The organism is Terrabacter sp. P2_E3 (assembly GCF_056403915.1).
Genome location: NZ_JBFUEN010000011.1, coordinates 1 through 56937, shown reverse-complemented (window position 1 = coordinate 56937; position 56937 = coordinate 1). Strand labels below are relative to the sequence as shown.

The window sequence follows — 56937 nt, the reverse complement described above, 5'->3', positions numbered from 1 at the left end:
ATCGAGGACGCCTCGGTCCTCGAGACCCTGACCCCCGTCCTGCGCGGTCCATCGTCCTGAGGCCCCTCCTGCACCGAACGCAGCGTTCGGTCTCGAGCTCACTGTTCCAACAGCGCGTTCGGCACCGAACGCTGCGTTCGGTCAGGGAGCCGAGGCTAGGGAGTCAGGGAGCGGGGGTTTCCAGGAGGGGGAGGACCTCGTCGACGGAGTCGACGAGGTGGACGGCCGCCTCCATCGGGCGACCGGCGGCGATGGCGCGCAGGGCCGGCCAGACGGGCAGGCGCTCGGTCCAGTGCTCGCGCCCGACGAGGACGAGGGGAGGCAGGGGAGCGCCCTCGGGGGCGTAGTAGAGCGGTGTCACGGCCTGGAAGATCTCCTGCACCGTGCCGGCCGCACCGTCGAGCACGACGATGCCGCCGTTCGACCGGGCGAGCAGCCCCTCCTCGCGGATCGCGTTGGAGAAGTACTTCGCGATGACGTCGCAGAAGACGTTGGGCGGCTCGTGACCGTAGAACCACGTCGGGATGCCGAGCGACCGGGCCGACGGGCCCAGCGTCTCCGACGGCGCCTGGAGCTCGTCCCCGACGATGTCGTGCCGTGCGGCGAGCGCTGTCGTGGCCCACGCCGTCACGTCGGGCCGGAAGCCCGGGACGCTCGCAATGAGACCGACGGCCTCCTCGACGGCGGCTGCGCTCCGGCACAGCGCGCCGAGGTTGGCGGCCTCCATCGCTCCCGGACCGCCACCGGTCGCGACGAGGTGTCCCTCCTCGGCGAGCGCGTGCCCCAGCCCTGCAGCGCCGGCGTATGCCGCTGAGTCCCGTTGCAGGGCATGGCCGCCCATGATCCCGACGACCGATCGCCCCTGGACGAACTCGTCGAGCTCGTCCGTCACCGAGTCGTCGTGGATCGCGCGGACGAGGGTGGCGTACGCGTCGGTGCGCAGCCGCGCGTCGACGAACCACGCGTACGCCTTCGCGTCGGGCGTCGCCGCGTAGCCGTGCTCGAGACCGGCGTAGAGGTCGGTCGGGAAGTAGAGGCCGCGCCACGGGTCGACCGGGGCGTCGGCGATGCCGGGGAAGAGGATCGCGCCCCGGGTCAGCAGCATCTCGGCCACCCGGACCGGCACCGTGCCCCCGAGCACGACGAGGCCGGTCAGGTCTCCGCGGGCCGCCAGCCGGTCGCCGTAGCCGGTGAGGTCGAGGTCCTGGAGCCGCAGTCCGCGCAGCGGTCCGTCGGAGGCGAGGTGGTCGTCCAGCTCGTCGAGCGTCTCGATCTCCATGCGCCCCATCCTGCCCCGGCCGGGTGGCCGAGGAGCGGACCCGGGCGACGTCGCGTCGGCCGCGGCTGACAGGATCGGCGGCATGGTCGGCGTGCTCGAGGGATTCGCGACGATCGCGATCATCGTCGCGGTCGGCTGGCTCCTCGCCGACCGTCGGGTGCTCGACGACTCCGCCCAGGTCAACCTCTCGCGCCTCGCCTTCCACGTCGCCTCGCCGGCGCTGCTGCTCACCGTCATGCAGCGCACCTCGCTCGACGCCGTCCTGTCGGCCAACCTCGTCACGTCGCTCATCAGCTTTGCGATCGTCGTCGGGCTCTACCTGCTCATCGCCCGGTTCCGTTGGGCGGGAGGGACGCTCGGGTCACGGCTCATCGGCAGCCTCTCGGCGGCATACGTCAACGCGGGCAACCTCGGCATCCCGATCGCGCTCTACGTCCTCGGCGACGTCGCGTGGGTGGCGCCGACGCTGCTCATGCAGCTGCTCATCATCACACCGGTCTACATGGCGCTGTTCGACAGCGACGCCCGTGGCGAGCGCCCGACCCTCGGCCGCAGCCTGCGCCGGATGTTCAGCAACCCGATCACCCTCGGTGCGGTGGCGGGCCTGCTCATCGCCGTCTTCGACATCCACCTCCCACGCGTCATCGCGGCGCCCATCGACCTGCTCGGCGCGATGGCCGTGCCGTCGATGCTCGTCGCGTTCGGCATCTCGCTGCGGCGCGGACCTCGCCCGGCGACCGGGCGCACCGCCGAGCACGTGTGGACGATCGTCGTCCTCAAGACCCTCCTCATGCCGGCCATCGCGCTCGGCGTCGGCCTGGCGCTGGGGCTACGGGGCGAGGCGCTCTTCGCCGTCGTCGTGACGGCGGCCCTCCCGACGGCGCAGAACATCTTCACGTATGCCGTCCGCTACCGACGCGAGGTCAACCTCGCCCGTGACGTCATCTTCGTCAGCACCTTCGCATCGGTCCCGGTGATCCTCGGGATCGCCGCCCTCTTCCACTGGCTCGTCGGCGTCTGACCGCCCCCGTCCCCGTCCAGCGAGCGCTCCGTCCCACCGGTGTCGGACGGAGCGCTCACTCGAGTGGTTGGGGGCGTCAGCCCCAGTTGGCGGCCTGGGTGAGGCAGAAGGGGTGACCGCTCGGGTCGAGCAGCACGCGCCACGTCTCGCCCGGCTGCTCGTGGGGCAGCGTCGCGCCGGCCGCCACGCGCTCTGCGGCCGCCGCGTCGAGGTCGTCGACGGCGAGGTCGAGGTGGAACTGCTTGGTGCCGCGCTCGTTCGGCCACGCCGGCGGTTCGTGGTCGTCGACGAGTCCGAGGCCCAGGGCGACGCCACCGGGGCCGGTGAGCATGGCGTACTCGTCCTGCGCGTGCGCGACCTCCCAGCCGAGCACGGTCGACCAGAACGTGGCGTCGCGGCGCGCGTCCGAGCTGTCGAGGGTGAGCATCTTGAGGGCGGCGATGGCCATCGGGATCCCTTTCGTCGGTGACGGTGAGAGGTCAGCATCGCTCGTGCCGACCGTCCCCGTCTTGGACGAACCCGACACCGGGGGCGTGTCGGCGCACCGACGCGCGCGGCGCCCGGTTCCGTGGCCACGAACGCGTCGTGGACCACGGGAACCGAACGCCGCGCGGCGATCCTGGCTACGGAGTGGGTCAGAAACCCCCGAAGTCCCCACCGCCGCCGAAGTCGCCACCACCGAAGTCGCCCCCGCCACCGAAGTCGCCGAAGTCCGAGCCGCCGCCGTCGCCGCCCGCGTCACCGCCGGCATCGCCCGTGTCGCCTCCCGCGTCTCCTGCATCGCCGCTGTCGCCCGCGTCGGCGTTCGCGTCGCCGGCCTCCTGGGCCTCGGGCGAGGAGTCGTAGCCCCCGAGCATCATGTCGGCGAGCGCTGATCCGACGACGACACCCGCGATGGTGCCGAGCATCGAGCCCGCGATCATGCCGCCCATGCCCATGCCACCGCCCATGCCGCCTCGGCCCCCGCCGAAGGCGCCCTGGAGGTAGCCGGGACGGCTCATCTCGGCGCGGGTCGCGCTGCGGGCGAGGTCAGCCGGCTGGTCGCTGCGCGGGCGCTCACCCTCGGGGAGGTCCTCGTTGAGGCGCTGGAGGACCATCTGGCGCTGCTCGGGGGAGAGCTTGGCGAAGGCCTCGGTGTGCACCCTCTCGATGTCCTCCGGCGGCGCGGTGCGCAGCAGGTACTTGTAGCGGGCGATGGCCCGCTCGTCCTCGGACGACGCGCCTCCGCGCGGCGGCGGGACGGCATACGGCGCTCCCGTGGGCGGCTGCTGGGCCCGCTGCTGCTGCTGGAGGGGCTCACGGCCCAGGAGCTTGTCGAGGAATCCCATGTCTTCTCCTTCGTCGGCGGTGCGTCGGCGTCGCACTCGTCGGATACCTACCCCAACGAACGGCACGGACCAGCGTTCCGGACGGTCCGAGCCCACACACGCACGAAGCCACCCGCGAACGGGTGGCTTCGTGGCCGGCGACACCCCCACGGCATACGCACGGAGTCGGGAAGGCTGGGGTCAGAGGTGGTTCTCGGCCTCCGTGAGCACCGAGCGCAGCCGCGACTCGATGTCGTCGAACTGCTCGGGGCCCATGATGAGCGGCGGCGCGAGCTGGATGACGGGGTCGCCGCGGTCGTCGGCGCGGCAGTAGAGGCCGGCGTCGAAGAGCGCCTTGGAGAGGAAGCCGCGCAGCAGCCGCTCGGACTCGGCGTCGTTGAACGTCTCCCGGGTGGCCTTGTCCTTGACGAGCTCGATGCCGTAGAAGTAGCCGGCGCCGCGGACGTCACCGACGAGGGGCAGGTCGAGCAGCTTGTCGAGCGTCGCCTTGAAGATCGGGGCGTTCTGCTTGACCCGGTCGTTGAGGCCCTCGCGCTCGAAGATGTCGAGGTTGGCCATCGCGACCGCGGCGGAGACCGGGTGGCCACCGAAGGTGTAGCCGTGCGGGAAGTAGGTCGTGCCCGTCTTGAACGGCTCGAAGAGCCGGTCGCTCGCGATCATCGCGCCGATGGGGGAGTAGCCGCTCGTCATGCCCTTGGCGCACGTGATGATGTCGGGCACGTAGCCGAAGTCGTCGCACGCGAACATCGAGCCGATGCGGCCGAAGCTGCAGATGACCTCGTCGGAGACGAGGAGCACGTCGTACTCGTCGCAGATCTCGCGGACCCGCTCGAAGTAGCCGGCGGGCGGCGGGAAGCAGCCACCGGAGTTCTGCACCGGCTCGAGGAAGACGGCTGCCACGGTGTCGGGGCCCTCGAACTCGATGGCCTCGGCGATGCGGTCGGCGGCCCAGCGGCCGAAGGCCTTCTCGTCACCCTGCAGGTGCTCGGGGGCGCGGTAGAGGTTGGTGTTCGGGACCTTGTGCGCACCGGGCACGAGCGGCTCGAACATCTCCTTGGCCGCGGGGATGCCGGTGATCGACAGGGCGCCCTGGGGGGTGCCGTGGTAGGCGACGGCGCGGGAGATGACCTTGTGCTTCGTCGGCTTGCCGGTCAGCTTGAAGTACTGCTTCGCGAGCTTCCAGGCGGTCTCGACGGCCTCGCCGCCACCCGTCGTGAAGAAGACCCGGTTGAGGTCGCCGGGGGCGTGGCTCGCGAGCCGCTCGGCGAGTTCGATCGCCTTGGGGTGCGCGTAGCTCCACAGCGGGAAGAACGCGAGCTCCTTGGCCTGCTTGGCGGCCGCCTCGGCGAGCTCCTCACGGCCGTGGCCGGCCTGGACGACGAAGAGGCCGGCGAGTCCGTCGATGTACTCGTTGCCGCGGTCGTCCCAGATCTTCCAGCCCTGGCCCTTGGTGATGATCGGCACGGTGTGGCCGAGGCCGCCCTCGGTGCGGTCCTCGAACACGGAGTGGCGCGTGAAGTGCATCCACAGGTGGTCGCGGGCGGCCTCGGAGTGGAGGGTGCCCATCGGCGTGCGGTGGTCCGAGGTGGGTTCCCAGACCTCGTTCGGGTTGATGCTCATCGTGTACCCCAGTTGTAGAGCTGTTTGTTGAGTTTCAGGTAGACGAACGTCTCGGTCGCCGTGACGCCCGGGAGCGGGCGGATGCGGGTCGTGAGCAGCTCGAGCAGGTGGGTGTCGTTCTCGCAGACGACCTCGGCCAGGACGTCGAAGCTCCCCGCCGTCGTGACGACGTAGGAGACCTCTTCCATGTCGGTCAGCGCGTCGGCGACCGACGTCATGTCTCCCGACACCCGCAGCCCGACCATCGCCTGGCGCTGGAAGCCGACCTGCAGCGGGTCCGTCACGGCGACGATCTGCATGACGTCGGCGTCGAGGAGTCGCTGCACACGCTGGCGCACCGCGGCCTCGGAGAGCCCGACCTCCTGGGCGATGGATGCGTAGGACTTGCGCCCGTCGTGCTGGAGGAGCTCGATGATGGTCTTGCTCACGTCGTCGAGATTGACCGAGGGTTTCTTGGCCCCGTTTCCCCCGGTGTTGGCCACACCTCGGATCGTCGTCATGGGGCGATACTGACCTGTGGAACGCGCTGTTGGCAAGTCCCCGCACAACTGATTCCGAAGATTTATCTCGACAAGTCTTCACGATTGCGAAGGTATGTGTTTAGCATTCCCGCATGACTTCGCAGCCGCGCCAGCTCCGCAACTTCATCGGTGGCCAGTACGTCGACCCCGACGGCGACGCGACGACCGACGTCGTCGACCCGTCCACCGCACAGGTCGTGGCCACGGCCCCCGTCAGCTCCCAGGCGGACGTCGACCGGGCGTATGCCGCGGCGGCCACCGCGTTCGAGACGTGGGGTGACACGACCCCCGGCGAGCGGCAGGCCGCCCTGCTGAAGTTCGCCGACGCCATCGAGGCCCGGGCCGACGACTTCATCCGCCTCGAGGGTGAGAACACCGGCAAGCCGCACGCGCTGACGCAGAGCGAGGAGATCCCTCCGATGCTCGACCAGCTGCGCTTCTTCGCCGGCGCCGCGCGGGTGCTCGAGGGCAAGTCGGCGGGGGAGTACATGAAGGGCCACACGTCCTTCGTCCGCCGCGAGCCGATCGGCGTCGTCGGCCAGGTGACGCCGTGGAACTACCCGATGATGATGGCGATGTGGAAGATCGCCCCGGCGCTCGCCGCTGGCAACACCATCGTCCTCAAGCCCTCCGACACGACCCCCGAGACGACCCTGCTCCTCGCCGAGCTCGCCTCGGAGTTCCTGCCCGAGGGCACCTTCAACGTCATCACCGGCGACCGCGAGACCGGCCGCATGCTCGTCGAGCACCGCACGCCTGCCCTCGTCGCCATCACCGGCTCGGTGCGTGCCGGCATGCAGGTCGCCGAGAGCGCGTCGCGCGATCTCAAGCGCGTCCACCTCGAGCTCGGCGGCAAGGCGCCGGTCATCGTCTTCGACGACGCCGACATCGAGGCCGCCGTGGAGGGCATCGCCATCGGTGGCTACTTCAACGCCGGGCAGGACTGCACCGCCGCGACGCGTGTCCTCGCCGGCCCCCGCATCCACGACGACTTCGTCGCCGCGCTCGCCGAGTACGCCAAGGGCTCGGCCAAGGTCGGCATGCCCGACGACCCCGACGCCCTCTTCGGCCCCGTCAACAACCCGAACCAGGTCGCCCACGTCGGCGGCATGATCGACCGCCTGCCCGACCATGCCCGCATCGAGGCCGGCGGCCGTCGCGCCGAGGGCCTCGGCGAGGGCTACTTCTTCGAGCCCACCGTGCTCGCCGGCCTGCGCCAGGACGACGAGCAGATCCAGAACGAGATCTTCGGACCCGTCATCACGGTGCAGCAGTTCAGCGACGAGGCCGAGGCGCTCGCGTGGGCCAACGGCGTGCAGTACGGCCTCGCGTCGTCGGTGTGGACGCGCGACTTCGGCAAGGCCATGCGCATGAGCAAGCGGCTCGACTTCGGGTGCGTCTGGATCAACACCCACATCCCGGTCGTCGCCGAGATGCCGCACGGGGGTTTCAAGCACAGCGGCTACGGCAAGGACCTGTCCATGTACGGGCTCGAGGACTACACCCGCATCAAGCACGTCATGGCCAACATCGACTCATGAGCTCACGCGCCGTCCGTTCCGGACGGCGCGTACTCGTCTGTCGCACAAGGTATCCAACAGCAGCACTGTCTCGGGTCAGCGTTGATCCCCTCCACCACCAGACCCCCACGAAACCCCTGGAGATGAACCCATGAACGAGAGCTCCTTCGACAAGGACAACCCGATCCTGCGCGCCGCCCTCATGCGCGGTCTCGTCAGCCGGCGATCGGCCATGATGGGCGCGGCCGGCGTCAGCGCGGCGGCCTTCCTTGCCGCCTGCGGCTCAGCGGGGAAGAACCCGACATCGGGTGCTGCCGGCACGGGCGCGGCGAAGAAGACCGCGGCAGCCGCCACCGACATGTCCGACAGCGAGAAGATCATCAACTGGTCGAACTGGACCGAGTACATCGACGTCAACGACAAGACCAAGTCCCGGCCGACCCTCGAGGCGTTCACGAAGCAGACCGGCATCAAGGTCAACTACTCCGAGGACTACCTCGACAACGACGAGTTCTACGCCAAGGTGCGTCCGCTCCTCGACGGCGGCAAGGACACCGGCCGTGACGTCTGGTGCAGCACCGACTGGATGGTCGCCCGCCTCATCCGCCAGGGCTACGTCCAGAAGCTCGACCTCGCCAACATCCCGAACGCCAAGAATCTCGATGCCTCCCTCCAGGAGGTCGAGTTCGACCCCGGCCGGCTCTACTCGCTGCCCTGGCAGAGCGGCTTCGCCGGCATCGGCTACAACCTCAAGGCCACCGGCGGCAAGAAGATCGAGACGATCACCCAGCTGCTCACCGACCCGTCGCTCAAGGGCAAGGTGACGTTGCTGACCGAGATGCGCGACACCGTCGGCCTCGTGATGATGGAGCAGGGCAAGGACATCTCGAAGTTCACCGACGCCGACTTCCAGGCCGCTATCGACGTCATCCAGCAGGCCAAGGACGCCGGCCAGATCAAGGGCTTCACCGGCAACGAGTACACCGACGGGCTCGCCAAGGGCGACATCGCCGCCTGCGTGGCCTGGACCGGCGACGTCGTCCAGCTCCAGTTCGCCGACCCCAACATCCAGTACACGCTGCCCCAGAAGGGCTTCACGCTCTGGTCCGACAACTTCGTCATCCCGGCGCTGGCCAAGCACAAGAAGAACGCCGAGAAGCTCATCGACTACTACTACGACCCCGCCGTCATGGCCCAGGTCGAGGCCTACGTCAACTACATCGCGCCCGTCGCGGGGACCAAGGAGGAGCTGGTGAAGATCGACGAGTCACTGGCCTCCAACCCGCTCATCGTCCCGCCGGCGGACGTGCTGGCCCGGGCCCAGGTGTTCCGCGGCCTCAGCCCCGCCGAGGAGACGAAGTACTCCAAGATGTACGCGTCGATCACGGCCGGCTGACGGTGGACACGAGCAAGGGCGACCTCTCGCTGGTCGCGCTCACGAAGTCGTACGGGTCGTTCACGGCGGTGCAGCCGCTCGACCTCACCATCGAGGCGGGATCGTTCTTCGCCCTGCTCGGCCCGTCGGGCTGTGGCAAGACGACGACGCTGCGGATGATCGCGGGGCTCGACGCGCCGACGAGCGGGCGGATCCGCATCGGTGAGAAGGACATCACCGACACCAAGGCCTACCAGCGCAACGTCAACACCGTGTTCCAGTCCTACGCGCTCTTCCCGCACATGACGGTCATCGACAACGTCATGTTCGGCCTGAAGCGCCGGGGCGACAAGGACGCCAAGCGCAAGGCGCAGGAGACGCTCGAGCTGGTGCAGCTGGCCCAGGTCGGCGACAAGCGTCCGACCCAGCTCTCCGGTGGCATGCAGCAGCGCGTCGCGCTCGCGCGTGCCCTCGTCAACCGCCCGGACGTGCTCCTGCTCGACGAGCCGCTCGGGGCGCTCGACCTCAAGCTGCGACGCCAGATGCAGATCGAGCTGAAGCGGATCCAGCAGGAGGTCGGGCTGACGTTCATCCACGTCACGCACGACCAGGAGGAGGCCATGACGATGGCCGACCGGATCGCCGTGATGAACGCCGGGCGGCTGGAGCAGCTCGGTGACCCGGCGACGCTCTACGAGATGCCGCGGTCGACCTTCGTCGCGAACTTCCTGGGCCAGTCCAACCTGCTGAGGGCCCAGGTGCTCGGGGGGCCGTCCGACGACGGCGTGGTCCGCGTGCGCAGCCACGACACCGAGCTCGAGGTGTCCCGTGAGCACCTGCCCGACGGTGTGACCGACGTGTGGCTCGGCGTGCGCCCGGAGAAGCTGCGTCTCGGCGAGGCCGGTGGTCCCAACCGGCTGCGCGGCATCGTGCGCGACGTCTCCTTCACCGGCGTGGCCACGCAGTACATCGTCGAGATGCCCTGGCGCCAGGAGCTGACCGTCGTCCAGCAGAACGACGGCACAGCGCGGGCCACGCTCGGGGAGACCGTCACCGTGTCGTGGGCCGCGGCGCACGGGTTCGCCCTCGACGCGTCGCAGGACGCCGAGGCCGGTGCGGAGCTGGTGGACGAGCATGGCTGAGTCCGGGGTCCTGCCGACCGCGCCCACGAGCGCGTCGCCGAGCACGCCACGGGCGGCCGGACCCCTGGCCGAGCCGCGCAAGCGGCGCAACTGGGTGCCGTACGCCCTGCTCCTGCCCGGGATGCTGTGGCTCGTCGTGTTCTTCGTCCTGCCGATGATCACCCTCGGGTCGCAGTCCCTGCAGGAGGGGAACGTCGACGACGGCTACGTGTTCACGGGCAACGTCGGCATCTACGTCGACGCCTTCCAGCAGTACTGGCCGCAGATGGTCCGGTCGCTGCTCTACGCGGGGTCCGCGACGGTGCTCGCGCTGCTGCTCGGCTACCCGTTGGCGTACTTCATCGCGCAGAAGGCCGGACGCTGGAAGAACGTCGTCCTCGTGCTCGTCGTCGCCCCGTTCTTCACGAGCTTCCTCATCCGCACGCTGGCCTGGCGCACGATCCTGTCCGACGACTGGTTCATCACGCAGTGGGCGCGCAAGCTGCACATCACCGACCTGCTGCAGGCCGTGGGCCTGACGAGCAACGACTCGCTGCTGTTCTCGCAGTTCGCGGTGATCATGGGCCTGACCTACAACTTCCTGCCCTTCATGATCCTGCCGCTCTACACCTCGCTCGAGCGGCTCGACCCTCGGCTGCTCGAGGCGGCCGGAGACCTCTACGCGTCACCGTGGCAGACGTTCCGCAAGGTCACCTGGCCGCTGTCACTGCCGGGCGTCGTCGCCGGCACGCTGCTGACCTTCATCCCTGCGGCCGGTGACTTCATCAACGCTCGCCTGCTCGGCAACACGCAGACGACGATGCTCGGGTCGGTCATCGACGCGCAGTTCCTCCGGGTGCTCGACTACCCGCTGGCCGCCGCCCTGTCGTTCATCATGCTCCTGACCATCGTGACGATGGTGACCATCTACGTCCGCAAGGCCGGAACGGAGGAACTGCTGTGATGGCCTGGATCAAGAGGCACCTCATCGCCTTCGCCGCGCTCGCGGTCCTCGTCTACATGCTCGTGCCCAACATCGTCGTGGCGGTCTTCTCGTTCAACGAGCCGAAGGGCAAGTTCAACTACAGCTTCAACGAGTTCTCGACTGCGGCGTGGACCAACCCGTGCGGCACCCAGGGTATCTGCGAGTCGCTCGGGCTGAGCCTGCAGATCGGGCTCATCGCGTCGATCACGGCGGCGATCCTCGGCTCCATGATCGCCTTCGCGCTCGGGCGCTACCGGTTCCGGGGCCGCTCGGCGACCAACCTGCTCATCTTCATGCCGATGGCCACGCCCGAGGTCGTCATGGGCTCGAGCCTGCTGACCCTCTTCCTCGCACTGGGCGTGCCCTCCGGCGAGGGCGCGATCCTCATCGCGCACATCATGTTCTGCGTGTCGTTCGTCGTCGTGGCGGTCAAGGCCCGCGTCGCCACGCTCGACCCGAAGCTCGAGGAGGCGGCCGCCGACCTCGGTGCCAACCCGACCCAGACGTTCCTGCGCGTCACCCTGCCGCTCGCGGCCCCGGGCATCGCCGCGGGCACCCTGCTCGCGTTCTCGCTCAGCTTCGACGACTACATCATCACCAACTTCAACGCGAGCCCGAGCTCCATCACGTTCCCCATGTTCGTCTGGGGTGCGACGGCCCGCGGCGTCCCCGTGCAGGTGTACGTCATCGGCACCGTCATGTTCCTCCTCGCCCTGTTGTTCGTCGTGACCGGCCAGGTCATCGGCAAGCGGCGCAACCGTCAGGTGGCCTGAACGCCCATGCGTGTCCTCATGATCGGCTCCGGCGGGGTCGGTGACGCCGCCGCGCGCATCGCCGCCGAGCGTGGCTTCTTCGAGCGCTGGGTCGTCGCCGACTACGACGTGACGCGTGCCGAGCGCACCGTCGCGGCCGTGGCCGGCCGTCATCCCGGGGAGGCTCGTTTCGTCTCGGCCCAGGTCGACGCCTCGTCGGCCGAGGCGGTGACGGCGCTCGCACGCGAGCACGGGGCGACCCATGTCTTCAACGCCGTCGACCCGAAGTTCAACATGCCGATCTTCACGGGCGCCAAGGCCGCCGGGGCCGACTACCTCGACATGGCGATGAGCCTGTCGCAGCGGCATCCCGAGCAGCCCTACGAGAAGGTCGGCGTCATGCTCGGCGACGAGCAGTTCGCCGTGGCAGGGGAGTGGGAGGCCGACGGTCGCCTCGCGCTCGTCGGCATCGGCGTCGAGCCGGGGCTCTCCGACGTCTTCGCCCGCTACGCCGCCGACCACCTCTTCAGCGAGATCGACGAGCTCGGCACGCGCGACGGCGCCAACCTCGTCGTGCACGACGAGGACGGCAACGAGGTCTTCGCCCCGAGCTTCTCGATGTGGACGACGATCGAGGAGTGCCTCAACCCGCCCGTGGTCTGGGAGAGAGATCGCGGATGGTTCACGACCGCGCCCTTCAGCGAGCCCGAGGTCTTCGACTTCCCGGAGGGCATCGGGCCGGTCGAGTGCGTCAACGTCGAGCACGAGGAGGTGCTCCTCATGCCGCGCTGGGTCGACGCCAGGCGGGTCACCTTCAAGTACGGCCTCGGCGACGAGTTCATCACCATCCTCAAGGTCCTGAACACCCTCGGCCTCGACCGCACCGAACCGATCACCGTCAAGGGCGTGCAGGTCTCGCCCCGCGACGTCGTCGCGGCGGCGCTGCCCGACCCCGCGACCATCGGGCCCCGGATGACGGGCAAGACGTGCGCCGGCCTCTTCGTGACCGGCACCGGCAAGGACGGTCAACCCAGGCGCACGTACCTCTACCACGTCGTCGACAACGCCGAGACGATGGCGGCCTACGATGCGCAGTGCGTCGTCTGGCAGACGGCGGTCAACCCCGTCGTCGCCCTCGAGCTGCTGGCCCGGGGCACGTGGAAGGGGGCCGGCGTCCTCGGTCCCGAGGCGTTCGACGCCGTCCCGTTCCTCGACCTGCTCGCGGCACCCAAGCCCGAGGGCTACGGCTCCCCGTGGGGCATCGACGAACGCTGAGCTGCACTCGCAGGGACAGGGGGCCGACGGTGGACACGACGACAGGAATAGGGTTCCAGGCATGGCAGCGGTGACGCAGAAGTCAGTGATCGACTCGGTGCCCAAGGGCCTGCTCATCGGCGGGCAGTGGCGCGACGGCAGCGACGGGCAGACCATCGCGGTCGACGACCCGTCGAGCGGCCGGGTGCTGACCCACGTCGCGGCGGCGTCGGTCGCCGACGGCCGGGCCGCCCTCGACGCCGCCGTGGCGGCGCAGGCCGACTGGGCCCGTACGGCGCCGCGCGACCGCGGCGAGCTGCTGCGGTCGGCCTACGAGAAGATCACCGAGCGCGCGGAGGAGTTCGCGATGCTCATGACGCTCGAGATGGGCAAGACGCTCGCCGAGAGCCGTGGTGAGGTCGCCTACGGTGCGGAGTTCTTCCGCTGGTTCTCCGAGGAGGCCGTACGCATCTCGGGGCGTTGGTCGACGGCTCCCAACGGGGCGACCCGGCTCATGACGATGAAGCAGCCCGTCGGCCCGACGCTGATGATCACGCCGTGGAACTTCCCGCTCGCGATGGGCACCCGCAAGATCGGCCCGGCCATCGCGGCCGGCTGCACGATGGTCGTCAAGCCGGCCAGCCAGACGCCGCTGACGATGCTCGCGCTGGCCGAGCTGCTCCGCGAGTGCGGGCTGCCCGACGGCGTGCTCAACGTCGTCATGACGACGCACGCGACGACGGGCGACGTCATGGAGCCGCTCATCCGCGACCCGCGCCTGCGCAAGCTGACCTTCACCGGCTCGACGCCCGTGGGCCGCTCGCTCATGGAGCAGGCCTCGCAGGGCATCCTGCGGGTCTCGATGGAGCTCGGCGGCAACGCCCCGTTCCTCGTCTTCGAGGACGCCGACGTCGACCGGGCCGTCGACGGCGCGATGCTCGCCAAGATGCGCAACATGGGCGAGGCGTGCACCGCCGCCAACCGCTTCTACGTCCACGAGTCGCTCGCCGACGAGTTCAGCGCCAAGCTGGCCCGCCGGATGGGTGCGCTGACGCTCGGCAAGGGCACGAAGAAGGGCGTCGACGTCGGCCCCCTCGTCGACGAGAAGGCCCGCGACAAGGTGTCGGCCCTCGTCGACGACGCCGTCGCCAAGGGCGCGAAGGTCCTCGTCGGCGGCTCGGCCCCGAAGGGTGCCGGCTGGTTCTACGAGCCGACCGTGCTCGCGGACGTGCCGACCGACGCCGACATGGCCCGCGAGGAGATCTTCGGACCGGTCGCGCCCGTCACGACCTTCCGCACCGACGCCGAGGCCATCCGCCTGGCCAACGACACCGAGTACGGCCTCGTCGCCTACCTCTTCACCCAGGACCTCTCGCGGGCCATCACGATGAGCGAGGCGCTCGAGTACGGCATGGTCGGCGTCAACCAGGGCATCGTCTCCAACCCGGCCGCCCCCTTCGGCGGCGTCAAGGCGTCCGGCGTCGGGCGTGAGGGCGGCTTCGAGGGCATCGACGAGTACCTCGAGACGAAGTACGTCGGCATCGCCCTCTGACGACGGCTGGGCCGGCAGCCCACGCGCTTTCGGGACATTCACCGAACCCGCCCGGCACGCTGCCGCCCTGTGGTGCAATCTGCGCATGGTGACACCAGCCGGCTCCCGCGACGCGGGGTCCCTGCGCCCGCTCGGCGCCCTGCTCAGCGAGACCGACGACGTGCTGCGACGCGGGTCGCCGGCCGGTGCGCGCGTGTGGTCGACCGGCTTCCCGGCGCTCGACGCCGTCCTGACCGGTGGCCTGCGCTCCGGTGAGCTCGTCCTGCTCGGCGGGCCGGCCGGCCACGGCAAGACGACGATCGGCCTCCAGCTCGCCCGCAACGTCGTCGCCGCGGGCGCCACCGCCCTCGTCCTGTCCTACGAGCACGAGAGTCACACGCTGCTCGAACGGCTCATCTCGATGGAGGCCGCCGAAGGCGACCCCGGCGAGGTGGCCGGGGTCATCGACGTGCGGCGCGCGCTCGAGACGGCCGACCACGGCGGCTCGCTCGACACCGTGCTGGGCAGCCTGCCCGGCGGCCGACGCGCCCTCGCGGCGCTCGGCAGCTACGACGACCGGCTCCAGATCCACGAGTCGTCCGGCGCGACGACGACCCTCGACACGATCCGCGCGACCGTCGACCGCGTCACGGAGGCGACGGGCCAGGCGCCCTTCGTGCTGCTCGACTACATCCAGAAGGTGCCCGCCGACCGGGGCGAGGAGGACGATCGCATCACCGCCGTCGCCGAGGGGCTCAAGGACCTGGCCCTCTCCGCCCGCGTGCCCGTCGTCGCCATCTCGGCCGCCGACAAGGAGGCGCTCGCCGCGGGACACCGGATGCGCACGCACGACCTGCGCGGCTCCTCGGCGCTCGCCTTCGAGGCCGACGTCGTGCTCATCGTCAACGACAAGGTCGATGTCGTCTCGCGAGAGCACCTCGTCTACAACCTCGGCAACATCCAGCGTTTCCGCGGCTGGTCGGTCGTCAGCGTCGAGAAGAACCGCCACGGCAAGGCCCACGTCGAGCTCGAGTTCGCCAAGGACTTCGAGCACGGCCGCTTCCACACGGAGGGCCAGGAGGTCACCGAGCGGCTCATCGACGACCGGGTCTTCGTCTCCTGAGCCGTCCCACCCGATCGCGTATGCCGTCCCGTGGCGTGTGCCGTCCCGTCGCGTCCGCGCGCCCGCGCCGTCGCGCGCGGGTGCCGTGACGGCATACGCGGTCCCGGCCGTCTCGCCGGCTAGCGGGTGATGACGGTGACGTGGAGGTCGTCGCGCTCGTCGGCGACCTGCTCGAGGATCTCGAGGACGGTGTCGTAGGCCCCGCGGTCGTGCTCGCGCAGGGTGGCCGCGTGGTCCCAGACGAGCTCGAGGGGCACGCCCCGGGCGCCGTCGAGGTCGCGCAGCGCGTCGAGCAGGGCGTCCCAGTTGTGCCCGAACCAGTCGGGCAGCTCGAGTCCGGATGCGAACGCGTCGAGCACGCCGGCCTTGTCGTTCCCGCCCGAGACGACGCGCACGTCGTGGCCGAGCCAGGCGAGCTGGGCGATGTGGTCGTCGGCCTCGCTGTGCCGGCCCAGGAACGTCGTCACGTGCCCTCCCTGATCCGGCTGAACGATGCGTAGTGGTCGTCCGTCCAGTATCGCTCGCCGCTGCTGCCGGTGATGATGCGCCGGGCCCCACGGTCGGCGGATCCCGGTGTCACGACGGTGAACTCGCGGTAGTAGCCGCTCGTGTGCGGCGGCAGGATGCGCTCGCGGTTGTCGAAGGTGCGGTTGTCGCTGCGGGGGTAGGGGAACGGGCCGCCGGCCCGGATCAGGGCCATCGTCTCGCGGGCCTGCGCGGGCAGGGCCGACTCGGCGACCCACGGCAGGCCCGAGACGGGGTCGGTGTCGCCGGTCGCAGGGGTGCCGCTGGCGGCCGGACCACTGGCCGAGGTGCCGCGGGCCGAGGACGCGGCCGGGGACGACGGACCCTGTGCGGCGCGCACGACGACCCAGGCCAGCACGACGAGGGCCACGGCGAGCACGCCGAGGAGGACCTGGCGCGAGCCGAGCGTCTTCACGTCGTCATCATGCCCGAGGAGGCAATGGTCCGAATCCTCTGACGGCGCCGCGCCGCTGGGGGAGACTGCGGCACGTGAGCCTTCTACGCGGCCTCTTCGGGGAGCGGGGCGGCCGGCGTGACGAGCCGGCACCCGCGGTCGTGGCGCGCGACGTCGGTCACCGGGTCTTCGTCGAGCGCCCTCCCGAGCAGGTCTGGCCACACCTCGTCGCCCCCGGGCCGGGGGCCGAGCTCGGTGTCGACTGCGTGCGGGTGCTCGCCCTGCCGGCTGCGGGCCCGGCGGGACTGCCTGAGTTCGCCGGGGTCTGGCGGCGGTCGAACGGTCGGCTCTGGGTCGGGCTCAGCACCGTCGTCGCGGTCGAGCACGGGGTCCAGGTCGTGTCCCGGTCGGCCGACGGTGCGACGGCGCTCACCCTGACGACGACGGTGGAGCCGCTCGACGGCGGCTGCGTCGTCGCCCAGCGGCTCGACGGCCTCGCACCCTCAGACCCCGTGGCGGAGTTCGCCCGGGCCTGGATGGCGCGGGCGCTGCTCGGGCTCAAGGCGGACGTCGAGGGGAACCCGCGCAGCCGGACGGCGGACCAGACGGCCGACGGACCGGTCGAGGAGGCGATGGCGAGCGGCTTCGTCGGACACGGTGTCGCCACGGCCGGCGGCCCCGGGGTCCTGCCCGTGCACGAGACGGCCTCGATCGAGGTCGCCGTCGCCCCCTACCGGCTCCGCGAGCTGCTCGAGCAGCCGTCGTCCGAGCAGCTGCTCAAGCCGTCTCTCGAGCAGCTCGTGCGCCTCGAGCTCGCCGACGAGCCCGGACGCGAGCACGTGCTCGCGGTGCACCGCCACGACGACGGGCGCCGGGCCGCCTCGGTCTCGCTCCTCACCCCGGCGTCGGAGCCCGGGCGGACCGTCGAGCGGGACCTCACCTCCTCCCACGAGGCCGACGTCGTCACGACGGTCGAGCCGTGCGCGGTCGGCGCCCGCCTCACCGAGACCTTCACCGGCTGGCTCCCCGCCGGGCCCGGTCGCGTCGTCGACGGCTCCGGGATCGCCGCGCTCATGGCCACCCGTCTCGCCGTCGTCAAGAACCTCGCCGAGGCCGGTGTCGTCCCGCAGCGTGACCCGAGCACCGGCTTCCTGCCGCCCGGCCAGGTGTCGGACCTGCCGCCCCCGTCGGGCCCGCCGACGAGCGGGGCGCCACTGCCGCCGGTGGCCTCCGCTCCGTCCGCACCGGGCGCCGCCCACGCCGCCCACGCCGTCGGCGCCCGCCCGTCCGTCCCGTCGAGCGTCCTGCTCCCGCCGCCGCACGTCGCGGCACCTGCGGCCGGCTACGACGTCGGGCCGTGGCGGATGTGGACCGACGACGGCTTCTATGCCGCGAGCGAGGCCATGTGGTGGTGAGGGCCCGCCCAGGTCAGCAAGGACGATCAGGTCCGTCGTCGGTGCTCGGCGCTAGCGTCGGAGGATGCTCGAGACACCTGACGAGACAGCCGCCCTCCAGGCCCTGCTCGACGCCTCGCACGCCAAGGCGTCGGGCCACCTGCGGAGCATCATCGACGACGACCGCACCCTGACCGCCGAGCAGCTCGTCGCGCTGCTCACCGGCATGAAGGTGCTCTCCGTGGCCACCGTCACCGCGGCGGGCGAGCCGCGCATCAGCGCCCTCGACGGCCACTTCCTCCACGGCACGTGGACGTTCAGCACGGCCGGCACGTCGGCCAAGGCCAAGCACCTCGAGACGCGGCCCGCGGTGAGCGTCGCGCACGTCGACGGCGAGGACCTCGCCCTGTTCAGCCACGGGTACGCCGACCTCATGCCCCCGGGACCGGAGCGCGACGAGGTCGAGGCCCACTGGACCGCCCACTACGGCAGCAGCCCGTGGTCCTGGGCCGACGACATCCGGATGTACCGCCTGCGCATGACCTGGGCCGTCGCCTACGCCTTCAAACGCGACGAGCTGCTCCGGTCGAGGGGAGTGACCGCCTGACCGCAGTGCCGTGGCCTGCGGGAGAATGCCGGGGTGACTGACACCTCGGCGCGCCCCCGCCGCATCGTCCTGCTCGGCTCGACCGGCTCGATCGGCACGCAGGCCATCGACCTCGTCCAGCGCAACCGCGACCGCTTCGAGGTCGTCGGGCTCTCCGCCGGCTCCAACCTCGACCTCGTCGCCGAACAGGCCGTCGCGCTCCGCACCCCCGTCGTGGCCGTCGCGAGCGGGACGCCGGACGACCTCGCCGCAGCGCTCGCGCGCGCGTCCGACGCGGCCGGCGTGACGGCATACGACCCCGAGCTGCTCGTCGGCCCCGAGGCGAGCACGACGATCGCCGCGCGGGAGGCTGACGTCGTCGTCAACGGCATCACCGGGGCCATCGGCCTCGAGCCCACCCTCGCCGCGCTGCGCGCCGGCACGACGCTCGCGCTCGCCAACAAGGAGTCGCTCATCATCGGCGGCCCCCTCGTCAAGGCGCTCGCGGCCCCCGGCCAGATCGTGCCCGTCGACAGCGAGCACTCGGCGATCGCCCAGTGCCTGCGCGGCGGCCGCGCCGAGGAGGTGCGCCGGCTCGTCGTCACGGCGAGTGGTGGCCCGTTCCGCGGTCGGTCGCGTGACGAGCTCGCCGACGTCACTCCCGAGCAGGCCCTCGCGCACCCCAACTTCGCGATGGGCCGCGTCATCACGACGAACTCAGCGACCCTCGTCAACAAGGGCCTCGAGGTCATCGAGGCGCACCTGCTCTTCGACATCCCCTTCGAGCGCATCGATGTCGTCGTGCACCCGCAGCAGATGATCCACTCGATGGTCGAGTTCGTCGACGGCTCGACGATCGCCCAGGCAGGTCCGCCGCGGATGCTCGTGCCGATCGCTCTCGGGATGTCCTGGCCCGAGCGCATCGCCGACGCCGACGTGCCCGTCGACTGGACCCGGGCGCAGTCGTGGGAGTTCGAGCCGCTCGACGACGACGCGTTCCCGGCGGTCTCTCTCGCCCGTCGGGTGGGGGAGGCCGGTGGCACGTGGCCGGCCGTCTACAACGCCGCCAACGAGGTCGCCGTCGACGCCTTCCACGAGGGCCGCATCGGCTTCGTCGACATCGTCGACACCGTCGCGCACGTCGTCGACGCGTATGCCGCCGAGCCGGCCTCAGGGGTCACCGACCTCACGCTCGACGACGTCCTCGCTGCCGACGCCTGGGCCCGCCACGCCGCCCGGAGCACCATCGCCGGGTAGGCCACGGTTCGAGGTGTTCCACGGTCACCGGTGGCCGTGGAACACATCGACGCGGGAATCACAGGAAGTCGATGTGACAATGGAGGGGTGCTGTTCTTCCTAGGGGTCCTGGTCGTCGTCGTCGGTGTGGCGCTCAGCATCGCGCTGCACGAGATCGGCCACCTCGTGCCGGCCAAGAAGTTCGGGGTCAAGGTGACCCAGTACATGGTCGGCTTCGGCCCGACGGTCTGGTCGCGCAAGCGTGGCGAGACCGAGTACGGCATCAAGGCGATCCCGCTCGGCGGCTACGTCCGGATGATCGGGATGCTCCCGCCCCGACCCGGTGACAAGCCCGGCGAGCTGCGCACCCTCTCGACCGGCCGCTTCAGCCAGATGGTCGACCAGGCCCGGGCCGACTCGATGGAGGAGGTCAAGCCCGGCGACGAGGACCGCGTCTTCTACAAGCTGAGTCCCGGCAAGAAGATCGTCATCATGCTCGGCGGGCCGGTCATGAACCTCATCATCGCGTTCGTCCTCATCACGGGCGTCATCACGCTCTACGGCCTGCCGCAGGTGGCCCCCAAGGTCGGACTCCTCTCGGCGTGCGTGCCGACGACGGCCCCGACGCTGCAGGTGCCGCAGCCCGCCTGCAAGCCCGGCGATCCCGTCGCGCCGGCCAAGGCCGCGGGCCTGCAGGAGCGCGACCGCATCCTCTCCGTCGACGGCAAGCCGGTCAGCACGTGGGACCAGGTCACCGCGGCCATCCGCGACAGCAAGGGCGCCACGATGGCGTGGGTCGTCGAGCGCGGCGGTCAGCAGGTCACGATCGCGATCACGCCCGCCGTCCTCGAGCGCGCCACGTACGACGACCAGGGCAACCCCGTCGCCAAGGACGGCAAGCCCGTCCTCGCCTCGATGGGCTTCGCGGGCATCACGCCCGGCCAGGAGCTCGTCCGCACCCCCATCGCGCAGGCGCCCGGCTTCGTCTGGGACCGGATCGTCGACACCGCCTCGATCATCGTCAAGATCCCCGAGAAGATGACCGGCGTCGTCCAGGCCGCGTTCGGGTCCGAGGCCCGAGACCCCAACGGCCCCATCTCCGTCGTCGGCGTCGGTCGCATCGGCGGCGAGGTCGCGGCGCTCGACATCCCGGCCGACGAGGGTGGCAACTGGGTCAAGCTCGCCCAGCTCATCCTGCTCATCGCCTCCCTCAACCTCGCCCTCTTCGTCTTCAACCTCATCCCGCTGCTCCCGCTCGACGGCGGTCACGTCGCAGGAGCCCTCTGGGAGGCCGTCAAGCGGGGCTGGGCGCGACTGCGCCACCGTCCCGACCCCGGCTTCGTCGACGTCGCCAAGGGGCTGCCCATCGCCTACGGCATGAGCCTCGTCCTCATCACCATGTCGGTGCTGCTCATCTACGCCGACATCGTCAAGCCGATCAAGCTCTTCGGCTGAGCAGGCTGAGACGGCCATCCCACCTCCCCGGCTCCCGCTTCGGCGGGGCGCGACATAATGGCGGCATGAGCGTCTCCCTCGGTATGCCGCCCCTGCCCCCGCCGGTCCTCGCCCCGCGGCGACAGACCCGCCAGATCCAGGTCGGCAAGGTCGGTGTCGGGAGCGACTTCCCGGTCTCGGTGCAGTCGATGACGACGACGCCCACGACCGACATCAACGCGACGCTCCAGCAGATCGCCGAGCTGACGGCCTCCGGCTGCGACATCGTGCGCGTGGCCTGCCCGAGCCAGGACGACGCCGACGCCCTGCCGGCGATCGCGCGCAAGAGCCAGATCCCGGTCATCGCCGACATCCACTTCCAGCCGAAGTACGTCTATGCGGCCATCGACGCCGGCTGCGCAGCCGTGCGCGTCAACCCGGGCAACATCCGCCAGTTCGACGACCAGGTCAAGGAGATCGCCAAGGCGGCCAAGGACGCCGGCGTCTCCATCCGCATCGGCGTCAACGCCGGCAGCCTCGACAAGCGGATCATGGAGAAGTACGGCAAGGCGACGCCCGAGGCGCTCGTCGAGTCGGCGGTCTGGGAGGCGGGCCTCTTCGAGGAGCACGACTTCCACGACTTCAAGATCTCGGTCAAGCACAACGACCCGGTCATCATGGTGCGCGCCTACGAGCTGCTCGCCGAGCGCGGCGACTGGCCACTCCACCTCGGTGTCACCGAGGCCGGCCCCGCCTTCCAGGGCACCATCAAGTCGGCGACGGCCTTCGGCGCCCTCCTCTCGCGCGGCATCGGCGACACGATCCGCGTCTCCCTCTCGGCCCCGCCGGTCGAGGAGGTCAAGGTCGGCATCCAGATCCTCCAGAGCCTCAACCTGCGCCCGCGCAAGCTCGAGATCGTCTCGTGCCCCTCGTGCGGCCGCGCCCAGGTCGACGTCTACACGCTCGCCGACCAGGTCACCGCCGGCCTCGAGGGCATGACGGTCCCGTTGCGCGTCGCCGTCATGGGCTGCGTCGTCAACGGCCCGGGGGAGGCCCGCGAGGCCGACCTCGGCGTCGCGTCCGGCAACGGCAAGGGCCAGATCTTCGTCAAGGGCGAGGTCATCAAGACCGTCCCCGAGGCGCAGATCGTCGAGACGCTCATCGAGGAGGCGATGCGTCTCGCCGAGGAGATGGGCGAGCCGGTCGACGAGGAGTCGGCCGGGGCCCCGAGCGTCTCCGTCAGCTGAGGTGCGTGCCCCCGTCCGCTCGACCGAGCGGTATGCCGTCCTGCGCGACCTCGCCGAGCGTGTCGTCGCGCTCCGGCCGGGTGAGCGCGTGGCCGTGGCGGTCGACGGGTTCGACGGCGCCGGCAAGACGGTCCTCGCCGACCAGCTGGCCGAGGTGATCGGCGGTCTCGACGCCGCGCGTGACGTGCTGCGCGTCACCATCGACGGCTTCCACCGGCCCAGGGCCCAGCGCATCGCGCGGGGTCGCGGGCCGGAGACCTTCTACGAGGACTCCTACGACTACGACGCGTTCCGGCGCGCCGTCGTCGAGCCCTTCCGTCGGGGCGAGCCGGTCACCCCCGCCGTCAACGACGTCGAGGCCGACGAGCCGGTGCGGCCCGCCCCGGTCGCCGTCGGGCCCGACACGGTGCTGCTCGTCGACGGGATCTTCCTCCAGCGCCCCGAGCTCACCGAGGTCTGGGACGCCGCCGTCTGGGTCGACGTCCCCTTCAGTGTCTCGGTGCCCCGGGGCAACGCCCGCTTCGGGGACGGCCACGACCCTGACCCGGCGGCGGAGGCGAACCACCGCTACGTCCAGGGCCAGCGGCTCTACCTCGCGGCCGCCGACCCGCGGGCCCGTGCGACGTGGGTGCTCGACAACACCGACCTCGAGCGGCCCGTCCTCGTCGCGCCGCGCTGAGACCCACCCCGGCAGCTGCCCGGCGGCTTTCCGGCAGATGCCTGCACGGTGGTCGTGACGGGTTCGTGAGGCGCGCCGGGGTGACACCCGGCCCGCGGACAGGCACTCTTGGGTGGTGCTCCGCCAACGCCTCCCCGTGCGACCGCTGTCGGTGGTCGACCACGACGCCGCGCTCGAGGTGTGCGCGCGTGACCGGGTGGCCAACGCCTTCGTCGCCGCCCGCATCGTCGAGGGATCGCTGCGCACGTCCCCGGGCGCGCTCCTCGGGCACTGGGGGGACGGTGAGTTGCGCGGCCTCGCCTGGGTCAGCGCCAACGTCGTGCCGGTGGAGCTCGACGACGACGGCGTCGCGGCCGTCGCGTCGCGGATCAGCAGGATGCGCCGTCAGTGCGCCTCGATCTTCGGCCCGAGCGGGCAGGTCGGCGGTCTGTGGGACCGGCTCGGCCCGACGTGGGGCCCTGTTCGCGCGATCCGCACCCAGCAGCCGCTGCTGACGACGCGCACGCGCCCGTCGGCTCTCGGCCTGAGCCTCGACGCCGGTGTGCGCCCGGCGCGGATGGACGAGGTCGACCTCGTGCTGCCCGCTGCGGCGCACATGTTCACCGAGGAGATCGGCTACCCGCCCTACTTCGGCTCCGACCGCGGCTACCGGGCGAGCATCGCCGCGCTGATCCGCGCCGGCCACACCTTCGTCAAGATCGAGGACGGCGAGGTCGTCTTCAAGGCCGACGTCGGCTCGCTCGCCCTCGGCTGCGCCCAGGTCCAGGGGGTCTGGCTGCACCCTCGGCTGCGCGGACAGGGTCTCTCGGTGCCGGCCATGGCGAGCGTCGTCGAGCAGGTCCTGTCGGGCCTGGCCGACGAGGTGTCGCTCTACGTCAACGACTTCAACGTCGCGGCCCGGGCGACCTACGAGCGGTGCGGTTTCCGCGAGGTCGGCTCGTTCACGACGGTGCTGCTCTAGAGTCCTCGGGAGCCCGGCCTAGGGTGGGCTCATGAAGACCGCGACGAATGCCCCGCTCGGCAAGGACGCCATCGCCCTGGCCGGCCTCTTCCTCACCTCGGGCACGATGCACTTCGTCAAGCCCGAGCCCTTCGAGGCGATGGTGCCGAAGCAGCTGCCGTCTCGTCGCGCCCTCGTGTATGCCTCCGGCGCGCTCGAGATCGCCTGCGCCGTGGGGCTGTTCGTCCCTCGCACGCGTCGCGTGGCCGGTCTCGCGTCGGCGGCCCTTCTCGTCGCGGTCTTCCCGGCGAACGTCACGATGACGGGCCACGCCAAGCGTCGCCTCGACCGGAAGCCGGACGACGCGAAGCGGCAGGGCTACCTCGCCGCGACCGTCGCGCGGCTGCCGCTCCAGTGGCCGATGATCCGCACGGCGCTGCGCGCCGGGGGAGTGATGCGCTGAGGCGTCAGGCCTGCTCGCCGAACGCGATGCTGATGCTGTCACCGACACGGCGGTAGCCCATCGCCGTGTAGATGGCGTTCGACGTCGGGTTGGCGAGGTCGGTGTAGAGCATGCAGGCCTCGCCCGCGTCGAGGCGGGCGCTGCTGAGGGCGGCGACGACACCGCTGGCGTAGCCGTGTCCGCGCAGCTCCGGTGGGGTCCACACCCCTGAGATGCGGGTGACGCCGCCGCTGGCGGGGGAGGCGTAGGCCATCGACACGGTGCGCCCGGCGTCCTCCCAGAGGCCCACCCGTCCGTCGGCGACGTGCCGGTCGAGCGACGGGACGACCCGGCCCTCGCCCTCGATCGCGTCGACGAACTGCTGGTGCCAGCCGTCGACGAGCGCCGTGTCGGCGTCCGTCGCGAGCCGGAAGGAGCCGCTCACCTCGAAGGGCACGTGCGGCGGGGTCGGGAGGTCGAAGCGGCCCACCTCCATGGCGACCCTCGACGTCACTCCCGTGCGCGCGACCCACTCCGTGGCGAAGGCCTCGGCCGGTCTGCGCTGGCCGCCGACGCCGGGCAGCACGTCGCACTGGTCCGCGAGCAGGGCCGCGAGGTCGCGGGCCTCGTCGGCGCTGGCGAGCGCGATGTGCAGCGGATGGGGCGGCGTGTGCATGAACGCGCCGACGACCTCACCCGACGCGTCGGTGGCGGCCCACCACCGGGCCCCGACGTAGCGGCTGCGGTCGACGACGAGACCGTCCGTCACGCTCGCGACGACGCTCAGTGCCTCCGGCTTGCGCGCCACGAGGCCCGCGAACCGAGCCTGTGCCTCGGCGGCGTCGGTGACGAGCGTGAACGTGCTGGAGGAGCGCGACATACGGCAACTCTCGCAAAGGACGCGGACGCGTCGCGAGCCGTTTGACGGGCAGCCGACCGGTGACCGGGTCAGACGTGGGCGACGACCTCGGCGTGGGTCATCGCGAACCACGCGTCGGGGTGCCTCGACCAGTCCTGCCACGCGGCGCTGATCTCCGCGAGCTCGTCGGCCGTGACGAGACCGCGCTCGAGCGCCTGCGTCGCGAAGGTCGACTCGAGCGTGCGCCGCGCCCATGTGCCGCCCCACCACGCGCACTGCTCGGGCGTCGCGTACGTCCACAGCGAGGCCGACGGCGTGAGCCGGGAGAGACCGGCCGCGTGCGCCCAGGCGACGAGGTGGCGGCCAGCGTCCGGCTCGGCGTGGTTGAGGCGCGCGAGGCGGTGGTAGAGCTCGAGCCAGCGGGTCATCTCCTGCGACGCCGGGTGCCACACCATCGAGGCGTAGTCGACGTCGCGCACCGCGACGATGCCGCCCGGGCGCGTGACCCGCGTCATCTCGCGCAGGGCTCCCACGGGGTCGGTGAGGTGCTGGAGCACCTGGTGGGCGTGGACGACGTCGAAGGACCCGGCGGCATACGGAAGGGCCATGACGTCGGCGCGCTCGAAGCGGGTGCGCTCGTCACCTCGCGCGGCGGCGTGGCTGCGGGCCTGCTCGAGGGGGCCGTCGACGTTCTCGACCCCGACCACGACGCCCGAGGGGCCGACGGCCGCGGCGAGGTCGAGGGTGATCGTGCCGGGCCCGCAGCCGACGTCGAGGACCTGCAGGCCGTCGTGCAGGTGGGGGAGCAGGTAGGCCGCCGAGTCTGCGGCGGTCCGCGCGCCGTGCGACGCGAGGACGCTCGGGTGGTGCCCGTGGAGGTAGACGTCCGCCATGGCGCGACGCTAAGCCTCGTCCGCGGCACGCGGTGGGGCCGTCCACGCACGACGAAGGCCCGCCCCTGGAACGGGGCGGGCCTCCACCGAGTGCGGTGACCGGGTGGTCTCAGCTCACTTGGTGAGCGGGGCCAGCGTCGGGTCGTTCGCGTAGGCCTCGGCTGCGTTCTCCTTGGTCACGATGACCGGGGGGAGCAGGTTGGCCGGGACGACCTTGACACCGTTGTTGTAGGACTTGGTGTCGTTGACCGTCGGGGCCTGGCCCTTCTGGAGGGCGGTGACCATGGCGATGGTCTCCTTGACGAGGTTGCGGGTGTCCTTGTTGATCGTGGAGTACTGCTCACCCGCCATGATCGACTTGACCGACTCGACCTCGGAGTCCTGGCCGGTCACGATCGGCACGGGCTTGCCGGCCGCCTTGACCGATGTGATGATCGCGCGGGCCAGCGTGTCGTTGGGCGACAGGACGCCGTCGAGATCCGTGCTCGTGTAGTTGGCCGCGAGGAGCGTGTCCATGCGCTTCTGGGCGTTCTCGGACTTCCACGCCTGGGTGACGACCTGGTTGAAGTCCTTCTGGCCGGAGACGACCTTCAGCGTGCCGTCGTCGATCTTCGGCTGGAGCACCTTCATGGCGCCGTCGAAGAAGACCTGCGCGTTGGCGTCGTCGGGCGAGCCGGCGAAGAGCTCGATGTTGTACGGGCCGTTCGGCTTCTTCTTGGCCATGCCGTCGAGGAGGGCCTGGCCCTGGAGCTCGCCGACCTTGAAGTTGTCGTAGGCGACGTAGTAGTCGACCGCAGGAGTGTTCTTCACGAGACGGTCGTACGCGATGACCGTGGCGCCGGCGTCCTTGGCGGCCTTGAGCTGGGTGCCCAGCTGCGAGCCGTCGATGGCGCCGACGACGATGACCTTGGCGCCCTTGGTGACCATGGCCTGGATCTGGTTCTGCTGCTCCGACACGCCGCTGTTGGCGAACTGGACGTCGCCCTGGAAGCCGGCGGCCGACAGGCCGTCCTTGAACAGCTGCTCGGCGAGCACCCAGTTCTCCGACGTCTTCTGGGGCAGCGCGATGCCGATGACGGAGTTGGCGGGGAAGCCCGCCGCGGCGGAGCCGCCGTTCGATGCGCCCGGCGTCGTGCCGGTGTCGCTGCTCCGACCGCAACCGGTCAGAACAAGGGCGGCCACAGCCGTGACGCCCAGCACCTTGGTAAAGGTACGCATGTGCTCTCTTTCCTCTCATCGCGTCCGGGCGGAGCGCGGATCCCTCTCGGTCGCGGGCGGGCGCCCTGACCGGGTCTCTGGTGGTTCTTGGGTGGGTTTGGGGGGTTTTCGTCGGGCCGAGCCGGGGCTCAGCTGGACTGGCGGATGGTCTCGGAGACGGGAGTCGTCTCGGTGGCCGCAGACGGCGGCGGCGGGGCGGCCGAGTCGTCGTCGCTCCCCCCGCGTCGGAAGTTGCGGGTCAGCATGCCGAGGAGTGACACGCGCCCCTGTGACTTGTTGTAGACGTCGAAGGCGACGGCGACGAGGAGCACCAGGCCCTTGATCATCTGCGTCGCGTCGGCGCCGATCCCCTTGAGCTGCAGGCCGTTGTTGAGCACGGCCATGACGAGGCCTCCGACGATGGAGCCGACGACGGTGCCGACACCGCCGGTGACGGCGGCGCCACCGATGAAGACGGCCGCGATGGCGTCGAGCTCCCAGCCGACACCGTCGGACGGGCCTGAGGCGGTCGAGCGCGCCACGAAGATCATGCCGGCGAGTGCCGCCAGGATCGACATGTTCATCATGACGAGGAAGTTGACCTTCTTGCTCTTCACACCGGACAGCTCGGCTGCGTGACGGTTGCCGCCGACGGCGTAGATGTGGCGGCCGATGACGGTGCGGTTGGAGATGAAGCCGTAGAGCAGGACGAGGACCGCGAGGATCAGCCCGGCGATGGGGAACGACGTGCCGGGGCGGCCGGAGCCGAAGAGCAGCGTCGCACCGATGATGGCGGCGCAGATGAGGCCGAGCCGCACCCACATGACCCACGCCTCCTCGACGTCGGCACCGAGCTTGACGAGGGCGCGACGGCTGCGGAGGCTGCCGACGACGATCCCGACGGCGAGCAGCAGCCCGATGAGGACGGTGAGGTTGTTGTAGCCGGTGTCGGGCCCGACCTCGGGGAGGTAGCCGCCGCCGATGACCTGGAAGTCCTCGGAGACCGGCACCGAGTTGGACTTGCCGACGTACTGGTTCGCGCCGCGGAAGAGGAGCATGCCCGAGAGCGTCACGATGAACGCCGGGATGCCGACGTAGGCGGTCCACATCCCCTGCCACGCCCCGACGAGGGCGCCGATCGCGAGGCCGAGGAGGATGCCCATCCACCAGCTGAGGTTCCAGTCACGCATCGCGATGGCCACGCAGATGCCGACGAACGCCGCGACGGAGCCGACGGAGAGGTCGATGTGGCCGGCGATGATGACGAGCACCATGCCGATGGCGAGCACGAGGATGTAGGAGTTCTGCTGGAAGATGTTGATGACGTTGTCCGGCGTGAGCGTCAGCCCGCCGGTCCAGATCTGGAAGAAGATGATCAGCGCCACGAGGGCGAAGATCATGCCGAGCTGACGGGTGTCGCCACCGAAGATCTTCTTGACCTTGTCCATGGGTGCAGTCCTGGCTGTGTCGGGTGTGGATGGGGGAGGTGTCGGGTCCGGCGTCTCGGCGCCGGTCACGCGCTCTCGCGCGTGGTCGCCTGCGAGCCGCCGTGGGTGCGCCGGGTCATGAGTCGCATCAGGGACTCCTGGTCGGCCTCCTCACGGGACAGCACGCCGGTGACCGCGCCCTCGGCGATCGTGTAGATGCGGTCGGACAGGCCGATCAGCTCGGGGAGCTCGGACGAGACGAGGATGACGCCCTTGCCCTCCGAGGCCATCCTCTGGATGATCCCGTAGATCTCGAACTTGGCGCCGACGTCGATGCCGCGCGTGGGCTCGTCGAGGATGAGCAGGTCCGGCTCGGTGAAGAGCCACTTCGCGAGGACGACCTTCTGCTGGTTGCCGCCGGAGAGCTTCGAGACCCCCTCGTCGACGTTGGGAGCCTTGGTGCGCAGGGACTTCCGATAGGACTCGGCGAAGTTGTACTCCTCGCGCTCGTCGACGACGAAGCCGTGGGTGATGCGCGAGAGCCGCGCCGACACCGTGGTGCGCTTGATGTCGTCGAGGAGGTTGAGACCCAACGTCTTGCGGTCCTCGGTGACGTAGGCGAGGCCGGCGTCGATGGCATCGGAGACGGACCGCAGCCGCACCTCCTTGCCGTCCTTGAGGATGGTGCCCTCGACGTAGGTGCCGTAGGAGCGGCCGAAGAGGCTGCGCATGAGCTCGGTGCGCCCGGCGCCCATGAGGCCGGCGAAGCCGACGATCTCGCCGCGGCGGACGAAGAAGTCGCTGTGCTTGGCCACGAGCCGGTCGGCGACGCTCGGGTGACGCACCGTCCAGTTGCGCACCTCGAAGAAGACCTCGCCGATGTCGGGGGTGTGGTCGGGGAAGCGCGACTCGAGGTCACGACCGACCATGCCGCGGATGATGCGGTTCTCGTCGACGCCGTCCTCCTTGACGCGGAGGGTCTCGATCGACTTGCCGTCGCGGATGATGGTGATGGAGTCGGCGATCTGCTCGATCTCGTTGAGCTTGTGGCTGATCATGATGCAGGTGACGCCCTTGGAGCGCAGCCCCGCGATGAGGTCGAGCAGGTGCTGGGAGTCGCCCTCGTTGAGCGCGGCGGTCGGCTCGTCGAGGATGAGCAGCTTGACGTCCTTGGAGAGCGCCTTGGCGATCTCGACGAGCTGCTGCTTGCCGACGCCGATGTCGCGGATCTTGGTGTCGGGCTCCTCCTCGAGGCCGACGCGGGCGAGCAGCTCGCGCGCCTTGACGCGGGTCGAGAGCCAGTTGATGACGCCGCTCTTGGCCGTCTCGTTGCCGAGGAAGATGTTCTCGGCGATCGACATCTCCGGGATGAGCGCGAGCTCCTGGTGGATGATGACGATGCCGGCGTGCTCGCTGTCGCGGATGTTGTTGAACTCGCACAGCTGACCCTCGAAGTGGATCTCGCCGTCGTAGGTGCCCGCGGGGTGCACCCCGGAGAGCACCTTCATGAGGGTGGACTTGCCGGCGCCGTTCTCCCCGCAGATCGCGTGGACCTCTCCGCGGCGCACGGCCATGGAGACGTTCGAGAGCGCCTTGACGCCGGGGAACTCCTTGGTGATGTCCCGCATCTCGAGGATGACGCTGCCGGGCGGGTTCGCGGCAGGGGCCGCGGCGCCGGTGCTGTCCGCACCCGAGGATCCAGGAGCCGGGATGGAGGGGTCGCTCATCTGGTCGTCAACACTCCTTTGTGGTGTTTCGTGAGGCGCGAACGCCCTCCCCGATTGTTGCTCACCGTTCACCCGTGCGTGGCCGAACACCCCGTCGTGTTGTCACAAGGACGTCACGATGTCTGGACGAGTTCGACCGCACCTGCCGATCCGGCAGGCTCACTGAACACGCGGGGCTACTCGCCGGTCAAGCCCGTGACCGGTTCCTGTCCGGTCAGGACGGGAAGTGGACAGGACACGGGCCAACGGGGCATCCCGGGCGGCCGATATCCTGCCGGGGTTCCGCACCCGCGCGCACGAGTCACGCCGCGCCGTGCACCCTGCACCTCTCGAGGAGTCCCGGTGGCCCTGCACATGTCGTCCCTGTTCCTGCGCACCCTTCGCGAGGACCCGGCGGACGCAGAGGTCCCGAGCCACCGGCTGCTCGTCCGCGCCGGCTACGTGCGCCGGGTCAGCCCCGGTGTCTACACGTGGCTGCCCCTCGGCCTGCGCGTCCTGCGCAACGTCGAGAAGATCGTCCGCGAGGAGATGGACGCCATCGGCGCCCAGGAGCTGCTCTTCCCGGCGCTGCTGCCCAAGGAGCCCTTCGAGGCCACCGGTCGCTGGACCGAGTACGGCGACAACATCTTCCGCCTCCAGGACCGCAAGGGCGCCGACCACCTCCTCGGCCCGACCCACGAGGAGATGTTCACCCTCACGGTCAAGGACCTCTACAGCTCCTACAAGGACCTGCCGCTCTCGATCTACCAGATCCAGACGAAGTACCGCGACGAGGCACGTCCGCGGGCCGGCGTGCTGCGCGGCCGCGAGTTCGTCATGAAGGACAGCTACTCCTTCGACGTCGACGTCGCCGGTCTCGACAAGAGCTACCAGCTGCACCGCGAGGCCTACGTCCGCATCTTCGACCGCCTCGGCTTCCACTACGTCATCGTCGAGGCGATGGCGGGCGCCATGGGTGGCAGCAAGAGCGAGGAGTTCCTCGCGACGGCCGAGGTCGGCGAGGACACCTACGTGCGGTGCACGAGCTGCGGGTATGCCGCCAACGTCGAGGCCGTGCGCGTGCCCACCCCGGACCCCGTCGGCTGGGACGGCGTGCCCGCGGCGCACGCCGAGGACACCCCCGACACCCCGACCATCGACACGCTGGTCGCACACCTCAACGAGCGCTTCCCGCGCGAGGACCGCCCGTGGGCCGCCGGCGACACGTTGAAGAACGTCGTCGTGACGCTCGTGCAGCCCGACGGCACCCGCGAGCCGCTCGCCATCGGCGTCCCCGGTGACCGCGAGGTCGACGAGAAGCGCCTCGGCGCGCAGGTCGAGCCGGCGGAGGTGGAGGCCTTCACCGAGGCCGACTTCGCGGCCAACCCGGCGCTCGTCAAGGGCTACATCGGTCCGGGTGCGCTCGGGCTCGAGGGCACGACCGGCATCCGCTACCTCCTCGACCCCCGGATCGCCGAGGGCAGCCGCTGGGTCACCGGCGCCAACGTCGCCGGCCAGCACGTCATCGACCTCGTCGCCGGTCGCGACTTCGCGGCCGACGGCACCATCGAGGCCGCCGAGGTCCGCGCCGGTGACGCCTGCCCGAACTGCGACCACACGCTCTCGACGGCCCGCGGCATCGAGATGGGCCACGTCTTCCAGCTCGGCACGAAGTACGCCGAGGCGCTCGACCTCAAGGTGCTCGACCAGAACGGCAAGCTCGTCACGGTCGTCATGGGCTCCTACGGGGTCGGTGTCTCGCGCGCCGTGGCGTGCGTCGTCGAGGGCAACCACGACGAGTCGGGGATCATCTGGCCGCGCGAGCTCGCACCCGCCGACGTCCACGTCGTCGTGGCCGGCAAGGACGAGGCCCTCTTCGTCAAGGCCGAGGAGATCGCCCGCGAGCTCGAGATCCAGGGCCTCACCGTCCTCGTCGACGACCGCAAGGGCGTCAGCCCCGGCGTGAAGTTCAAGGACTCCGAGCTCGTCGGCATCCCGACGATCCTCGTCATCGGCCGCGGCCTCGCCGACGGGACGGTCGAGATCAAGGACCGTCGCACGGGCGAGCGCCGGGAGGTCGCCGTCGACGACGCCGTCGCCGCCCTGACCGCCGAGGTCACCGCGGAGGTCGAGCGCTCGTGACGGCGGCCGTCCCGCCCGTGCGGGCCGTCCTCTTCGACTGGGGCGGCACCATCACGCCCTGGCACGAGGTGGACTTCCACGCGACGTGGGGGGCGTATGCCGCCGGGCTCGGTCACACGGGCGACGCGCACGCCGCGTTCGTCGCGGCCATCTGCGCCGCCGAGGACGCCGCGTGGCGCCGCGGGCGCAGCGGCGGCGGCAGCGCACGCCTGCACGAGCTGCTCGAGTCGGTCGGCGTCACAAACGGCCACCCGGGCGCCGAGGAGGCGCTCACGGCATACCGCGCCTTGTGGGAGCCGCACACGATCACGGCGCCGGAGATCCGCCCCCTGTGGGAAAGCCTGCGCGAGAAGGGGATCCGTGTCGGCGTGCTGTCCAACACGCTGTGGGACCGCGACTACCACCGGTCGCTCTTCGAGCGCGACGGCGTGCTCGACCTCGTCGACGTCGACGTCTACTCCAGCGAGACCCCGTGGGTGAAGCCGCAGCCCGAGATCTTCGCCCACGCCGCCCGTGCGGCCGGTGTCGAGCCCGCCGAGTGCGCCTACGTCGGTGACCGGTCCTACGAGGACGTGCACGGTCCGCAGCAGGTCGGCATGCGCGCCATCTGGGTGCCGCACTCGAGCATCCCGCTCGACCAGCAGGTCTCGCAGGACGCGACGCCCGACGCCGTGGCGCACGAGATCACCGACGTGCTGACGATCGTCGAGTCCTGGAACGCCCGCGCCGACGGTGCGGACGCGTGAGCGACCCGACCCTCACGACCCTCGCGTTCCTCGCGGCCGCGGCGTTCGTCGCGGGCTGGATCGACGCCGTCGTCGGTGGCGGCGGCCTCGTGCAGCTGCCGGCGCTGCTCATCGGCCTCCCCGGCGCGTCGCCGGCGCAGCTGCTCGCGACGAACAAGTTCGGGTCGATCTTCGGCACGGCGACGAGCTCGGTCACCTTCTACCGTCGCGTGCGCCCCGACCTGCGCACGGCGCTGCCGATGGCGGCCGTCGCCTACGTCGGGTCGATCGGCGGGGCGCTCATCGGGCTGCACATCCCCAAGTCGGCCTTCAACCCGATCATCCTCGTGCTCCTCGTCCTCGTCGGCGCGTACACGCTCTTCAAGCCGGACCTCGGCTCGGAGTCGATCCGCCGCTACCACGGCGCCAAGCACACCGTGCTCGCGATGCTGACCGGCTTCAGCATCGGGGTCTACGACGGCGCGCTGGGTCCGGGCACCGGCAGCTTCCTCGTCTTCGCCCTCGTGGGCCTGCTCGGCTACAACTTCCTCGAGGCGAGCGCCAAGGCCAAGATCGCGAACTTCGCGACGAACCTCGGTGCGCTGACCGTCTTCCTGCCGATGGGTCTCGTGATCTTCAAGGTCGGGGTCGTCATCGCCGGGGCCAACCTGCTCGGCGGCTACGTCGGGGCGCGCACGGCCGTGGCGAAGGGGAGCGGCTTCGTGCGCGTCGTCTTCGTCCTCGTCGTCAGCGCCTTCATCGTCAAGATCGGCGGGAGCCTGCTCGGCTGGTGGCCCTGACGGGTCGGACCGGTCGAGTCGGACCGGTCGGGTCGGGTCTCAGGCCCGGTCACGACGAGGCGGCGGTAGGTGGGGACGAGCACCCGACGAGCCGGCTCGCGGGCGGAGCCGACGCCCCGGGCCTGAGTACGTCGGCTCTGCGCGGGTGGCATGCGCTCACCGTAAACTGCCCGCACGGCTCCGGAGGGGGCCACGACGCCGAGTCAGGGAGGGCCGCGTTCGCATGTCCAGTCGCCCGTCCAGCCGGATCGTCGGGGTCAGCGCGCACGTTGCCGAGCACGTCCTCACCATCGAGGAGGTCGAGGCCCGCGTCGTCGGCGCGAGCGACGGGTTCGTGCCTCCGACCGGGGTCCTCGGACGCCTCACCGGAGTGCGGCGCATCCACCACGCCGGTCCCGACACGCAGGCGTCCGACCTGGCCGCACAGGCGGCGCGCACGTCGCTGGCGTCGCTGGGCCTCGCCGTCGCCGACGTCGACCTCCTCGTCTTCGCCTCGGCGTCGCAGGACCTCGTCGAGCCCGCCACCGCGCACATCGTGGCCGACCTGCTCGGTGCCCGGTGCCCCGTCATGGACGTCAAGAACGCGTGCAACTCCTGGCTGAACGGCGTCCAGGTCGCCGAGGCCCTCATCGCCATGGGGCAGTACGAACGCGTCCTCGTCGTCACCGGTGAGATGCCGTCGCGCGCCGCGCGCTGGAGCGTGCGCGACGCCCGGCAGTTCGTCGAGTCGGTGCCCGGCTACACGATGAGTGACGCGGGGGCCGCAGCGCTCGTCGAGCGAGCCTCTCCCGGCGCGCGCGGAGAGATCCTGCACCGCTGGTTCACTGCGGAGTCGCGGCACTGGTCCGTGGGCCAGCTCCCCGCCGGCGGCACCCGCCATCCCCGCGACGTCGACAAGGGCTACTTCGTCATGGACGGCGCGCGCCTGCGCCAGGCCTTCGACAGCGTCGACGTGGAGGAGATCCACCGAGCCCTCAAGGCCGACGGTCTCGGGGTCGAGGACTTCGCGGCGGTCGCCGTCCACCAGGTCGCGATGCCCTACCTCGACGTCTTCGCCGCACGCCTCGGCCTGCGTCGCGACGTCGTCGTCGAGACGCTGCCCGACCACGGCAACTGCGCCTCCGCCACCCTGCCCCTCCAGTGGCAGCAGATCGAGCGGCTCGATCTGGCCGGCCGGGGTGAGCCCGTCCTGCTCGTGGGCCTGGCCGGAGGCATCAGCGTGGGCACGATGGCGGTGCGGTGGTGAACGCTCCGGCGCCCCTGGGTGCCGGGGGAGTCCGCCTCTGGGTCATCGTGCCGGCCTTCAACGAGCAGGAGGGCATCGGGCGGACCATCGCCGCGATCGCAGCGCAGCGTGACCGCGACTTCACGCTCGTCGTCGTCGACAACGCCAGCACGGACGGGACCGCGGACGAGGTCGAAAGGGTCTGTGCGGCCTACGATCTCGGAGTCTCGATCGTCACCGAGCCGCGCAAGGGCACGGGCGCTGCCTCCGACACGGGTGTACGCCACGCCATCGCGCACGGAGCAACGCACGTGCTGCGCACCGACGCCGACACGTTGCCGGTCCGCGAGTGGACCGCCGTCGGTCGGCGTGCCTTCGCCGGCGGCGCCGACCTCGTGACCGGGCCGATGCGGGCACGCACCGACGAGGTGCGCCTGCAGCCGTGGGAGCGGGTCGTGCTGCCCGGGGTCATCGGCCTGTGCCAGACGTTCGGCCGCTTCCGTCCGAGCAACAGGTCTCCCGAGCTGCACGGTCCCTACCGGATGAGCCCCGGTTGCAACATCGGCATCAGCGCCGCGGCCTACGAGGCGAGCGGTGGCTTCCCGCGCACCGCCATCGAGGAGGTCCACGAGGACCGGGAGCTCGTCAACCGGGTGCGCCGGGTCAGCTCCCGGATCGAGTACCACCGTGGCCTCGTCGTGCACGCGTCGGTGCGACGCCTCCGGGCCTACGGCCTGCGCAACACCCTCCGGTGGTACCTCGACCACGGCCACCGCCCCGACGTCGTCGACGTCCGAGGCGTCGCGTGAGGGCGCTCGCGCGCACCGACCCGGGGAGCCGCTGGGAGTCACGGCTGATCCGCTCGGCACACCCCGTCGTGGCCCGCGTCGTCGACGCGGCCGTGTCGCGACGCGGAGTCGTACGCGTGCCCGGCGTCGGCGTGCTCGTGGCAGACCCGCGGTCGGCACGACGGGTGCTCACCGACACCGAGGCCTTCGCCAAGAACGGCCCGGGGTCGTCCGGAGCACTCTGGACCCCGGTGCTCGGCGACCGGGTGCTGCTCAACATGGAGGGCGACGACCACCGCGGCCTGAGGCACACCCTCGCCGACCTCTTCTCGCCCCGGGTCGTGCGCGAGGTCTGCGACGCGGCGGCCCATCCCATCGTCGCGGGGGCCGCGGCGCGGCTGCGGGAGGGGGAGGAGGTCGACGTCGTCCGGCTCGCCCGTGAGGTGTCCGCTGCCGTGATCGGGGCGGTCGTCGGGCTCGACCCCGAGACCCCGCCGTCGGTGCTCCTCGAGGCCAGCGACGCCATCGAGTCGATGGTCACGTGGCGCACCCGCACCTTCGACGACGCTGCGGCACAGCGGGCGCGCGCGGCGCTCGCCGTGGTGCAGGACGCCGCCGAGTCCGCCCATGCTGCGGGCTCGTCGGACACGGTCATGGGTCGGCTGGCGCAGCAGGACGCATCGCTCGACGACGCGCGGTCCCTGGCCGCCGCGCTCTTCCTCACCGGCACGGGCACGGTCAGCAGTGCGTTGCCGCGGATCGTCGGCCAGCTGGCCGATGCGGGCCTGCTCGAGCCGCACGCGGCGAAGGGGTGCCGGCTCGACGACGTGGTCGCCGAGGGTCTGCGCATGACGACGCCGAGCCTCGCGACCGTGCGACGGGTCGTTCGCCCGACCGAGATCGACGGGGTCCGGCTTCGCGCCGACGAGCGCGTCGTCGTGCTCCTGTGGTGGGCGACGCGACGCGACGGGGGCTTCGAGCCGGGACGACCCGCCACGGGCGACCTGCGCCACCTGTGGTTCGGAGCCGGCTCGCACTTCTGCCTCGGCGCCCCCCTCGCGCTCGCCGAGCTGCAGGCCATGACCGGCATGCTCCTGGAGGTCGCGGGAGAGCGCGGGCTCGTCGTGACGTCGCGTCGGGCCGCCCGACGCGTTCTCGTGCCGAGATACGCCGAGCTCACGGTCCGCTGCCCGGACGCCAACCGTGCGAGGGCGAGGGCGAGGGCGAGGGCGAGGGGGAGCTCGGGGGCGGGCGCGACCGGCGCCAGGAGCGCGGGCCGAGCGGCATGACCGGCGGGGCCGACCTCGTCACGGCGCTCCTCGCCCGGGCGGCCACCGAGCCGCACCGGGTGGCGATCCGGGACCACCGGGCCCGGTCAGTCACCTACGGCGAGCTCGGCAGCGACGTCCGTGCCGTGGCGGCCCACCTCACCGCCCACGGGGTCGTCCCGGGTGACGGGGTGCTGCTCGCCGTCCGGCCCTCGCCGCGCGCCGTGGCGGCTGCGCTCGGTGTCGTGCTGGCCGGGGGTGTCGTCGTCGTGGCCGACCCCGGCGCGGGGCAGGCGCTGCTCGACGTGCGGCGTCGCGTCGTGCCCGTGCACGCGGCGGTCGCGGACACCCTCGTGCACGCCGCCGGTCAGCGGCCGCTCTCGTCACTGCTCGCGCGGCTGCCGGCCACCTCGGGCCTGCAGCTGCCCGACCTGTCGGCGGCCGGGCTCGTCCACGTCGTCACCGGTCCACGGCTCCCCGGGGTGCCGCGCACCGCGACCCGGTGGGAACGCCTGCCGGCGCCGCTGTCGGCGCCCGTCGTCGGGGATCCCTCGCGCGACGCACTCGTCGTCTTCACGTCGGGCTCGACCGCCGCGCCCCGGGCGGTCGTGCACACCCTCGCGTCGCTCTCGGCGGGGGTCGGCGCCGCCGTCTCGGCACTCGGCCTCGACACCGACGACACCATGCACACCGACCAGCTGATGATCGGCCTGCCGACCCTCGTGGCCGGCGCGGTCTGGTCGCTGCCGCCGGTCACGGCGTCACCGGACGCGTGGCTGCGTCAGGCGGCACGCGAGTCAGCGACCCACGCGTACGCCGTCCCGGCCAAGGTGCTCGCAGCGGCCACCCGAGGACTGCCACCGACCGTGCGGCACGTCGCCATGGGCGGGGCTCCCGTGCTGCCGGCCACGGTGCGACGTCTCGAGTTGCTGGCCCCCGGCGTGGACGTGCGCGCCGTTTACGGACTCACCGAAGCGCTGCCGGTCGCCGTCGCCACCGGGGCCGACGTGCTGGCGTCACCCTCCGGGCGCACGAGCCTCGGGCGGCCACTACCCGGCGTCGCGGTGCGCATCGACGAGCCGGGGCCCGACGGGGTGGGCGAGGTCGTCGTGCGGGCGGCGCAGGCGCGGCACCGTCTCGCGGGGGAGCCGCCGAGTCAGGAGGTGCGTACCGGCGACCTCGGCGAGCTGGCCGCCGACGGTACGCTCCTGCTCGCCGGTCGAGCCAAGAACATGATCATCCGCGGACAGGCCAACATCTACCCGGAGCTCGTCGAGCCGCTCCTCCTCGACCGGCTCGGCGACGTCGTCCGGGACTGCGCCCTCGTCGGGCTGCCCGACGCGGTCACGGGCGACGAGCACGTCATCCTCGCCGTCGTCCCGGTCGGCGAGCTCGGCAGGGCCCGCCCGGCGACGGCGTCACGGGTGAGCCGTCTCGTCCACGGCGCATGGGCGGCGCTCGCCGACGAGACCTGGCGACCCGACGAGGTCGTCCTCGTCGACGCGCTGCCGCGGCGGGGCCGCTCCGGCGTGGTCGACCTCGATGCGCTGCGGGCCGTCGTCTCGCACGACCGGTCGGGGGCGGTCTGATGAGGGTCGCCGTGACCGGAGCCAGCGGCTTCGTCGGCGCCGCCGTCGTCGACCGGCTGCTCGAGCGTGGCCACGAGGTGCTCGCCCTGTCCCGGCGACCGGTTCGGGCGCGCCCCGGGCTCGTGCACCGTCCGTGGGACCTCACGACCGGTGTCCTGCCCGACCCGTCGCCCGTCGACGTCGTCGTCCATGCCGCCGCGCACGTCGACGAGTGGGCACCCCGGGCCGTCCACGACGCCGTCACCGTGGGCGGCACGCGGGCGGTCCTCGCGACGTGGCCGCGGGCCCGGGTCGTCCTCGTCTCGTCGTGCAGCGTCTATCCCCTTCGGCCCCCCGCCGGCTCCGGGCACGTCTTCACCGAGGACGTGCCGGTGACGACGCACCACCTGTCCTCCTACTCGCGCGCCAAGGCCGACCAGGAGCGGCTCGTCCTCGGGCGCGCGGGCAGCGTCGTGCTGCGACCCCACGCCGTCCACGGTCCCGGCGACCCGACCCTGCTCCCGCGGCTCGAGCGCGCCCGACGCCGCGGCCGGCTGCTGTGCCCCGGCAGCGCTGACACGCTCGTCCACCTCACGGACGTGCGTCTGGTGGCAGATGCCGCCGTCGCCGCCAGCGAATCCGCTTGCGGCACATCGGTGCTCAACGTCGCCGATGATCACGCTCTGCCGCTCGCCGTGGTCGCGGCCGGTGTCGCCAAGGCCAACGGATGGCCCGAGCGCCCACTTCTCACCGGAGCGGGCGTCGCCTGGGCCGCGGCGCTGGCCCTGGAGGCCACCGCCCGGCTGACCCGGGCGTCCACGCCTCCGCTGCTCACGGCATACGCCGTCTCGCACCTCGCGGTCACCCGCGTCTTCGACACGACCAGGCTGCGCGAGCAGCTCGGCGTCCTGCCCGCTGCGACAGACCTGTCCCGATGGCGCCACGAGCGCACGGGCCACGGGGACGGCGACTCATACGACTGACACCCCGGCGACACAGCGCACGCACAGGGTCCGCCACAAATGTGTGTGACATGACCTCACTCGCCCTCCCCGAGAGCCGCGACCTCTCGGTGCCGGCCGCGTCACGACGCCAGGCCCTTGCCCCGACGCCCCGCTGGTGGCGCGACGCCTCCGCCGTCTTCGCCTGGGGGGTCACGCTCTTCGTCGTGGCCCTCTGGGTCGCGGGCGGAGGGCTGATCGCTTTCGGCTCGCTCGGTGAGAGCCTCACCAACATCGGCCGCCTCGCCGGGCTCATCGCCTCGGTGCTGATGCTCCTGCAGGTGCTGCTCATGGCGCGCATCCCGCTCGTCGAGCAGGCCTGGGGACAGGACGAGCTCGCCCGCGTGCACCGGCTCGTCGGCTTCACCTCGTTCAACCTCATGATCGCCCACATCGCCCTCGTCACCGTCGGCTACAGCGCCGGCACCGACCTCGGCGTCGTCGCCACCTTCGTCGACCAGGTCCTGCACTCCCCGGGCATGCTGCTCGCCCTCGCCGGCACGATCGCGCTCGTCATGGTCGTCGTGACCTCCGTGAAGAAGGCTCGGGCCAGGCTGCGCTACGAGTCGTGGCACCTGCTGCACCTCTACGCCTACCTCGGGGCCGGCCTCGCACTGCCGCACCAGCTCTGGACGGGGGCGGACTTCAACGCGAACGTCACCGCGACGGTGTTCTGGTGGGGTCTGTACGCCTTCGCACTGGTCGCCGTCCTCGTCTACCGGGTGGGGCTGCCGCTCATCCGCTCGCGCCGCCACCGTCTGGTCGTCTCCGCGGTCGTCGCCGAGTCCCCGACCGTGACCTCGGTCGTCATGACGGGCCGCCGCCTCGACCGTCTGCCCGTCCGTGCCGGCCAGTTCTTCCAGTGGCGCTTCCTCGACGGCGCGGGCTGGACCCGAGGCAACCCCTACTCGCTGTCCGCCGCGCCCGACGGCCGCTCGCTCCGGATCACGGCCGAGGCCGTCGGTGGCTCGAGCGCACGCCTCGCGACCCTCCGCCCGGGCACCAAGGTCCTCGTCGAGGGTCCGTACGGCCGCCTGCACGTCGGGGTCCGCACGAGCGAGAAGGCCGTGCTCATCGGAGCCGGCATCGGCATCACGCCGCTGCGCGCCATCCTCGAGGAGCTGCCCGCGTCGCCGGACGGTGTCGTCGTCATCTATCGCGTCGGAAGCCAGTCCGACATCGTCCTCGGCGACGAGCTGCTCGACCTCGCCCGCGCCAAGGGCGGCCGCGTCGTCGCCGTCGTGGGCCACCGCAACCGCGAGCGCGACAGCTGGCTCCCCGTCGACTCACGTCACCTGAGCGACGTCGAGGCCCTGACCCGGATCGTCCCCGACATCGCCGAACGCGACGTCTACGTGTGCGGCAACCCCGCCTGGATGGACACGGTCATCACCGCCGCCCACGAGGCCGGCGTACCCCAGGACGCCGTCCACCACGAGCGCTTCGCCTACTGAGACCTCGCAGCCATCGCGCCCGACTCCGTGACCTGCACCGACCCGAACCGAACCGAATCGAGCCCCCCAATGCGTCGCATCGTCCTCTGGGCCATGAGCACCCTGACCGTGCTCGTCCTCCTCTTCAGCTACAGCACGTCCCGCAGCTCGTCCGCCGTCGTGGCCGCCGAGACCCGGCCGGTGACGGCGAGCAGCAAGACGTCCGACAGCACCGGCTCCACGTCCGGGTCGTCGTCCGCGCCCTCGACCGACTCCTCCGGCCAGGAGCCGGCCGACGACACCGCCACCGACGACACGACCACCTCGGGCACGACCTCGTCCGGCTCGGGCTCGAGCTCGTCGGGCTCGTCCTCGGGCTCGTCCTCGGGCTCGTCCGGCTCGACGGGCACCTCGTCCGCGGCCAAGACGTATGCCGGTGACGCCGTCATGACCCGCTACGGCAACGTCCAGGTCCAGATCACCGTCAAGAGCGGCAAGATCACGGCCGCCGAGGTGCTCCAGGTCCCCTGGAACGACCGGCACGACCAGATGATCAACTCGGCCGCCGTCCCGGTCTACAACCAGGAGGCCGTCAGCGCCCAGTCGGCGCAGATCGACGTCGTGTCCGGTGCCACGTACACGTGGGACGGCTACACGCAGTCCCTGCAGTCCGCCATCGACCAGGCCAATCTCTGAGGCACTCTTGAGACAGGCGACCAAGGAGCGAACCATGAGCCGACCCGTCACCCGACCGCGCCAGCCCGGCGTCCCCGACCCCGCCCCGGCCCCGGCACGGCGCGCGTGGGTCGAGCAGATCATGGGCATGCCGATCTCCATCCACCTGCGGGGCGCCGACGTCGACGGTCTCGCCGCCCACGAGGCGGTGGCGTCGGCCTTCCGGATCCTGCTTGAGATGGACTCGATCTTCTCGACCTACCGCGAGGACTCCGACCTCATGCGACTGCGCCGCGAGGAGGTCCAGGTCTCGCAGTGCAGTCCCCTCGTGGAGGAGGCGCTGCGAATCGGGCAGGAGGCCGAGGTGCTCACCCGGGGGGCCTTCACGACCCTGCTGCCCACGGGCGACGGTGACCTCGCGTTCGACCCGACCGGCCTCGTCAAGGGGTGGGCCGTCGACCGTGCGTCCGTGCCCCTGTCCGGCCTGGAACGGATCTCCTTCTGCATCAACGCCGGTGGCGACATCCTGATCGGCGCCCACGCCGACATGCCCGCCGACGGACCCGAGTCCATCGCCTGGCGGATCGGCGTGGAGGACCCTCTCGACCGGCAGCGGATCGCGAACACGCTGACGCTGACGCGCGGGGCCGTGGCGACCTCGGGGACCGCCGCCCGGGGTGCCCACCTCTACGACCCGGCGTCCGGTGAGCTCGTCGGACGTCCCGGATCGGTGACGGTGACCGGACCGACCCTGCTCTGGGCCGACATCTGGGCCACGGCACTCTTCGTCGGCTCGGAGCGCACGAGCGAGGCCTTCGCCGCGAACGCGACGGACTACCTCTCGACGGCCCTCTGACCCGACCTGGCGCGCCCGGGCGCCGGCCGCTCGGCCGCCCGGCGGGATGCTCCGCAAGGACAAAAGGCGCGCGGCTGCCCGAACCGGGAAGGCCTTGAGGCTTTCTTGCGGAAACCATGCGTGCCCCGGGGTTCGCACCTTGCAGTTGGCGCGGAAGAGTCGTCTTCATCAGCAGCAACGGTCGGGGGACCGGCTCGCTGACTCAGAGACCTTCGGGCGAGTGCCCGCCGATCCGGGGAGGAGAGCGCCATGACCATCAGCACCGACACTGACCCTGCAGTGACGGTGCGCGGTCGCGGCGCCCTCCCCGGTCGGCGGGCCCACTCGGAGCTTTCGGTGGGGGGAGTGGACCGGAGCGGGACGGGCCAGCCGGTGGGAGGCCGGCCCGTCCCGACCCGGGACATCGCCCGACGTCCGCGGCGCCCCGGGACGGCTCTGGCCCGGGACGCCTTCGGCGCCGGCCGTGGCCGCTGAGCAGGTCGTGAGCCCGGCCTGTCCCGGACTCACGGTCGACGAGCTCGACCCGAGGGCCCTGACCCGTCTCGCATCGGAGCTCGAGAGCGACGACCTCGCCCGCTCCATCGCCCAGACCTACCTGCGGATGCTCGATGCCCGGCTGGCCCGCGCCGCGTCCGCGCTCGACCGCCGCGACGAGGTCGCGGCGATGGACGTCCTGCTCAGCCTGCGCGTCTCGTCGGCCACCGTCGGACTCGTCCGGCTCGAGTCGGCCGTGCTCTGCGTCATCGACGCGGTCAGTCGCGGTGAGACCGAGCTGGCCCGCGAACGCGGGACGTCGATGCTCGGCGTGGCCCCGGGTGCGCGCGTCGCGCTGCGGTCGCACCTCGACCGCTCGGCACCGCCCGTCGTCGCCTGACCTCCGAACGCGTCGACACGTGCGGGCGGCCCAGCGGCCCCAGCCACAGCGCCGTCGGCGTCAGAACGCGTCGGGCTCCTCCATGCGGTAGCCGACGCCCCGCACGGTCCGGATCGGGGCACGCGTGCCGTCGGGGCCCAGACGGCTCAGCTTGCGGCGGAGGTTGCCCACGTGCACCTCGACGAGGTGCTCCTCGGACCAACCGGGGCCCCACAGGCTGTCGAGGAGGACGGCGCGCGACCACACGCGGCGCGGTGCGCTGATCAGGGTCGAGAGCAGGTCGAACTCGGTGCGGGTCAGGTCGACCTCGTGGTCGTCGACCGTGGCGACGCGGCCTTCCGGGTCGACGGCGATGCGGCCGTGACGCACGAGCTCGGGTGCCGGCTCGTCCGGTGTCGCGCCGTCGGCGGGCGGCCCGCCCGCCGAGACGGCCGAGACGGTGCCGGCCGGACCCGTCGCGTCGTCGGAGCCGTTGGGTCCGCCGGTGCGCGGCCGCCGGAACATCGCGTTGACGCGGGCCTGCAGCTCGCGAGGGCTGAACGGCTTGGTGAGGTAGTCGTCGGCGCCGATCTCGAGGCCCATGAGGCGGTCGATCTCGTCGGTGCGCGCGCTGATCATGACGACGTAGGCCTGGCTCACGTCGCGCACCCGGCGGCACACCTCGATCCCGTCGAGGTCGGGTAGGCCCAGGTCGAGGGTGACGAGGTCGGGGTCGGTCGCGACGACGAGCTCGAGGCCCGCCTGTCCCGAGGACGCCGCCGAGACCTCGAAGCCCTGCATGGTCAGGCTGTGCGTGATGAGCTCACGGATGTCGTCGTCGTCCTCGACGACGACCGCGGTGCGCGCTGAGCCCATCATGCGGTGATTGTTGCAGAATGCGGGGGTTTGGCCCGCCAGATGCGAATGTCGGGCGGTTCGTCGCCTCAGCCGACCACTCCACCGAGCCCCTCGCCAGCCACCGCACCGAGCTGCGCAGCCAGCTGCTCGGGGTCGGTCGTCGGCAGCTCGCAGACCATCCCGCGGCAGACGTAGGCCGCAGCGCGTCCGCCGACGAGCGGGCGGTCGGCCAGCAGCGGGACGCCGGGCGCGTCCGGCTCGCCGCGCACGACGACGAGTCCGGGGCTCGGGGACCGGCGCGCCACCACCTCGAGCGCGTCGGCGTCGCGACCGGACCCGACGACGGCGACCTGCAGCGGTCCGCTGACGAGGGACTCGGCGACCGCGAGCGACCACCCGCCGAACCGCGGCTCGCGGACGGCGAGCCCCATCCCCGCAGCGGTGGAGGTGGCGCCCGCCGCGAGAGCGGCCGGGTCACCGGTCACCGCGCCGAGGGTGACGAGCGCTCCCGCCAGAGCGGACTGCCCCGCCGGCTCGGCGTTGTCCGCGGCGCTGCGAGGGCGCAGGTAGAGCGGCTCGGCGTCCGAGGCGGTGTCGTGGAACCCGCCGTCGTCGGCCGCGAAGTCGCTCGCGGCGTCCAGGACCTGTCGGGCGGCCTCCAGCCAGCGTGGCTCACCCGACACCTGGTGCAGCACGAGCAGGCCGTCCGCGAGGTTGCCGTGGTCGTCCGCGACGGCACGAGCCGTCCCGACCGTGCCGACTCGTGACGCACGCCGCAGCTCCCCGTCGACGACGTGGACGTCGAGGACGTGCGCGGCGCACCGGGTCGCGGCGGCCACCCAGTCCGGCCGCTCGAGCGCGGCGCCGGCATCCGCGAGCGCGGCGATCGCGAGCCCGTTCCACGACGTCACGACCTTGTCGTCACGACCGGGCTGAGGTCGCCCGGCGCGGGCTGCCAGCAGTCGTGCTCTCACGTCGTCGAACCAGTCGCGGTCACCCGGCTCTGACGGCAGCTGCAACGTCGAGGCGCCGTGCTCGAACGTGCCCTCGGTCGTCACGCCGAGCAGCTCGGCCGCGACGGGGCCGTCGTCGTCCCCGAGGACCTCTCGCAGCTGCTCCGGTGTCCACGCGTACGTCAGCCCCTCGACGCCGGCAGCGTCGGCGTCGAGCGACGACGCGAGGCCTCCCGTCTCGGTGCCGAGGTCGCGCACGACGAAGTCGGCCGTCTCACGGACGATGCGCTCTGCCAGCGGGTCGCGGGTCACCTTCCACCACGTCGTGTAGGCGCGCAGCAGCAGGGCGTTGTCGTAGAGCATCTTCTCGAAGTGCGGCACGACCCAGCCGGCGTCGACGGCGTAGCGCGCGAAGCCACCGGCGAGCTGGTCGTAGAGGCCGCTGCGCGCCATCGCCTCGAGCGTGCGGGACGCCATCGCGAGGGCGTCCCGGTCCCCGGTCCGGGCGTGGTGGCGCAGCAGGAACTCGAGCACCATCGACGGCGGGAACTTCGGTGCGCCGCCGAAACCGCCTGCCACGTGGTCGAACTGGCGGGCCAGCAGCCCGACCGCGGACGACAGCGCTGCCGGCTCGACGGCATACGGCGTCGGCGGCTGGAGGGCCTCGGCGAGGCTGGTGGCGATGTGCGAGCCCGACGCGCGCACCTCGTCCTCGCGGGTGCGCCAGGCCTCGTCGAGGGCCGCCAGGACGCGGAGGAAGTGGTCGCGCGGGAAGTAGGTGCCGCAGAAGAACGGCTCGCCCTCGGGGGTGAGGAAGACCGTCATCGGCCAGCCGCCGTGGCCGGTCGTCGCCGTGACCGCCGACATGTAGACGGCGTCGATGTCGGGTCGCTCCTCGCGGTCGACCTTGACCGGGACGAAGCGGGCGTTGAGCGCGGCGGCGACGGCCTCGTCCTCGAACGACTCGTGGGCCATGACGTGGCACCAGTGGCAGGCCGCGTAGCCGACCGACAGGAGCACCGGGACGTTGCGCTCGCGCGCCTCGGCGAACGCGGCCTCGCCCCACTCCTGCCAGTGCACCGGGTTGTCGCGGTGCTGGAGCAGGTAGGGGCTCGTCGCTCGGTCGAGGCGGTTGGGCATGGCTCCACTCTCGCGCACGCCGGGCGCCGGCCGGGGACTGGTGCGTCACACACCCCGTCCACGCATACCCCCCGGGGTTAGTGTCGAGATATGGCCAGAGGCTGGAGCATCCGTCGCTCGTGCACGGGCGGGGCTGCGTTCGCAGCTGCCGCCCTGGTGCTCGCGGGCTGTTCGGCAGCGCCCGCGGCGACGGCCCCGATGGGTGGCGCCATGGGTGGCGTGCGCGCCGGGTCGAGCAGCGGCGTCCCGATGGCGGCGCCGCTGGCGTGTGCGGCCCCGACCGACCTTCCCGGGTCGCGGGTGACCGTCAGCCTCGTCGACATGGGCATGTCGCGGATGATGGGCGGCGTCGCCCCGACGGGGGCCCGGATGCTGCTCGTCGCGCGGCCCGCGACCGTCCACTCCGGACCGGTGAGCGTCGTCGTGGAGAACTCCGGGTGGCGCACCCACGAGCTCGTCGTCCTGCCGCTCGTCGCCGACGCCGTCGCCGGACAGCGCGTGCCGGGCCGGGACGGCACGGTCGACGAGTCGGGCAGCCTCGGGGAGGCTTCGGCGTCCTGCGCCGCGGGCCACGGTGACGGCATCGTCTCCGGCGCCGTCGGCTGGGTGACGGTGACCCTGGCGCCGGGCCACTACGAGCTCGTCTGCAACCTCGAGAACCACTACGCCGACGGGATGCGCCAGGGGCTCGTCGTCACCGGCTGAGGCCGGGGGCGACCGGCCGGGCCGTCAGGCGGCGACGGCCTCGCGCGGCGCGACGAGGCGCTCCCAGCGGATCCGACGCGCACGCCACGTGAAGATGGCGAGCTTGGCCAGCTCCTCGAGGATGCGGGCCACGAAGATGCCGACGTAGCCGAGCGGCGTGTGCAGGCCGAGGAGGACGGCGAGCGGCAGCCCGATCAGGAAGGCACCGGCGACGTCGCCCATGATGACCCCGCGCACGTCGTTGGCGCTGGGCAGCACGCCCGCCCCGACGATCATGTTGCGCACCTTGACCACCTGGAACGCCGCGTTGATGAGGATGCCGACGCCGGCCATGGTGCGCACGTCTCGACCGGCCTCCCCGAAGAGGACGTCGAGCAGCAGCACCGAGGCGGCGAAGAGGACCCCGAAGACGGCGGCGGTCCCGACGCCCGCGCGGGTCAGCCGCCGCACCCAGGCCATCGCGTCGTGGACGTCCCCGCGACCGACGGAGCGGCCCACGAGGGTGGTCGTGGCGCTCATCAGCCCGATGCTGCCGACGACGAAGACGCCCTCCAGCGTCGTGACGATCTGCGCGGCGGCCAGCGCCTCGTCGCCGAGCTGCTGGAACACGACGTTGTAGAGGAAGGTCCCGACGGTCCAGAAGAGCTCGGTGACGCCGAGGGGGAGCGCGAGGACGAAGAGGGGCACGATGACGGCACGCCACTGCCGGACGCTGTCGGGCAGGCTCCAGCCGACGACGGCGCGCCGGCCGTAGGCCATCCACAGCAGGATGAGCGCCTTGACGACGGCGGTCACGAGCGTGGCCCAGCCGGCGCCGGCGACGCCGAGCGAGGGCAGCGGGCCGAGCCCGACGACGAGGGAGTACGCGATTGCCGAGTTCGCGACGACGGTGACCATCGTCGCGATCATCGGGCTCGTCGGTCGGCCGGCCGAGCGGAGGACACCCGAGAGGATCGCGCTGAGCATGACCGGCAGCGTCGCGAGGACGGTGAGGCGGAAGTAGTCGGTGCCCGCCGCCGCCACCGACGGGGAGGCCCCGACGAGCGACATGAGGTGGTCGGCGAAGAACCACGGCACGAGCGAGACGACGACGCCGAGCCCGACGGCGACGAGAAGCGCCGCCGTGACCGTGTGGTCGAGGGCGTCCCGGCGACCGGCGCCGTGCGCCCGCGCCACGAGGATGCTCACCGACGTGCCGAGACAGCCGAGCGTCACCGCGAGGATGAAGGTGAGGCTGTTGGAGAAGCCCACCGCGGCGATCGCCGTGGCCCCGAGGCTCCCGACGACGATCTGGTTGACGAAGTTGAGCACGAGCATGAGGACGAACTCCATGCTCACCGGCACGGCGATGCGCGCGATCTCGCGAGCAGGGGTCGGCGTGGCCGAGCGCTGGTCGCGGGAGGTGGGCATGGCGAGGCGAGGCATGCGAGTGCCTTTCGACAACGAAGGTGGGGGAGCGCGACAAGGTTAAGGCTTCAAGCACCCCGGAGTCGAAACGATTTGATCGACGACGTCGAGCGCGTGTCGTCGACGGTGCTGAGGCTGTCACGAGCGTGTCGAGTCAGCGCTCGAGAGCCCGCCGGCTCAGTCGTTCATCGCCTTGATGATCGTCACCGCGAGGCTGATCCGGTCGTGTGCCCAGGCGTCGTCGGCGGGGCCCTTCGCCAGCGCCTCGGCGGCGTCGAGGGCGTTGTCGGCCTCCCGGACGATCGTCCACGCACGGGCCCGCCCCTCGTCGAGGCCGGCGCGCTCGCAGATGATCTCGAGCCGCCGGCGCAGCGACCACCGGACCTCGGACCCGGTCCCGAGCTCGTCGGCCCGGTTCCACAGGGCGGGGGCCACCTCGAACGCCGGGTCGCCGGCCATCGGCTTGGGGTCGATGGCGAGCCACGGGGAGCGGTAGGCGGCGAGCACGTTGGTGTAGTGCAGGTCGGTGTGCAGCAGCCGGTCCTCGGCGGGGGCCCGCTCGACGAGCTCGCGGGCCAGCGTCGACGCCTGGTCGAGGTAGCGCCGCGGCAGCACCGCGGGTGCGGCCGCCAGCTCCTCGGCCTGACGGAGGGCGTATGCCGTGAGGCTGGGCACGCGCGGGTGCGGGGGCCGTCGCAGCACCCGGAGCAGGTCGCCGATGACGCCGCACGCCTCGTCGATGTCGACGCGGGTCAGGTCGCGGGTGTGCAGCCGCTCGAGGAGCAGGGCGAAGCGCGCGGGGTCGGCCCGCACGAGGCGCGCCGCACCGTGCCCGTTCCACGTCTGGAGCGCGAGGTGCTCGGTCGCGGCCTCAGGGTGCGGCCAGGTGATCTTGAGGATGCCCTCGCCGCTCACCCCGACGACGTCGCGGCCCGAGCCCAGCAGGCGCACCGGGATGGCCACCGCGCACACGCCGTTGGTGGCTCGCCCGATGGGCTCGAGCTCCCAGTCGGCGAGCAGGTCGGTGATGAGCCCCGGCAGTGCGTCGATCCAGTCCTCGCCGGAGACGTAGCCGTCGGGCTCGTAGCCGCTCACCTCGTGGGCGAACAGGGCGGGGATGAGGTCGTACATCGGGTCGTAGCTCACGCGGTGGCTCCCGGGAAGGCGGTCAGGGGCACGTCCCAGTCGACTGCGAGTGCCTGGAGGTCGGCGCTCCAGCGCGCGACGTCCTCGAGGGAGGCGGCGCTCGGGCTCGGGCCGGCCACCTCGGTGCCCGCGTCCACGGCGGACGACAGGGTCTCGGTCGCGAGGCGTCCGGCCGCCTCGGGTGTCGTGACGGGGTAGGGCAGCGCCCACCCGGCAGGCGTCGTCGAGCTCGCGCCGGACACGGCGATGTCGAGGCGCACCAGGGCGGCGAGCGTGTCCTCGGCCCGCGACCGCTGGTCGCCAGAGCTCTGGGCCGCGACGACCTCGAAGGCGTACACGAGGGGGGAGGTCCGGGAGACGATTTCGGGTCGCACGGGGCTGGGCGGCGACGTGGCGACGTCCCGTCCGAGGAGCACCGCGCCGGCGAGGCGTTGTCCGTAGGCGGCCGCGAGCAGCTCTCGGGTGTCGACGGTCGCCGTCGTGAGCGCGGACCAGTCCTCGGGCCCGAGCGAGTCGAGCAGGGCGGCGAGCTCCCGGCGGGTGCGGACCGGCCGCTGGCTCGTCGGCGGGGCGGCCGAGGGTGTGGGGGTGCCCGTGGAGCCGGTCCGCGACGACGGCGCCGGCCCGGCGGCCACGGCGGCGTCGATCACGGCCGTCGGCACGCCGGCGTTCGTGAGCCGGCCGCGCAGGACGCGCAGCTGCTCCCGGTTGACGGTGCGGAGCCGACGGACCAGGCCGCCACCCTCGTCGCCCGCGAGGACCGACGTCTCGGCCGCCACGATGTGTTCGAGGTCGGCCACGGCCGAGAGCAGGAGGGCCTCGTCCGGGGCCGGACGGCGGGTGGGCACCGGCGGGGGAGGCGGCGGCACGTCGAGGCGGAGGCCGCGGTCGACGAGCAGCGCGAGGGCGGCGGCACCGCCGCCGAGCACGAGAAGGCGGCGCGGGGGACGGCCGAGACCGTCCATCACCCGTGACCCGAGCCCACGGGTGTCGCCGTCCATGCCGAGATCTTCGCACGCGGGCGGCGGTCTGCGACGACCCCCCGGCGCCGATAGAGTGGTGGGCACGCGGTGCCCGTCGCGTCCTTCGGGGCGTCGGCGCCGGACATTCGAGAAGAGCAGGAGGCGTCGACTGATGAGCACGGCCCAGGAGATCAGAGCGACGCTCGAGCCGGTGCTCGCGCCCCTCGGGCTCGTCGTCGAGGACGTCTCCGTGTCTCCCGCCGGCAAGCGGCGGCTGGTTCGCGTGCTCGTCGACGCCGACATCGCCGGTCTCGACGCAGCCGACACGACGAGTGCCGTCCCGCCGCTCTCGCTCGACGCCGTCGCCGAGGCGACTCGTGCCGTGAGCGACGAGCTGGACGCGAGCGACGTGATGGGTCAGGCCCCCTACGTCCTCGAGGTGTCCTCACCCGGGGTCGGCCGGCCGCTCGCCTCCCGCGACCAGCTCCGGCGTCAGGTGGGGCGGCTCGTCGAGGTCGTCCACCAGGACGGCACCGACACCGGGCGGCTCACCGAGGTCGGCACGGACTCGCTCACCCTCGAGGTCCAGGCCACGAAGAAGACTCCGGCGCGCCACATGACCCTCGACCTCGACACCGTCCAGCGCGGCACCGTGCAGGTCGAGTTCACCCGCGCCGAGACCACGAACGACGCCGCCGTCGACGACGCGGGGGACGACGCCTCCGACGACGCGCACGACGACACCCACGACCCGGACGAGACGTCCGCCCTGGAAGGGGACCACTGATGGACATCGACCTCGCAGCCCTGCGCGCCTTGGAACGGGAGCGCGACATCAGCCTCGACGTGCTCATCCCCGCCATCGAGCAGGCGCTCCTCGTCGCCTACCACCGCACCGACGGCAGCCAGCGCATCGCGCGGGTCGAGCTGGACCGCAAGACCGGCCACGTCATCGTCTGGGCCCGTGAGGAGGGTGACCTGCTCCCGGTCACCGAGGAGGGCGAGCGTCCGCAGCGCGGCGAGCCCGGACCCGAGTTCGACGACACCCCGGTCGGCTTCGGCCGCATCGCCGCCTCGACGGCGCGGCAGGTCATCGTCCAGCGCCTGCGCGACCTCGAGGACGAGGCGATCCTCGGCGACTTCAAGGGCCGCGAGGGTGACGTCATCTCCGGCATCATCCAGCAGAGCCAGGACCCCCGGAACGTCCTCGTCGACTTCGGCACGGTCGAGGGCATCCTGCCGCTGGCCGAGCAGGTGCCGGGCGAGCGCTACGTCCACGGCGAGCGCCTGCGCTGCTTCGTCGTCAGCGTCAAGCGTGGGCCCAAGGGCCCCCAGGTGGGCCTGAGCCGCACCCACCCCAACCTCGTGCGCACGCTCTTCAAGTTCGAGGTGCCCGAGATCGCCGACGGCACCGTCGAGATCGCCGCCCTGGCCCGCGAGGCCGGACACCGCACGAAGATCGCGGTCCACAGCCGGGTCGCCGGCGTCAACGCCAAGGGCGCGTGCATCGGCCCGATGGGCGCCCGCGTCCGTGCCGTCATGACCGAGCTGCGCGGCGAGAAGATCGACATCGTCGACTATGCCGACGACCCCGCCACCTTCGTCGCGGCCGCCCTGTCGCCCGCCCGGGTGCAGTCCGTCGAGATCGTCGACGCCGCGGCCCGCGCCGCGCGGGTCGTCGTGCCCGACTACCAGCTGAGCCTCGCGATCGGCAAGGAGGGCCAGAACGCCCGCCTCGCCGCCAAGCTCACCGGATGGCGCATCGACATCCGTCCCGACACCGAGGCCGCCGACGCGGCAGCAGAGCGCGGGACGACCGACGGCTCCTGAGGTCGGCTCGCGCCGACGGGCTCAGGAGTCCTTGAGGACGAGGACCGGCTGGCCGGAGCGGCAGGTCACGAGGAGGCGGTCCTCGCGCGAGTCGCTCTTGAACGTCGCCCGTATGCCGCCGTCCTCGCGCTCCACCTCATAGCGGTAGCCGTTGCTCGGGGTGACCGAGCGCAGCTGCACCTGACCGTCCCCGCAACGGGCCGTCAGGGAGCCGCCCGTCGTCGAGAAGCTTGCGGTGGGACTCGTGGAAGCCCTCCCGTCAGGCTGGGCGGTGGTGCGGGACCCGGCGGGTGCGTCCGAGGTGGACGACGGACCCTCGGGTCCCGGCGCCGCGGCGGAGGTGTCCCCGTCGACGGGTGGACTGTCGGTCCGGCCGGCGACGACCGGGCCGATCGGCGCGACGGTGTCCGCGCTGCGGGTGGACGCCTCGTGGGGTGCCTGGGTCTGGGTGCCTCCCGGCTCCGCAGGCGGGAGCAGGGCGGGGTCCGGCGACGGCCCCGTGGTCGTGGGGCCCGGCACGAGCGTGCCGCCGGCCGTGGACGTGACGGTGGTGCTCGGCAGGGTCGCCGTCGCGGAGGGGAGTGGCTGCTCGAGCTCGCCCGCGACGTCCTGACCCACGCGCGTCACGACGGTCGTCGTCACCGTGGCGGTGACCGCCACGACGGTCAGCCAGCCGAGCGCGAGGCGCAGCGGACCCGCGCGTCCCGACGTCATCGCGGACCCCCGTCCCGCGGGCCCGGCGGATGCGTCACGACCGGGTCTGCGCAGGTCGGCCCGGGCGTACCGTGAGGCGTGTGACCCACGTGCTCGTCATCGAGGACGACCCCGCGATCCGGGGATCGCTCGTACGGGCCCTGACCGGCCGTGGGCACGCCGTGTCGAGCGCCGCCAGCGGGCTCGGCGGGCTCGAGCAGGTGCTCAACGAGCACCCGGACGTCGTCCTGCTCGACCTGGGCCTGCCCGACGTCGACGGCCACACGGTGCTGACCATGCTGCGCTCGGTCACCGCGACCCCGGTCATCGTCGTCACGGCGCGTGACGACGACGGCTCGATCGTCCGCGCCCTCGACTCGGGGGCCGACGACTACGTGCCGAAGCCCTTCACCCTCGACCAGCTCGAGGCCCGGATGCGGGCGGTGCTGCGGCGCAGCGAACCGGCCCACGCCGACGAGCGGATCACCGTCGGTGGTCTCGTCATCGACCCGTCCCGCAGGGGCGTGACCCTCGACGACGTGCCCGTGGACCTCTCGCGACGTGAGTTCGACCTCCTCCTCATGCTCGCCGGTCGCGTCGGTGAGGTCGTGACCAAGCGCGAGATCATCGTGGAGGTGTGGCAGCAGGTCTACGGAGGCGGCGAGCGCACCGTGGACGTGCACCTGTCGTGGCTGCGTCGCAAGCTCGGCGAGTCGGCGGCTCATCCGCGGTACCTCCACAGCGTCCGAGGGGTGGGGGTTCGGCTGGCGGCCCCGGAGGACGTGCCCTGATGCGTCGTCAGATCACGTGGCTCGTGGCCGCGACGACGTCTGCGGTCGTCGTCGCCTTCATCATCCCCCTCTGCCTGCTCGTGTCGAACGTCGCCGAGGACCGTGCCGTGAACCGGGCCCGTCAACAGGCGCACAGCGTCGCCACCGTCGTCGCCAGCGTCGACAGCGAGCAGGTGCTCTCCGAGGCCGTCGGGCTCTTCACGGCGCAGGGCATGGTCGTTGCCGTGCACACGCCGTCCGGCCGGGTCATCGGTCGTGACACGTCGGTGGGAGACGACGACGCCGAGGTCGCCCAGGCGAAGTCGACCCGCACGGCGTTCACCCATCGCACCGACACGGGTCTCGACGTCATCATCCCGGTGCAGACCGAGAGCGGGGTCACGGTCGTCGAGTCCACCGTGAGCAACGACGAGCTGCGTCAGGGGGTCGCGGCCGCCTGGGCCACGATCATCGGTCTCGGGCTGCTCCTCGTCGGGGTGGCGGCCGTGATCGCCCTCCGTCTGGGCCGCCGCGTGAGCGTGCCCGTGACCCGGCTGGCGGCGGTCGCCCACCGCATCCGCGAGGGCGAGCTCGGCACCCGTGCCGTCCCCGAAGGGCCACCCGAGACGGTCGAGCTCGCGGGGGCGCTCAACCAGCTCGCCGACCGCATCGACGTGCTCGTGACGTCCGAGCGTGCGGCCGTCGCCGACCTCGGTCACCGACTGCGCACACCGGTCACCGCCCTGCGGCTCGACAGCGACCTCGTGACGGACCCGGAGGTCTCCAGGCGGCTGCGCCACCATGTCGACGAGCTCCAGCGCAGCGTCGACGCCATCGTCCACGAGGCCCGCCGCCCGTTGCGCCGTGCGATGCCGAGCGGGTGTGACCTCGGGGTCGTCGTCCGCCGACGAGCCGCCTTCTGGGAGCCCCTCGCGCAGGACCAGGAACGGGCCTTCGCCGTGACGGGCCCCGACGGTCCGTGTGCCGTCGACGTCCCGGAGGAGGACGTGAGCGACGTCGTGGACGTGCTGCTCGACAACGTCTTCGCGCACACGCCCGAAGGGGCGGGCGTCGAGGTCGCCGTGCGCGTCGACGAGGGCCGGGCCCACCTCACCGTGGCCGACGGCGGGCCGGGCGCCGCCGAGTCCGCCCTCGACCGGGGCCGCAGCGGCAGTGGGTCGACGGGTCTCGGGCTCGACATCACCCGTCGGGTCGCGGAGGCCGCCGGTGGCTCGGTCGCCCTGGCCCGCTCCGACCTGGGCGGCCTTCTGGTGGAGGTCTCCCTACCCCTGCGACCAGGGAGCGGTACGCGCCCAGGCTGAGAGCGACCCGGGCGGAGTCGCGCGACGAAGGACGAGCACGGATCGTGCGCCGCGTCCGCACACCACGCATACGATGGCAGGGCAGCACGGGTTCGGCCCCTCTTCCAGGCGGGGGAGGATGCCCGATGCGCGGTCTCGCGCCGTGGCGCGGTAGACTTACCTGTGGCCGACCGGACTGGACTCCGTGCTGAGCCGTCCCGCACCTGTGTGGGATGTCGAGGAATGGATAGCTGGTCGGCTCTGCTGCGAGTGGTCGCGGCGACGGACAGAGATGCCGGGGACACCTCCCCGGTCACGCTCCGTCCCGACCCGAGACACCGGATGCCGGGACGTGGTGCATGGCTGCACCCGACGCCCGACTGTTTCGAGCTGGCAGTGCGCCGCAAGGCGTTTGGACGTGCCCTGCGCCTGCAGGTCGCCCTCGACGTCAGCGCGGTGGCACGACATCTCGGAGTCCAGGACGCGCAGCAACGCTCCGGTGCCCCACACGGGTCGCACCGATCAGTCAGAGATCAGTCAACGAACCAAGGCGGGTTGAAAACGCTATGAGCACCCGATGAGTACTCAGCGATGAGCAAGCCCCAGCAATAACCCACGGTTCGGCCACTTCCTGTTCAGGCCGGACCAGGAACAGGAGAGATGTGGCTAAGGTCCGGGTCTACGAGCTCGCAAAGGAGCTCGGAGTCGAGAGCAAGACACTGCTCGCACACTTGAAGAGCCAGGGAGAGTTCGTCCGGTCGGCATCGTCGACCATCGAGCCCCCCGTCGTCCGCAAGATCATCGAGACCTTCCCCCGGGAAGGCTCGTCCAGCGGCGACAAGAAGCCGGCGGCCCCCAAGGCCGCCCCCACGAGCGCGGCCCCCGCCGCGCCCCAGAAGGCTGCTCCGGCGCCGTCGGCCCCCGCGCCGGCCGCTCCCGCAGCCGCAGCACCGGCGGCTCCCGCCCCGGCTGCTCCCGCAGCACCTGCTGCCCGCGAGGCCGCTCCGGCCCCCGCCAAGGCAGCTCCCGCACCCGCCGCCCCGGCACCGAAGGCTCCGGCCCCGGCTGCTCCGGCCCCCGCCGCTCCTGCGGCGTCGGCTCCGGCTCGGGTGCAGTCCAGCCGTGACGGTGGTCAGCAGACCTCCGGCGTCCCGGCCTCCCCGCGTCCGGCGCCCCGTCCGGGTCAGCCGCGTCCGGGCAACAACCCGTTCGCCCCGAGCCAGGGCATGGGCCAGTCCCGCGCCCCGCGTCCCGGTGGCGACACCGCGCCGCGTCCGGGCAACAACCCGTTCAGCCCGAGCCAGGGCATGCCGCGTCCGCAGCAGCGCCAGGGCGGTCAGGGTGGCCAGGGTGGCCAGCGTCCGGGTGCTCCCGGCGGCGCCCCGCGTCCCGGTGCCCCCGCCGCAGGCGGTCGTCCGGGTGCTCCCGGCGGCGCCCCGCGTCCCGGTG

55 protein-coding genes (1 of these 55 only partly in view) are annotated in these 56937 nt (G+C 71.8%); 37 read left to right on the top strand and 18 right to left on the bottom strand.

Annotation, left to right across the window (positions count from 1 at the left end):
* On the top strand, positions 1-60 hold the end of the coding sequence (locus AC1DW8_RS15985; protein ID WP_478095168.1) for a propionyl-CoA synthetase. It extends 1854 nt beyond the left edge of the window; only the last 60 of its 1914 coding nucleotides appear in the window; its start codon lies off the left edge, out of view; it ends in the stop codon at positions 58-60.
* Between the two features lie 103 nt (positions 61-163).
* Here the strand turns inward: AC1DW8_RS15985 and AC1DW8_RS15980 are convergent, their stop codons facing one another.
* On the bottom strand, positions 164-1279 hold the full coding sequence (locus AC1DW8_RS15980; RefSeq protein WP_478095167.1) for an LOG family protein: 1116 nt from the start codon (positions 1277-1279) through the stop codon (positions 164-166).
* Here AC1DW8_RS15980 and AC1DW8_RS15975 point away from each other — a divergent pair.
* Positions 1278-2300 (top strand): AEC family transporter, encoded by a 1023-nt coding sequence (locus AC1DW8_RS15975; protein WP_478095166.1) that lies wholly within the window; start codon positions 1278-1280, stop codon positions 2298-2300. The two genes, AC1DW8_RS15980 and AC1DW8_RS15975, sit on opposite strands and share 2 nt — an antisense overlap.
* 76 nt (positions 2301-2376) lie before the next feature.
* On the opposite strand, the gene AC1DW8_RS15970 is transcribed toward AC1DW8_RS15975, so the two are convergent.
* The 4 genes from AC1DW8_RS15970 to AC1DW8_RS15955 form a co-directional block, all read right to left on the bottom strand.
* Positions 2377-2748 carry a VOC family protein gene (locus tag AC1DW8_RS15970; RefSeq protein WP_478095165.1) on the bottom strand — a complete coding sequence of 124 codons (372 nt, stop codon included), beginning with the start codon at positions 2746-2748 and terminating at the stop codon, positions 2377-2379.
* 187 nt (positions 2749-2935) lie between these two features.
* Positions 2936-3628: a hypothetical protein gene (locus AC1DW8_RS15965; protein WP_478095164.1), complete on the bottom strand. Its 693-nt coding sequence runs from the start codon at positions 3626-3628 to the stop codon at positions 2936-2938.
* A gap of 180 nt (positions 3629-3808) precedes the next feature.
* On the bottom strand, positions 3809-5248 hold the full coding sequence (locus AC1DW8_RS15960; protein WP_200959024.1) for an aspartate aminotransferase family protein: 1440 nt from the start codon (positions 5246-5248) through the stop codon (positions 3809-3811).
* The gene (locus tag AC1DW8_RS15955; RefSeq protein WP_020142725.1) at positions 5245-5748 is read right to left on the bottom strand and encodes an Lrp/AsnC family transcriptional regulator; all 504 of its coding nucleotides are present in this window, start codon (positions 5746-5748) and stop codon (positions 5245-5247) included. Before AC1DW8_RS15955 ends, AC1DW8_RS15960 begins: the two co-directional genes overlap by 4 nt.
* Before the next feature lie 113 nt (positions 5749-5861).
* On the opposite strand from AC1DW8_RS15955, the gene AC1DW8_RS15950 reads away from it, so the two are divergent.
* From AC1DW8_RS15950 to AC1DW8_RS15915, 8 genes are all read left to right on the top strand, one after another.
* Positions 5862-7310: a gamma-aminobutyraldehyde dehydrogenase gene (locus AC1DW8_RS15950; RefSeq protein WP_478095163.1), complete on the top strand. Its 1449-nt coding sequence runs from the start codon at positions 5862-5864 to the stop codon at positions 7308-7310.
* A 130-nt stretch (positions 7311-7440) separates the two neighbouring features.
* Entirely contained in the window at positions 7441-8685 is a 1245-nt protein-coding gene (locus AC1DW8_RS15945; protein WP_056824667.1) for a polyamine ABC transporter substrate-binding protein, read from the top strand.
* Entirely contained in the window at positions 8682-9806 is a 1125-nt protein-coding gene (locus tag AC1DW8_RS15940; RefSeq protein WP_056772413.1) for an ABC transporter ATP-binding protein, read from the top strand. The genes AC1DW8_RS15945 and AC1DW8_RS15940 overlap by 4 nt, the downstream gene beginning before the upstream one ends.
* Complete coding sequence (locus tag AC1DW8_RS15935; protein WP_200959028.1) at positions 9799-10749, top strand: ABC transporter permease; 951 nt, start codon at positions 9799-9801, stop codon at positions 10747-10749. The genes AC1DW8_RS15940 and AC1DW8_RS15935 overlap by 8 nt, the downstream gene beginning before the upstream one ends.
* A complete protein-coding gene (locus tag AC1DW8_RS15930) occupies positions 10749-11543 on the top strand; it encodes an ABC transporter permease (protein WP_020142720.1) in 795 nt (264 codons plus the stop codon). The genes AC1DW8_RS15935 and AC1DW8_RS15930 overlap by 1 nt, the downstream gene beginning before the upstream one ends.
* 6 nt (positions 11544-11549) lie before the next feature.
* On the top strand, positions 11550-12797 hold the full coding sequence (locus AC1DW8_RS15925) for a saccharopine dehydrogenase family protein (RefSeq protein WP_478095162.1): 1248 nt from the start codon (positions 11550-11552) through the stop codon (positions 12795-12797).
* A gap of 61 nt (positions 12798-12858) precedes the next feature.
* Positions 12859-14328 (top strand): NAD-dependent succinate-semialdehyde dehydrogenase, encoded by a 1470-nt coding sequence (locus tag AC1DW8_RS15920; protein ID WP_056769972.1) that lies wholly within the window; start codon positions 12859-12861, stop codon positions 14326-14328.
* Positions 14329-14413: 85 nt separating this feature from the next.
* Positions 14414-15430 (top strand): DnaB-like helicase C-terminal domain-containing protein, encoded by a 1017-nt coding sequence (locus AC1DW8_RS15915; protein ID WP_478095161.1) that lies wholly within the window; start codon positions 14414-14416, stop codon positions 15428-15430.
* A gap of 119 nt (positions 15431-15549) precedes the next feature.
* Here AC1DW8_RS15915 and AC1DW8_RS15910 read toward each other — a convergent pair whose 3' ends face one another.
* The gene (locus AC1DW8_RS15910) at positions 15550-15897 is read right to left on the bottom strand and encodes a barstar family protein (RefSeq protein WP_056824679.1); all 348 of its coding nucleotides are present in this window, start codon (positions 15895-15897) and stop codon (positions 15550-15552) included.
* Positions 15894-16370, bottom strand: a complete 477-nt coding sequence (locus AC1DW8_RS15905) for a guanyl-specific ribonuclease (RefSeq protein ID WP_056769965.1) — start codon at positions 16368-16370, stop codon at positions 15894-15896. The genes AC1DW8_RS15910 and AC1DW8_RS15905 overlap by 4 nt, the downstream gene beginning before the upstream one ends.
* Positions 16371-16444: 74 nt before the next feature.
* Between AC1DW8_RS15905 and AC1DW8_RS15900 the strand changes: the two genes are divergently transcribed.
* The 8 genes from AC1DW8_RS15900 (at position 16445) to AC1DW8_RS15865 (ending at position 24328) form a co-directional block, all read left to right on the top strand.
* The gene (locus AC1DW8_RS15900; protein WP_478095160.1) at positions 16445-17764 is read left to right on the top strand and encodes a hypothetical protein; all 1320 of its coding nucleotides are present in this window, start codon (positions 16445-16447) and stop codon (positions 17762-17764) included.
* Positions 17765-17828: 64 nt separating this feature from the next.
* On the top strand, positions 17829-18350 hold the full coding sequence (locus AC1DW8_RS15895; RefSeq protein ID WP_056769959.1) for a pyridoxamine 5'-phosphate oxidase family protein: 522 nt from the start codon (positions 17829-17831) through the stop codon (positions 18348-18350).
* A 33-nt stretch (positions 18351-18383) separates the two neighbouring features.
* Positions 18384-19586 (top strand): 1-deoxy-D-xylulose-5-phosphate reductoisomerase, encoded by a 1203-nt coding sequence (dxr, locus tag AC1DW8_RS15890; RefSeq protein ID WP_478095159.1) that lies wholly within the window; start codon positions 18384-18386, stop codon positions 19584-19586.
* An 87-nt stretch (positions 19587-19673) separates the two neighbouring features.
* A complete protein-coding gene (locus AC1DW8_RS15885) occupies positions 19674-21020 on the top strand; it encodes a M50 family metallopeptidase (RefSeq protein WP_056824688.1) in 1347 nt (448 codons plus the stop codon).
* Between the two features lie 65 nt (positions 21021-21085).
* Entirely contained in the window at positions 21086-22246 is a 1161-nt protein-coding gene (gene ispG, locus AC1DW8_RS15880; protein ID WP_056769951.1) for a flavodoxin-dependent (E)-4-hydroxy-3-methylbut-2-enyl-diphosphate synthase, read from the top strand.
* Between the two features lies 1 nt (position 22247).
* Complete coding sequence (locus AC1DW8_RS15875) at positions 22248-22925, top strand: nucleoside/nucleotide kinase family protein (RefSeq protein WP_478095158.1); 678 nt, start codon at positions 22248-22250, stop codon at positions 22923-22925.
* A gap of 115 nt (positions 22926-23040) precedes the next feature.
* The gene (locus AC1DW8_RS15870; RefSeq protein ID WP_235508605.1) at positions 23041-23886 is read left to right on the top strand and encodes a GNAT family N-acetyltransferase; all 846 of its coding nucleotides are present in this window, start codon (positions 23041-23043) and stop codon (positions 23884-23886) included.
* 31 nt (positions 23887-23917) lie between these two features.
* Positions 23918-24328: a DoxX family protein gene (locus AC1DW8_RS15865; RefSeq protein WP_056769941.1), complete on the top strand. Its 411-nt coding sequence runs from the start codon at positions 23918-23920 to the stop codon at positions 24326-24328.
* A 4-nt stretch (positions 24329-24332) separates the two neighbouring features.
* On the opposite strand, the gene AC1DW8_RS15860 is transcribed toward AC1DW8_RS15865, so the two are convergent.
* From AC1DW8_RS15860 to mmsA, 5 genes are all read right to left on the bottom strand, one after another.
* Positions 24333-25187: a GNAT family N-acetyltransferase gene (locus AC1DW8_RS15860; protein WP_478095157.1), complete on the bottom strand. Its 855-nt coding sequence runs from the start codon at positions 25185-25187 to the stop codon at positions 24333-24335.
* 68 nt (positions 25188-25255) lie between these two features.
* Positions 25256-26059, bottom strand: coding sequence for a methyltransferase domain-containing protein (locus AC1DW8_RS15855; RefSeq protein WP_056824698.1), 804 nt, complete (start codon positions 26057-26059; stop codon positions 25256-25258).
* A 114-nt stretch (positions 26060-26173) separates the two neighbouring features.
* Complete coding sequence (locus AC1DW8_RS15850; RefSeq protein ID WP_478095156.1) at positions 26174-27277, bottom strand: substrate-binding domain-containing protein; 1104 nt, start codon at positions 27275-27277, stop codon at positions 26174-26176.
* A gap of 128 nt (positions 27278-27405) precedes the next feature.
* Positions 27406-28704 carry a multiple monosaccharide ABC transporter permease gene (mmsB, locus tag AC1DW8_RS15845; RefSeq protein ID WP_478095155.1) on the bottom strand — a complete coding sequence of 433 codons (1299 nt, stop codon included), beginning with the start codon at positions 28702-28704 and terminating at the stop codon, positions 27406-27408.
* Between the two features lie 65 nt (positions 28705-28769).
* Positions 28770-30311, bottom strand: a complete 1542-nt coding sequence (mmsA, locus tag AC1DW8_RS15840) for a multiple monosaccharide ABC transporter ATP-binding protein (protein WP_056772404.1) — start codon at positions 30309-30311, stop codon at positions 28770-28772.
* Between the two features lie 441 nt (positions 30312-30752).
* On the opposite strand from mmsA, the gene AC1DW8_RS15835 reads away from it, so the two are divergent.
* From AC1DW8_RS15835 to AC1DW8_RS15780, 12 genes are all read left to right on the top strand, one after another.
* On the top strand, positions 30753-32531 hold the full coding sequence (locus AC1DW8_RS15835; RefSeq protein WP_056769924.1) for a proline--tRNA ligase: 1779 nt from the start codon (positions 30753-30755) through the stop codon (positions 32529-32531).
* On the top strand, positions 32528-33277 hold the full coding sequence (locus AC1DW8_RS15830) for an HAD family hydrolase (protein WP_478095154.1): 750 nt from the start codon (positions 32528-32530) through the stop codon (positions 33275-33277). The genes AC1DW8_RS15835 and AC1DW8_RS15830 overlap by 4 nt, the downstream gene beginning before the upstream one ends.
* Positions 33274-34056 carry a TSUP family transporter gene (locus AC1DW8_RS15825; RefSeq protein ID WP_056769918.1) on the top strand — a complete coding sequence of 261 codons (783 nt, stop codon included), beginning with the start codon at positions 33274-33276 and terminating at the stop codon, positions 34054-34056. Before AC1DW8_RS15830 ends, AC1DW8_RS15825 begins: the two co-directional genes overlap by 4 nt.
* 223 nt (positions 34057-34279) lie before the next feature.
* On the top strand, positions 34280-35302 hold the full coding sequence (locus AC1DW8_RS15820; RefSeq protein WP_478095153.1) for a 3-oxoacyl-ACP synthase III family protein: 1023 nt from the start codon (positions 34280-34282) through the stop codon (positions 35300-35302).
* The gene (locus AC1DW8_RS15815) at positions 35296-36090 is read left to right on the top strand and encodes a glycosyltransferase family 2 protein (RefSeq protein ID WP_235509486.1); all 795 of its coding nucleotides are present in this window, start codon (positions 35296-35298) and stop codon (positions 36088-36090) included. Before AC1DW8_RS15820 ends, AC1DW8_RS15815 begins: the two co-directional genes overlap by 7 nt.
* Entirely contained in the window at positions 36087-37358 is a 1272-nt protein-coding gene (locus AC1DW8_RS15810) for a cytochrome P450 (RefSeq protein ID WP_478095152.1), read from the top strand. Before AC1DW8_RS15815 ends, AC1DW8_RS15810 begins: the two co-directional genes overlap by 4 nt.
* Positions 37355-38926, top strand: a complete 1572-nt coding sequence (locus AC1DW8_RS15805) for a class I adenylate-forming enzyme family protein (protein ID WP_478095151.1) — start codon at positions 37355-37357, stop codon at positions 38924-38926. Before AC1DW8_RS15810 ends, AC1DW8_RS15805 begins: the two co-directional genes overlap by 4 nt.
* An 11-nt stretch (positions 38927-38937) precedes the next feature.
* A complete protein-coding gene (locus AC1DW8_RS15800; protein ID WP_478095150.1) occupies positions 38938-39888 on the top strand; it encodes an NAD-dependent epimerase/dehydratase family protein in 951 nt (316 codons plus the stop codon).
* A gap of 50 nt (positions 39889-39938) precedes the next feature.
* The gene (locus AC1DW8_RS15795; RefSeq protein ID WP_478095149.1) at positions 39939-41360 is read left to right on the top strand and encodes a ferredoxin reductase family protein; all 1422 of its coding nucleotides are present in this window, start codon (positions 39939-39941) and stop codon (positions 41358-41360) included.
* Between the two features lie 69 nt (positions 41361-41429).
* A complete protein-coding gene (locus AC1DW8_RS15790) occupies positions 41430-42035 on the top strand; it encodes an FMN-binding protein (protein WP_478095148.1) in 606 nt (201 codons plus the stop codon).
* Positions 42036-42069: 34 nt separating this feature from the next.
* The gene (locus AC1DW8_RS15785) at positions 42070-42870 is read left to right on the top strand and encodes an FAD:protein FMN transferase (RefSeq protein ID WP_478095147.1); all 801 of its coding nucleotides are present in this window, start codon (positions 42070-42072) and stop codon (positions 42868-42870) included.
* 463 nt (positions 42871-43333) lie between these two features.
* Positions 43334-43744, top strand: coding sequence for a hypothetical protein (locus AC1DW8_RS15780; RefSeq protein ID WP_056769892.1), 411 nt, complete (start codon positions 43334-43336; stop codon positions 43742-43744).
* Between the two features lie 60 nt (positions 43745-43804).
* On the opposite strand, the gene AC1DW8_RS15775 is transcribed toward AC1DW8_RS15780, so the two are convergent.
* Together AC1DW8_RS15775 and AC1DW8_RS15770 are read right to left on the bottom strand one after the other, a co-directional pair.
* Positions 43805-44602, bottom strand: a complete 798-nt coding sequence (locus AC1DW8_RS15775) for a response regulator transcription factor (protein WP_056769890.1) — start codon at positions 44600-44602, stop codon at positions 43805-43807.
* 65 nt (positions 44603-44667) lie between these two features.
* Positions 44668-46674, bottom strand: a complete 2007-nt coding sequence (locus tag AC1DW8_RS15770) for a thioredoxin domain-containing protein (RefSeq protein WP_056769887.1) — start codon at positions 46672-46674, stop codon at positions 44668-44670.
* A 90-nt stretch (positions 46675-46764) separates the two neighbouring features.
* On the opposite strand from AC1DW8_RS15770, the gene AC1DW8_RS15765 reads away from it, so the two are divergent.
* Complete coding sequence (locus AC1DW8_RS15765) at positions 46765-47379, top strand: sulfocyanin-like copper-binding protein (RefSeq protein WP_478095146.1); 615 nt, start codon at positions 46765-46767, stop codon at positions 47377-47379.
* Between the two features lie 24 nt (positions 47380-47403).
* Here AC1DW8_RS15765 and AC1DW8_RS15760 read toward each other — a convergent pair whose 3' ends face one another.
* From AC1DW8_RS15760 to AC1DW8_RS15750, 3 genes are all read right to left on the bottom strand, one after another.
* Positions 47404-48804, bottom strand: a complete 1401-nt coding sequence (locus AC1DW8_RS15760; protein WP_478095145.1) for an MATE family efflux transporter — start codon at positions 48802-48804, stop codon at positions 47404-47406.
* Between the two features lie 159 nt (positions 48805-48963).
* On the bottom strand, positions 48964-49932 hold the full coding sequence (locus AC1DW8_RS15755; protein ID WP_082619314.1) for an aminoglycoside phosphotransferase family protein: 969 nt from the start codon (positions 49930-49932) through the stop codon (positions 48964-48966).
* The gene (locus tag AC1DW8_RS15750) at positions 49929-50933 is read right to left on the bottom strand and encodes a hypothetical protein (protein ID WP_478095144.1); all 1005 of its coding nucleotides are present in this window, start codon (positions 50931-50933) and stop codon (positions 49929-49931) included. Before AC1DW8_RS15750 ends, AC1DW8_RS15755 begins: the two co-directional genes overlap by 4 nt.
* Before the next feature lie 133 nt (positions 50934-51066).
* On the opposite strand from AC1DW8_RS15750, the gene AC1DW8_RS15745 reads away from it, so the two are divergent.
* Both AC1DW8_RS15745 and nusA read left to right on the top strand, forming a co-directional pair.
* On the top strand, positions 51067-51681 hold the full coding sequence (locus tag AC1DW8_RS15745) for a ribosome maturation factor RimP (RefSeq protein WP_478095143.1): 615 nt from the start codon (positions 51067-51069) through the stop codon (positions 51679-51681).
* Positions 51681-52724, top strand: coding sequence for a transcription termination factor NusA (gene nusA / locus AC1DW8_RS15740; RefSeq protein WP_056824729.1), 1044 nt, complete (start codon positions 51681-51683; stop codon positions 52722-52724). The genes AC1DW8_RS15745 and nusA overlap by 1 nt, the downstream gene beginning before the upstream one ends.
* 21 nt (positions 52725-52745) lie before the next feature.
* Here nusA and AC1DW8_RS15735 read toward each other — a convergent pair whose 3' ends face one another.
* Positions 52746-53438, bottom strand: coding sequence for a hypothetical protein (locus AC1DW8_RS15735; RefSeq protein WP_478095142.1), 693 nt, complete (start codon positions 53436-53438; stop codon positions 52746-52748).
* An 80-nt stretch (positions 53439-53518) separates the two neighbouring features.
* On the opposite strand from AC1DW8_RS15735, the gene AC1DW8_RS15730 reads away from it, so the two are divergent.
* The 4 genes from AC1DW8_RS15730 to AC1DW8_RS15715 form a co-directional block, all read left to right on the top strand.
* Positions 53519-54208 carry a response regulator transcription factor gene (locus tag AC1DW8_RS15730; protein WP_056824735.1) on the top strand — a complete coding sequence of 230 codons (690 nt, stop codon included), beginning with the start codon at positions 53519-53521 and terminating at the stop codon, positions 54206-54208.
* A complete protein-coding gene (locus AC1DW8_RS15725; RefSeq protein WP_478095141.1) occupies positions 54208-55509 on the top strand; it encodes a sensor histidine kinase in 1302 nt (433 codons plus the stop codon). Before AC1DW8_RS15730 ends, AC1DW8_RS15725 begins: the two co-directional genes overlap by 1 nt.
* A 162-nt stretch (positions 55510-55671) precedes the next feature.
* Positions 55672-56058 carry a YlxR family protein gene (locus AC1DW8_RS15720; RefSeq protein ID WP_082619313.1) on the top strand — a complete coding sequence of 129 codons (387 nt, stop codon included), beginning with the start codon at positions 55672-55674 and terminating at the stop codon, positions 56056-56058.
* Between the two features lie 92 nt (positions 56059-56150).
* Positions 56151-56937, top strand: a 787-nt coding sequence (locus AC1DW8_RS15715) for a translation initiation factor IF-2 N-terminal domain-containing protein (RefSeq protein ID WP_478095140.1), incomplete at its 3' end; no start/stop codon positions are given.

Bases quoted from the DNA above. Each gene is read 5' to 3' on its own strand.
- AC1DW8_RS15975 (WP_478095166.1), top strand. From the start codon at position 1,278: ATGCGCCCCATCCTGCCCCGGCCGGGTGGCCGAGGAGCGGACCCGGGC.
- AC1DW8_RS15980 (WP_478095167.1), bottom strand. From the start codon at position 1,279: ATGGAGATCGAGACGCTCGACGAGCTGGACGACCACCTCGCCTCCGAC.
- AC1DW8_RS15970 (WP_478095165.1), bottom strand. From the start codon at position 2,748: ATGGCCATCGCCGCCCTCAAGATGCTCACCCTCGACAGCTCGGACGCG.
- AC1DW8_RS15965 (WP_478095164.1), bottom strand. From the start codon at position 3,628: ATGGGATTCCTCGACAAGCTCCTGGGCCGTGAGCCCCTCCAGCAGCAG.
- AC1DW8_RS15960 (WP_200959024.1), bottom strand. From the start codon at position 5,248: ATGAGCATCAACCCGAACGAGGTCTGGGAACCCACCTCGGACCACCGC.
- AC1DW8_RS15955 (WP_020142725.1), bottom strand. From the start codon at position 5,748: ATGACGACGATCCGAGGTGTGGCCAACACCGGGGGAAACGGGGCCAAG.
- AC1DW8_RS15950 (WP_478095163.1), top strand. From the start codon at position 5,862: ATGACTTCGCAGCCGCGCCAGCTCCGCAACTTCATCGGTGGCCAGTAC.
- AC1DW8_RS15945 (WP_056824667.1), top strand. From the start codon at position 7,441: ATGAACGAGAGCTCCTTCGACAAGGACAACCCGATCCTGCGCGCCGCC.
- AC1DW8_RS15935 (WP_200959028.1), top strand. From the start codon at position 9,799: ATGGCTGAGTCCGGGGTCCTGCCGACCGCGCCCACGAGCGCGTCGCCG.
- AC1DW8_RS15930 (WP_020142720.1), top strand. From the start codon at position 10,749: ATGGCCTGGATCAAGAGGCACCTCATCGCCTTCGCCGCGCTCGCGGTC.
- AC1DW8_RS15925 (WP_478095162.1), top strand. From the start codon at position 11,550: ATGCGTGTCCTCATGATCGGCTCCGGCGGGGTCGGTGACGCCGCCGCG.
- AC1DW8_RS15920 (WP_056769972.1), top strand. From the start codon at position 12,859: ATGGCAGCGGTGACGCAGAAGTCAGTGATCGACTCGGTGCCCAAGGGC.
- AC1DW8_RS15915 (WP_478095161.1), top strand. From the start codon at position 14,414: ATGGTGACACCAGCCGGCTCCCGCGACGCGGGGTCCCTGCGCCCGCTC.
- AC1DW8_RS15895 (WP_056769959.1), top strand. From the start codon at position 17,829: ATGCTCGAGACACCTGACGAGACAGCCGCCCTCCAGGCCCTGCTCGAC.
- ispG (WP_056769951.1), top strand. From the start codon at position 21,086: ATGAGCGTCTCCCTCGGTATGCCGCCCCTGCCCCCGCCGGTCCTCGCC.
- AC1DW8_RS15865 (WP_056769941.1), top strand. From the start codon at position 23,918: ATGAAGACCGCGACGAATGCCCCGCTCGGCAAGGACGCCATCGCCCTG.
- AC1DW8_RS15860 (WP_478095157.1), bottom strand. From the start codon at position 25,187: ATGTCGCGCTCCTCCAGCACGTTCACGCTCGTCACCGACGCCGCCGAG.
- AC1DW8_RS15855 (WP_056824698.1), bottom strand. From the start codon at position 26,059: ATGGCGGACGTCTACCTCCACGGGCACCACCCGAGCGTCCTCGCGTCG.
- AC1DW8_RS15850 (WP_478095156.1), bottom strand. From the start codon at position 27,277: ATGCGTACCTTTACCAAGGTGCTGGGCGTCACGGCTGTGGCCGCCCTT.
- mmsB (WP_478095155.1), bottom strand. From the start codon at position 28,704: ATGGACAAGGTCAAGAAGATCTTCGGTGGCGACACCCGTCAGCTCGGC.
- mmsA (WP_056772404.1), bottom strand. From the start codon at position 30,311: ATGCGGGACATCACCAAGGAGTTCCCCGGCGTCAAGGCGCTCTCGAAC.
- AC1DW8_RS15820 (WP_478095153.1), top strand. From the start codon at position 34,280: ATGTCCAGTCGCCCGTCCAGCCGGATCGTCGGGGTCAGCGCGCACGTT.
- AC1DW8_RS15805 (WP_478095151.1), top strand. From the start codon at position 37,355: ATGACCGGCGGGGCCGACCTCGTCACGGCGCTCCTCGCCCGGGCGGCC.
- AC1DW8_RS15795 (WP_478095149.1), top strand. From the start codon at position 39,939: ATGACCTCACTCGCCCTCCCCGAGAGCCGCGACCTCTCGGTGCCGGCC.
- AC1DW8_RS15790 (WP_478095148.1), top strand. From the start codon at position 41,430: ATGCGTCGCATCGTCCTCTGGGCCATGAGCACCCTGACCGTGCTCGTC.
- AC1DW8_RS15785 (WP_478095147.1), top strand. From the start codon at position 42,070: ATGAGCCGACCCGTCACCCGACCGCGCCAGCCCGGCGTCCCCGACCCC.
- AC1DW8_RS15775 (WP_056769890.1), bottom strand. From the start codon at position 44,602: ATGATGGGCTCAGCGCGCACCGCGGTCGTCGTCGAGGACGACGACGAC.
- AC1DW8_RS15770 (WP_056769887.1), bottom strand. From the start codon at position 46,674: ATGCCCAACCGCCTCGACCGAGCGACGAGCCCCTACCTGCTCCAGCAC.
- AC1DW8_RS15765 (WP_478095146.1), top strand. From the start codon at position 46,765: ATGGCCAGAGGCTGGAGCATCCGTCGCTCGTGCACGGGCGGGGCTGCG.
- AC1DW8_RS15760 (WP_478095145.1), bottom strand. From the start codon at position 48,804: ATGCCTCGCCTCGCCATGCCCACCTCCCGCGACCAGCGCTCGGCCACG.
- AC1DW8_RS15750 (WP_478095144.1), bottom strand. From the start codon at position 50,933: ATGGACGGCGACACCCGTGGGCTCGGGTCACGGGTGATGGACGGTCTC.
- AC1DW8_RS15745 (WP_478095143.1), top strand. From the start codon at position 51,067: ATGAGCACGGCCCAGGAGATCAGAGCGACGCTCGAGCCGGTGCTCGCG.
- nusA (WP_056824729.1), top strand. From the start codon at position 51,681: ATGGACATCGACCTCGCAGCCCTGCGCGCCTTGGAACGGGAGCGCGAC.
- AC1DW8_RS15735 (WP_478095142.1), bottom strand. From the start codon at position 53,438: ATGACGTCGGGACGCGCGGGTCCGCTGCGCCTCGCGCTCGGCTGGCTG.
- AC1DW8_RS15725 (WP_478095141.1), top strand. From the start codon at position 54,208: ATGCGTCGTCAGATCACGTGGCTCGTGGCCGCGACGACGTCTGCGGTC.